The following is a 57671-nucleotide window of genomic DNA, read 5'->3' on the forward strand; positions in this document are numbered from 1 at the left end:
CCGGGGCGTCGTCGATGGTGCCGCCGATCCGTTCGAAACGGTCGCGGTCATGCGCGATCAGGAACTGGCAATGTCCGCCGGACACCAGCAGCATCAGATAGGGAAACGGTACCGCGTCCGTCAGGCGCGGCGTGAGCGCGTGACCTGCCAGATGGTTGACCCCGATCAGTGGCAGGCCGGTCGCAGCCGCCAGACCCTTGGCGGACATCACGCCGGACAGCACGCCGCCAATCAGGCCGGGACCCGCTGTCACGGCGATGGCGTCGCAGTCCATCAGGGCCAGTCCTGCATCCGAGAGTGCGTCAGCCACGCAATGGTCGACCTTTTCCGCGTGGGCGCGTGCCGCGATTTCGGGCACGACACCGCCAAAATCGGCGTGCAGGGCGGTCTGGCCGAACACGATCGACGACAGCACGGTCGCGTCATCGGCCGTGCCGCGCACCACGGCGGCGGCGGTATCGTCGCAGCTGCTCTCGATGCCGAGGATCGTCAGGGGTCGGGACATGGGGTGCCTGTTGCGCTTGGTCCGGTCGCAGGTAACACTTGGCAACGGTTCTCACAATAACGGCGCGCCATGGATCCCATTCTGATCATCAGCCGTCCTGCGCCAAAGGGGACTGCCTTTGTAGCGCAGCTGACAGCCATGCTGGACAGGCAGCCCGGCGTGATCATGGCGCCTGCCTTTGACATCGTGCCGACCGGTGCGCCTGTGCCCAAGGACGGCGGGGTGATCTTTACGTCGGCGAACGCGGTCGCCTTTGCGCCGCTTGGGATGGGACGCATGGCTTGGTGTGTCGGGCAGGCCACGGCGCATGCGGCGCGGGCGCGGGGTTATCGCACGCAGGTGGCCGAGGGGGACGCCGCCGCGCTGATCGCGCTGATCCTGTCGCAGCGCCCGACCGGTCCGCTGTGGCATCTGGCGGGCGCGCATCGTCGTGGTGATGTAGGCGAAACGCTACGCGGTGCGGGCCTGACGTGCGAAACCGTCGTTCTCTATTCCCAGATTGCATTGCCGCCGCCCATTCCGTTGATTGATGCGGCAGCAGGGAACGCCCCGCTGATCGCGCCGGTGTTTTCGCCGCGCTCTGCCAGCATTCTTGCGTTGCCGGATCGACTTGCCCCGCTATTTGTTGTCGCAATGAGCAATGCGGTCGCCGATGCGGTGTCGGTCCATCGACCTGATGGGGTCGTGGTGGCCGCAGCGCCCGATACCCCGCATATGTTGGGGGCAACCCGCGCGCTTTGGTCTGAAATTGCCGGTACCGGCAACGCTTGAGACCCGCGCCATAGCAGGCTAACGTCGATTGGTGGCAGATTGCCGCGTTTCGAAGAACGAAGGGGAATGATGTGGCAAAGACACCGGCAAAGGGAAAATCCCTCGATCCCACATCAGCGACCACAGCCATGCCGCCCCCTTCGATTCCCGCGCCGCAAACGGAACGTGACCCGGCCGATGTGGACGCAGCTGTCGCTGTGACGGAACAGCCCCGACAGGCTGAAACCGCGCCAACCCCGCAGCCGCAGCAGACCGAAAAGCGGCGTCCGATTTTCCTGCCCATGGCGATGGGCGGGTTGGTTGCCGGTCTCATCGGCTACGGGATTGCCTGGACGCAAACCGGAATGGTGGCACCTGTTGCAGGTGGTGATGACAGCGTTCAGGTGCAGATCGATGCGCTGCGCGACGACATAGCAGCGCTGCCCGCCGCTGCCCCTGCCCCAGACATGACGGGTCTGGAACAGACCGTTGCTGACCTGCAGGCCGAACTGACTGCGTTGCAGGACCAATTCGCAGACCTGCCCACGGGTGCGACCGACCCTGCCGCACCCATCATCGGCGAGGCAGCGCAGGATGCGGCTGTGCAGGCCCTCAGCCAACAGATCGCGGACCAGACCGCAGAGTTGCAGGCACAGCGCGATGAATTGCAGTCCCAACTGGAGGCCATCCGCGCCGAGGCCGAGACCATTCAGGCAAACGCGATTGCAGGCGCGCGCACGGAAACCGCACGTGCCGCATTGGCCCGTATTCAGGGCGCCGTCGAAAGCGGCGCGCCGATGGCCGCCGTTCTCGGCGATCTGGGGGAGGCGCTGGATGGGCCGGTGCCCGATGCCTTGTCGGCCGTCGCAGAAGAGGGTGTCCCGACGATGGAAGCCCTGCGCGAAGCCTACCCCGAGGCTGCCCGTGCAGCCCTGCAAGCGGCCCGCCAATCCGGCGAAGGAACGGAAACGGACGGGGGTCTGGGCGGGTTCCTGCGCAGCCAGCTGAACGTGCGGTCCACTGCCCCAAGAGAGGGCACATCAGCCGACGCCATCCTGAGCAGGGCCGAAGCGGCACTGCGGAGCGGACGCCTGAACGACGCCCTGGCCGAGGTTCAGACATTGCCCGAAACGCCACGCGCCGCGATGACCGACTGGATCACGCTGGCCGAACAGCGTGCAGCAGCCATTGACGCCGTCGAACAGATCGACACCAACCTGACCGCCAATTGAGGGCCTGACACATGATTTCGACACTCCTAAAAATCGCGGTCTTTGTTGTCATCGTTCTGGGTCTGACCTGGGGTGCCGTGCAACTGTTGGATATGCAGGGCGGCGCGATCCTGTCGATCGGCGGATACGAGGTGGCATTGAGCGCGCTTCAGATGGTCGTCGCCTTGGTGGCGCTGGTCGTGCTGGTCTGGATCGGGCTGAAACTGATCAAGCTCTTGGTTGCGGTCTTCCGTTTCCTTAACGGTGATCAGACCGCGATTTCGCGCCATTTCGATCGTAACCGCGAACGCAAGGGGTTCGAGGCCCTGTCAGAAGGTCTGTTCGCGCTGGCAGGCGGCGAAGGCCACCTGGCGATGACCAAGGCCAAACGTGCGGACAAATACCTGAACCGTCCCGACCTGACCACGCTTCTCAAGGCGCAGGCCGCCGAGATGACAGGTGACACCCGCACCGCAGAAGAAAGCTATCGCGCGCTGGTGGCAAAGGACGAAACCCGGTTTGTCGGTGTGCGCGGGCTGATGCAGCAAAAGCTGGCGGCAGGCGATACCGATACCGCCCTGGGTCTTGCCCGCAAGGCGTTCGAGATCAAACCGCAGCACGAGGGGGTTCAGGACACACTGCTGAGGTTGCAGGCCGAAAAGGCGGATTGGGCCGGTGCCCGCGAAACGCTGGGGGCCAAACTGAAATCGGGTGCGCTGCCGCGTGATGTGCACAAGCGCCGTGATGCCGTTCTGGCCCTGTCAGAGGCCAAGGACATCATGGACGAAGGCCAGGACATGAAAGCGCGTGAGGCGGCGATCGAGGCCAACCGCCTGTCGCCCGATCTGGTGCCCGCCGCGATCATGGCCGCACAGGCGCATCTGGAAAAATCAGAGCCGCGCAAGGCCGCCAAGATCCTGACGAAAACATGGGGTGTGACACCGCATCCCGATATCGCTGCCGCATTTGCCGAAATCGCGCCGGATGAAACACCGCAGGAACGTCTGAAACGTTTCCGTGCCCTGACCAAGCAGAAACCGGATCATCCCGAAACGCGGATGTTGTTGGCCGAGCTGAACATCGCGGCAGAGGATTTTCCGGCCGCCAAGCGCGCCCTGGGCCATCTTGTGACCGATGATCCGACTGGGCGCAGCCTGACACTGATGGCTGCAATCGAACGCGGACAGGGGTCTGACGATGCGGTGGTGCGCGGTTGGCTGACACGTGCGCTGACGGCACCGCGCGGGCCGCAGTGGATTTGCGAAAACTGTCAGCATATCCATGCGTCCTGGGGTCCGGTCTGTGACAATTGCGCCGCTTTTGATACGCTGGCCTGGAAACGCCCGCCAGCGGGCGAGGTCGCCATGCCGACAGGTACGGAAATGCTGCCGCTGATCGTCGGGCAAAAGCCGGCAGAAGCCAATCAGGTCGCGGTCAGCGAAGCAGAAGTGCTCGACCCGCTGCCTGCACCTGCCTCGGACAAAAAATAGGTCTTTCCTGACCGCCCATGGGGTGCTAGATCGCACCCCGGATGCCGCATTAGCTCAGTCGGTAGAGCACATCATTCGTAATGATGGGGTCGGGGGTTCGAATCCCTCATGCGGCACCACATCCCTGCATTTCAGATCGACGGCAGCGGCATTTGTCGATCTTGGTTCTGGTGGAACCCTGGCGATATAGCTGTGCCGCCCACCTGACGGGCTGCGTCAGCCGTATGGATTTGCTGCGCATGACTGCGCTGTAACCGGTGCGCAGTCGGCTGACCTGAGTTTGGCAATTTGATATGGCACTTCCCGGCGACATACGGCAGCGTTGACGCCTCCTTTGGTCAGCCTGTGTTCATCCAGATATCCACGATTTCAACCCGTCCGTAAAAATGAAAGCGACGGCAAAGTGCGTCGCGCCATGCGGGTTGCTGCCGATGTACGCAGATTGCTATCGCATAACCGTAGCCTTGTGATCTAAGAGGTCGGCAGAACCAGCAGGAGCCTTGCGGATGCGTCGGACGGTCATTTCATTCTTGGTGGTCATGTCTGCCACGCCCACGATTGCGGAGACCTACGCGATGATGCTGGGCAGTCGGCAGATCGGGACGCTGGAAACCAATGGGGCCAGCCTGCAGTCAACGCTGAACAACACGCCGCTGGGTGTTGCTGACGGTACGTTTCAGGCGTCGGTGACCAAGGTGCAACTGCCCGACGGCAGTACCGCCGAGCAGTATCTGGGCGTGAACCGTGGTGGCAAGACGCGTGATATCTCTGTGATCCGGCAGAATGGCCGCGTGGCAAATGTAACGATTGTGCCTGCCAATGACGCCACTGACCTGAGCGCGCCTGAATCGGTGCCTGCGGATGTTCTGTTCCCGTCAGAGCTGTTCGCCCGGCTGGAACGGGCGGGTGGCTGTCCTGCCCCGCTACAGATGTATGACGGGCGCCGTCTGGTGGCGATTTCCACGGCAAGCACCGCCACCGAAAACGGCCAGACCGTCTGCGACATGGATTACCGCGTCGCGGCTGGCAAAGGGCATTTGTCACCGTTCAACTTCAAATCGCTGAACATGCAGCTGGCCTATGCGGGTGGCGCATTGGCACGGGTGACGGTGTCGGCAGGTGGGTTCGACGTGTCGATGGTCCGGCAGTAGTTACAGACTGCGGCCGTCCAGGTCCTCGACCAGTTCGAAAAATTCGAACACCAGAGGCATGTCGTCGGACCAGCCGCCGTTGCGCTTGAAATAATGGGTCTTTTCCGCGCGCCAGCCGTCCAGAGTGTAGCTGCTGCTTTCGGCCTCGGCCATGTCCAGCGTCACGTCGCAAAACCGCACGTGTTCGACACGTGTGGTGCGCAGGACCAGCGCGGGTGACCCGCCCCAGTTCGCCGCGATATCGCAACGGCCCACGACGGGCATGGCGTCCGGATCGTCCTTGAAATCACGAAAGGGCGCGCAATTCGCCGATTTCTCGCCGCGTCGGACCAGGTCGATCTGCTGCTGGCATTCCGCCTTGGAATTGCCGAACCGAAACGTGCCCGCACCGGGGTAAATGTCGTTGAGGTCGACAATGGCGTCGTAGTCGTCGTCGGTCATGGCAGTCCTGACTATTTCAAAACGAGGGGAAAGCGCCGGGCAACGCGGATGTCGTTACCGGCTCAACCCTCCACGCAGGGTCGGCACGTCGAGGGCTGAGAACCCGTAGTGGCGCAGCCAGCGCAGGTCGGAATCAAAGAATGCGCGCAGGTCGGGGATTCCGTATTTCAGCATCGCGATGCGGTCGATTCCCATGCCGAATGCAAAGCCCTGCCACTGGGTCGGGTCGACGCCAGCGGCCTGCAGCACCTTGGGGTGGACCATGCCGGACCCGAGGATTTCAAGCCAGTCATCGCCCTCACCGACCTTGAGCGTGCCGCCTTCCCAAGAGCAGCGGATGTCGACCTCTGCCGAGGGCTCGGTGAATGGAAAGTGCGAGGCGCGGAAGCGAATATCGACGTGGTCGACTTCGAAATAGGCCTTCACGAATTCCTCGAGCACCCATTTCAGGTTTGCCATGGAAATGCCCTTGTCGATGGCGAGGCCCTCGATCTGGTGGAACATCGGCGTGTGCGTCTGGTCGTAATCGGCACGATACACGCGGCCTGGGCAGATAATGCGCGTGGGGGCGCCTGATGCCTCCATACTGCGGATCTGGACGGGGCTGGTGTGGGTACGCAGCACGGCGGGCGGGCGGTCATCGCCTTCGGCGCGCGACATATAGAACGTATCCATCTCGGCGCGGGCGGGGTGATGGCCGGGGATGTTCAGCGCGTCAAAGTTATACCAGTCGGATTCGATCTGCGGCCCTTCGGCGACGGCAAAACCCATGTCCGCGAAAATCGCGGTGACCTCTTCGGTGACTTGGCTGATGGGGTGGATGGTGCCCTGGCGCTGGTGCCGGGTGGGCAGTGTCACATCCAGCCATTCGGTCTGTAGCCGGGCGTTCAGGGCCGCATCGCTGAGGGCGGCCTTCTTCGCGATCAGGGCGCTGTTGATTTCGTCCTTGAGGGCGTTCAGCGCGGGACCAGCCGTCTGGCGTTCCTCTGGCGTCATCTTGCCCAGTTCGCGCATCTGAAGGCTGATTTCACCCTTTTTGCCAAGCGCCTGTACACGCAATGCTTCGAGCGTGGATTCATCACCTGCACCGGAAATAAGGTCCAGGTATTTCGCTTTCAGATCGGTCATGTTCGGTCCTTCCGGTGGTGGGCCTGTGCTATATCCTGCCAAGGCATGACGCAAGGTGGCCGAAAATCACCGGTCGGAAATTGTGGTCGGGCTAGCGCGTCGGCGGTTTGGATGTTTGCATGTACCGACTTGACTTGATCTTGTGCAGCGCGCGGGGCCTCGCGTCTGTCGGGCGCTTGGGGGTTGGTTGGCACTTGGGCGGGCCGGCCAGAATGTTGCACAGGACGCGCCCTTCGAACGCGCGCAGGGTCGGCAGGCTTGTCTGGTATCCTGTGGGTGCCAGGTCGCTGGACCGAAGTTCCGGAAAGACCATTGCGATCTCTTGGCGGAGTGCGGGACGCATGCTCGTGGACAAAAGATCGCCCAGAAACAGGCTTTCGGCCTCTACACCGTTTGCCAACAGGGTGATGTGCTCTTTGCACAGGATGTGGTGATAGGTCACCGTCGTCAGGTCGGTCGCAAAGTTTGCCATGTAGCCGACAAGTGAAACGGCAGGAACGAAACAATCGACATGTCCGTACAGCAATTCGGTTGCCGGGTGGCGGATCGCGACGCGATGTTGCTGTGACACGATCAGATCACGAAAGGGGGCCCTGCCGCCCATGGCCTCGCTGCTGATCCGAACGGGCACCAGTTTTTGGTAATGCGCTTCGCACAGGGCGTCGAGGTGAATGGTTTTGGCACCTGTCCACAGCACCGTGTGGTTTCTGCCCTGCGTATCTATAACGGTGTCGCCTGGCTGAATATCCTCGATCGCCCGGTTGCCGCTGGGCGTGGTGATCCGCGTACCCGCAAGGAAGCAGGGCACAAAGTCGGGCAGGATAAGGTCGGCTTCCGGATCGATGTTGAATGACACATTGACCAGGGAAAGTGGCGGCAATCCTTCGGGTACGTAGAAATAGATCTGCCCATCGACTTCGAAGATCGAAATGGGCCGCGGAAAGAGTTCGATCCCCAGTGCGCTGATCAGTGAGACGCTGCCGCTGCCGATGTAATTGATCGTCGATTCCGTGGTCGATCCGTCCAAGATAAATCGTGCGATGCCATCGTCGGCGGAATTCAGAATGCCGTCGGCGTCGTTGATGGTTGCGCCCTGTGGCGATCCGACCCCGTTCAGGACATTGACGTTGGTGATACCGCCAAGGTTGAGTGATGCCAGTGTCCCGTCGTAGGGACGTACGGTGATTGTAGAAATACCCATGACCATTCTCCTTAGAATGTCGCTGATCACGACCTGGGGGAAGTCTAGCGCGCTTGGGGCAAGGTCTGTCCAGACACAACCTTGACGCGATTAGTCCACAAATTTGAACTAATCGTAAAAACCATTACGTGGCGGAAGGTTAAGTAATTGTTTCCCAAATGGAAACCGATCACGAATTGTCGATGACAATCCATTGCCTAAAATTAATGCAAAAGAGAGCGTGATTTCCCGTCGCGACGGAGGGGAAACGAATCCTTTTGAGACTATTCATCACTCATAATCGGGTATCAAAAACGAACAAAGCCGCCCCGATCTGGGGCGGCTTTGTCGTGTGCATCGGATGTATTGGCTCAGGCGGCCAATGCGTCCTTGGCTTTGTTCACGATCGCTTCGAAAGCCTGCGGCTCGTTCACGGCCAGGTCGGCCAGAACCTTGCGGTCGACTTCGATGCCGGCCAGCGACAGGCCGTTGATGAACCGCGAATAGGTCATCTGTTCGTCGATCGCGCGCACACCGGCGTTGATACGCTGAATCCACAGGCTGCGGAAATTGCGCTTGCGGTTGTGACGGTCGCGGGTTGCATACTGCTGCGCCTTGTCGACAGCCTGCGTCGCGACCTTGAAGGTCGTGGAACGGCGGTCGTAGTAACCCTTGGCTTTATCAAGGATCTTTTTGTGGCGACGGTGGGTGACGGGTCCGGATTTAACGCGCATGGTTGGTCCTCCTGATCAGCGTGCGTAGGGCATCATCGGCTTGATGATCTTTTCATCAGCCTTCGCGAGAACCGTGGTGCCACGGGCGTCGCGGATGAACTTCGTGCTCCGCTTGATCATGCCGTGGCGCTTGCCAGCCTGACCTGCCTTGATCCGGCCAGAGGCCGTGATCTTGAACCGCTTCTTGCAGCTCGATTTCGTCTTCATCTTCGGCATTTCCATCTCCTCATCGGGTGGTTGGACGCGCGACTCGGCATGCCATTCGGGCCGGACGCGCGGTAAGAGCGGGCCTTGTAGGACGGTGTTCAGGGTTTGGCAAGCGGGTTTAGAGGCCGAACCCCGCCAGAACCCGCATCACCACATCAGGCAAGGTTTCAAAGGTGTAGGCCCCGGGGCGATGACGTACCGCGTATCCAATCATGACAGCGGCAAGCATAATGATTATGGCAGGTGCACGCGGCACCCGCCCATCAACCATCGCCGAAATAATTGCCGGGATCGACAAGACTCCGAGAACGACGCCGCCCAGAAAAATCAGGTCGGTATCCATGTTTCATCCTCAATAAAATAACTGCAATGCCGCAGCCTATTCTGTATCGGAGCTGTGAATCAATCTTTCCTGGCAGGGGGCGACGCGCAGGATGTTCGTTGAACCCGGCGTATTGAAGGGCACACCTGCCGTGACGACGATCATGTCGTCCTCGGTTGCCATGCCCTCGCGCAGCGATGCACGCACGGCCTCGATCACGGCATCCTTGAACCGGTCGACCTGACCGCTCAGCACGCTGTTGATTCCCCACATCAGGCACAACTGACGCGCGGTGGTGATGTGATTGGTCAGGGCCAGGATCGGGACGCGGGGGCGTTCGCGTGCCACCAATGCTGCCGTGCTGCCCGTCTGCGAATAGCAGCAGATCGCCTTGATGTCCGATTTTTCCGCAATTTCGCGTGCGGCGGCCACGATTCCGTCAGCGACAGAGCTGCCAGAGGTTTTACGGCTGCTTTCGATGATTTCAGTATAGGTGGGGTCGGCCTCGACCTCGATTGCGACGTTGTCCATCGTGGTCACAGCCTCGATCGGGAACGAACCTGCGGCGGATTCGGCGGACAACATGATCGCGTCGGACCCTTCGTAGATGGCGGTGGCCACGTCGGATACCTCGGCGCGGGTCGGCATCGGGGAATCGATCATCGATTCCAGCATCTGCGTCGCGACGATCACCGGCTTGGCTGCGGCGCGGCATTTGCGAACCAGCTGTTTCTGGATCGGCGGCACGTTCTGCACGGGCAGTTCAACCCCCAGATCGCCACGGGCGACCATGATGCCGTCGCTGACGGCAAGGATATCGTCAAAGTTTTTGACGGCAGCGGGCTTTTCGATCTTGGACAGGATCTTGGCCCGGCCCTTGCACAGCGCGCGCGCCTCTTCCACGTCAGAGGGCCGCTGGACGAACGACAGGGCCAGCCAGTCAACGCCCAGATCGCAGACGAATTCCAGATCCTTGCGGTCCTTGTCCGACAGCGCGGCCAGCGGCAGCACCACGTCAGGCACGTTCACGCCCTTGCGGTTGGAAATCATACCGCCAACCAGAACCTCGGTATCAGCGAAGTCACGGCCACAGTCCTTGACCCGCAGTTTGATCTTGCCGTCGTTGACCAGCAAGTGGCTGCCGGGTTCCAGCGCATCAAAGATTTCCTTGTGCGGCAGCTTTACGCGTGTCGCATCGCCTTCCTCATCCTTGAGATCCAGACGGAAGGATGCGCCGACCTCCAGCATTTCTTCGCCGTTCGCAAAAACGCCGACCCGCAATTTCGGACCCTGAAGGTCAGCGAGGATACCGATGGGGGAACCCATGTCCTTTTCGATCTTGCGGATCGTGGCGTGACGCACGCGAATCTCGTCGTGGCTGCCGTGCGACATGTTCAGGCGGAACACGTCGGCACCGGCCTCGTGCAGCTTGCGGATCATTTCATAGTCGTCCGACGCAGGCCCGAGGGTGGCGACGATCTTGACGTTGCGATTACGTTTCATGTGTTGGTCCTTTTCACCGGCGGTGAGACGGGCGTTAGCGGTAACGCACCAGTTGGGCCGGTTATTGCGCAATTCCCTTCGCGCTACAACTAGACTAGGTGGGGTGACGAAAAAATGACGGTGCACATGACACAAGAATCCTACGATATCGTCGGTGCGGACCGGCCCGGACGCTGGATCGTGACCTGCGACCACGCAACCAACATCGTCCCCGACTGGATCCATGGCGGTGACCTGGGTCTGCCGGCGGCGGATATGAACCGGCATATCGCCTATGATATCGGGGCCGAAGGTGTCGCGAATGGTCTGGCGGCAGCGCTGGACAGTCCGATGATCGCAACACGGTTTTCGCGACTGGTCATCGACCCCAACCGGGGCGAACAGGATCCCACGCTGCTGATGCGGCTGTATGACGGGACGGTTATCCCGGCCAACCGTGCTGCGGATAGCGCCGATCTGACCCAGCGGCTGGAACGGCTCTATCGGCCCTATCATGCGGCAGTGGCAGATCTGGTGGCTCAGCGCGACAATCCCGTGTTCTGCGCCATCCACAGTTTTACGCCACAACTCAAGGGGCGCGCGCCGCGACCTTGGGAAGTTGCGATCCTGTATGCCGATGACGCGCGGTTGGCGGCCCCATTGGTGCAGGCCTGCCGCGACGCCGGTTGGGTCACCGGCGACAACCAGCCCTATTCGGGCAATCTGCCGGGCGACAGCGTTGATCGCCATGCCCACCAGCATGGCATTCCCAACATTCTGATCGAGCTGCGGCACGATCTGATTACCACGCCGCAGGATCAGGCGTTGTGGGCCGGACGCCTCGCCCCCATCTTGAAACAGGTATTGGCCGACACCGGCCTATGACAGGAGGATTGATGATGGACGACGCAACCCGCACCGAAATCGAAGCGGCTGCCTTTCGGCGGTTGCAACAACACCTGATGCAGGACCGGCCTGACGCGCAGAACATCGACATGATGAATTTGGCTGGATTTTGCCGAAACTGCCTGTCTCGCTGGTATCAGGAGGCCGCGAACGAACGAGGTATCCCGATGACCAAGGACGAAGGCCGCGAGGCATTCTACGGGATGCCTTTCGATGAGTGGAAAGAGAAACACCAGACAGAGGCAAGCCCGACGGCGCAGGCAGCCTTTGCAGACAGCCACAAGGACTGAACGTGAAAAGGGCGGCCACTATGGCCGCCCTTTTTTCGCGATGGTCGGGGGATCAGTCCTTGGACTTGTCCGCGCCCTCTTCGTTCTTCAACTCGTGATGAACCGCCTCTTCGGGGCGTTCCTTCTGACGCTCGGTTGCCTCGACGGCCTTGTTGTCACCGGTCAGGTTGCTGTTCGTCGCACTCATGTCATTCTCCTCTTGTTGTTCGTTGGCTCAACGCGGGGGAACGGTTCAGGGTTCCATCGTGGTCAGACGCGGACCGGCAGATGGTTTGTTTGATTGGTGCTGCGGCGACATTCACGACCCGTGGCAGGGCGACGACATCCGGCATCAGACAGGGACAAACGACTGTCCACTGCGACACGCCATGGTGCGATTGAATGCGAATTTTGTGATCTGGTCGGGCTGAGAGGATTCGAACCTCCGACCCCCTGCTCCCGAAGCAGGTGCGCTACCAGGCTGCGCTACAGCCCGACCGTGGCGGCGTCGTAAACCCGCCACGGCGGTTTGACAAGACTATTCCGTGTCCTTGCGCCGCGGTTCCGCAACGGGCGGAACACGGCCCGGCAATCCGCGCAGATGGGGTTTGGGCCGGGCCGAAGGTGCATTGGGCGGCACCACCCGCGGGGACTCCTGGTGCGGTTCCATCTCGCGCGGGCGCGGTCGCAGGAATGTGCCCGTCTCGAACCGCAGGCGCATCCGCAGGTTCGGCGTGCCACTGTTGTCGGACCGGCTTTCGCGCAGGACGATATACAGGCCACTGGCAATGATGATCGCCGCACCCAGAACGGTGCCGCCATCCGGCACTTCGTCAAAGAACAGCGCACCGAAAATCGCGGCCCAGATGATCTGGCTATACTGCATGGGGGCGACGATCACGGCCTCGCCTGCCTTGTAGGCCCCGATCACCAGCAGGCCGGCGAAAAAGGCAAAGGCGGATATCACGAACAGCATGCCCATATGTTCGACCGGCATCGGTTTATAGACGAAGCCGAGTGCGGCGCCCATGACGACAAAGTTGCCCGCCATCGGATACAGCATCAGCACGACGGGGCGTTCGTCTGCCCCGATCTTGCGCACGATCAGGCCTGTCAGCGCAGCCCCGAATGCACCCAGCAATGCCGCAGCGTGACCCAGTTCCAGCGTCGTGCTGCCGGGCCGCAGCACCACCATCACACCGGCAAGGCCCACCAGAACCGCCATCCAGCGGCGCAGGCGCACCTGTTCGCCCAGAATCGGAATCGCAAGAATGGTGATCAGTAACGGCGTGGCGAACAGGATCGCATAGACCTGTGCCAGCGGCAGCACGGAAAAGGCGTAGAAGACGCAAAACCCGGTGACGACGGCAGCCGCGGTCCGCAGCGCCATCCAAAAAGGGTGTTTTGGCAAAAGCGTGCCGGGTGTGGCGTCCTGCATCAGCTGAAAGGTCGCCAGCGGGAACGACAAAAGCACCGAAAAGAACACGATCTGGATCGGTGAATAATCCGCGCCAAGGATTTTGATGAAAACATCGTGCGTCGAAAAGATCGCATAGGCTGCCAGCGCCAGCAGCGCGCCTTTTGCATTCGGTGCCATGATAACGTCCTGCCTTGGAATAGCGTCAGTTCGACGGATGCGCGTTGATTTTGCGCGCGTCAAGTCCCGAGGCCGATCCGCGGCAGCCTGTTTTTCGGCTGCTCATTTACGCGCCAGCCGGGGCCGCCTGCGCTGCCACGGGCGCAGAAAAGGATGGCCCCGCTGCAAGAGCGGAGCCATCTGGATCGTTGGTCTGAATTACAGGCTGGCGTCGAGCGCGGCCAGAATCCGGTCACCCATCTGTGTGGTGCTGATGGGCGAACCGCCCTCCGGGCCCAGCAGGTCGGCGGTGCGTGCACCGTCGGCCAGCACGGTCTCGACCGCTGCCTCGAGACGGTCGGCCTCTGCGCCCGCATCAAAGCTGTAGCGCAGCGCCATGGCGAACGACAGGATGCAGGCGATGGGGTTGGCCTTGCCCTGACCTGCGATGTCGGGGGCTGATCCGTGCACCGGTTCGTACAACGCCTTGGGGCGGCCGTTTGCCATGGGCAGACCCAGAGAGGCAGAGGGCAACATGCCCAGCGAACCGGTCAGCATGGCGGCTGCATCGGACAACAGGTCGCCGAACAGGTTGTCGGTGACGATCACGTCGAACTGCTTGGGGTTGCGCACCAGCTGCATGGCACCGTTGTCGGCATACATGTGCGACAGTTCCACGTCGCTGTATTCCTTTTCGTGGACTTCGGTCACGACCTGACGCCACAGCACGCCGGATTCCATCACATTGGCCTTTTCCATCGAACAGACCTTGTTGCCGCGACGGCGGGCCAGTTCGAACGCGGACCGTGCGACGCGGGCGATTTCGGCTTCCGTGTAACGCTGGGTGTTGATGCCGACGCGCTCGTTGCCTTCGGTGTGGATCCCGCGCGGTTCGCCGAAATAGACACCAGAGGTCAGTTCGCGGACGATCATGATGTCGAGACCTGCGACGATATCACGCTTGAGCGACGAGAAATCCGCCAGCGCATCGAAACACTGCGCGGGGCGCAGGTTGGAAAACAGGTCCATTTCCTTGCGCAGGCGCAGCAGGCCGCGTTCGGGCTTCAGGCTGAAATCCAGATCGTCGTATTTCGGCCCGCCGACGGCGCCCAGCAGAACGGCGTCGACCTCTTGGGCGCGGGCCATCGTGTCGTCGTGCAGAGGTGTGCCATGCTTGTCATAGGCGCACCCGCCCACCAGGTCCTCGGACACATCGAACGGCATGTCGCGCTTGTCGCCGTACCAGGTGATGATGCGTTTCACCTCGTCCATGACTTCGGGGCCGATGCCGTCACCGGCGAGGATCAAGAGAGAGGGGTTCGACATGTCAGCGGTCCTTGTGACTAAAGGTTTGCGCGTGGCGTAAACCCAAGGACCGCCGGGATCAAGTCAGCGTGCAATATCGACCCAGACCATCCGGTGCAGTCCGGCGGCCGCGACAGCTTGGGCGAGGGGATCATCACCCGTTGGCCAGACGACGCCGGCACCCGTTACCGACCAGGTCGCGGCGGGCAGAACATAGGACACGCGCAGATTGCCGGGGCCGTCATCTGACCAGTCGGCGGTGTCCAGAGCAGGATCGCCGGCATGGTCGGGGTCAGCCGCCGCCAGCCCACCGGGACTGTCCGGTGCGGCATCGATGATGCGCGGATCGGCCAGAAAGGTCTGCATCGCCGCGCGATACCCGGCCCCGTCAGCGGGGTCGAGGTTGGCATTGCCGATGATGATGAAATCCAGCGGTGCATCGTGATCCAGGATATGGGTCCATAACCGCAACTCGTCCCGGTTGCGCAGGCCGTTGCGATCCTCTGGCCCGTCGAAAACGGGCGGTGTCGCGCTGTAGGCCATCAGTGTCACAAGCCCGCCGGGTGCTGCGATCGGTACGATCCAGTGAGCTGTCGAGGACAGGCGCTGCACGGCCATGATGTCTGCTGACCCCAGCGGCCCCTCGGGCAGCGTCGCCCCCGGCAGGTCGCGCCACAGCATTGCGGACAGGTCCCGCACGTCACCTGTGATGATCGGATAGCGCGACAGAATCGCGAGACCGCTGTCACCCGGAAACCGGCCATAGCCCTGCGCGTCGCGCGCTTCGCCCAACTTGCCGTTCCCATCAAGGTCCAGACCCGTCGGCAGGCCCGTATTGGGTGCCAGTGCAAAGCGATGCGGGTAGTTCAAGCGCTGGGCGAGTGCTGCGAGGGTCAGACCATCGAGGTCATGGTCCACGTCCGTCAGCAGCAGAATATCGGCATCCGTGTCCAGCACGATTGCAGCCACCGCATCAATCTGGGGGTCGTCGCGTCCGAGGTCACGCAGCAACAACCCCGGCCCGTCGCGACCCAAGGGCGCGGCAAAGGTGGCGATGCGCAGAGGTTCTGCCTGGGCAACCGTGGCCACCAGCCACAGGATCAGACCGGCAGCAAACCGTCGGCAGCAGCGGCGGCGTATGCGCGTTTGCGCTGGGCGTGGATCATCTGTGCCACGCGCGACAACGCGATCCCGCGCATCAACAAACTCGAAGGCAAGAATGCCCATGCGGCCACCATCCAGATCAGGGTCTGCGGATCATTCAGCGCGATCGGAGTGGCATAGATCGTGATCAGCTTGCCAATCGCCGGGATCAGGAATGGCAGCAGAAAACCTAAGATAAGGTTAATCTGGCTGTCGCGGTTCAGGCGCACCACGACATCGTCGCCTGCGGTGGGGTCGAACATGGGCAGATTGATCCAGACGTTGAAACTGTCGGTCCGACGCGGCCAGCGTTTGACCCGCAGCATCACAATGAATGTCGCAATCGACAGCAGCGACACGACATAGGCAAGTCCCGCTGCAACGCGCAGCGTTTCCATGACATGGGCGGGTGTGTCGTCGGTCATCATCAGCTGGATCAGGCGCACTGGCGAAAACGGCACGTCCATCGCGTTGCCAACCTGCTGTCCGATGACCTGCAACAGCATTGTCAGCGTGGACGGCGCCTCTTCGCCGCGCATGATCAGCGACAGGGTCAGAACGGTCACGAACAGGGCGGCAAAACGCAGGCGGTTGAACGGGGGGGCGCTGCGGAATTCGATAAAGCTGGGGCTGGCGGAACTGTATTCGACGACCGTGAAAATCGCGGCAAAGATGGCGACGAGGGCGACAACGGCGGAATTGCCGCCTGCAGGCTGCGGTAGAAACAGCGTCGGCGTCGCAATAAGCGCCAACACGCACAAAGCGCGCGCGAACGCCTTTAGCAGGGTCGTGTTCATCGACTGCTCGTCCTTGTTACGGCCAGGGGCGATACGATGCCGACCCTTTGTTCCGTTTTCGTGTCCCGCAAATGTGGCGGGCTGCCTCTTGATTGCCATAATTCTGCCCCTTTCATCCCGGTCGCACAAGCGCCTGAGATATATGAGGAAAGCCGTTGGCCGTTTTGGGGCAGGGGTGGTGCGGCTTTGCAACCCTTTTGTGGCGCTCATGCGTCAGCCTTGGGTGTGACCACAAAATGATGGGGCCAGCTCGCGCCAGCCCCATACAGACAGTTTTACTCAATCAGTGTTGTTTTCAGACCCAAGGGCGCGACGTGGCGGCCTGTTCCTCGAACGCCTTGATGGATGCGGCCTTTTCCATCGTCAGACCGATGTCATCCAGACCGTTCATCAGGCAGTGCTTCTTGAAGCTGTCGACCTCGAAGGTGAACACATCGCCGTCGGACGACGTGATTGTCTGCGCTTCCAGATCGATTTCGATCCGGGCGTTCGACCCTTTTTCGGCGTCTTTCATCAACACGTCGACCTGTTCCTGTGGCAGCACCACGGGCAGGATGCCGTTCTTGAAGCAGTTGTTGTAAAAGATATCGGCGTAGCTGGGCGCGATGACGCAGCGGATGCCGAAATCCTTGATCGCCCAAGGTGCGTGTTCACGCGACGACCCACAGCCAAAGTTGTCGCCTGCCACCAGAATTTCGGCGTTGCGATACTGCGGTTTGTTCAGCACGAAATCGGGGATTTCGTCGCCGTTGTCGTCATAGCGCATCTCGTCGAACAGGTTCACGCCGAGACCCGACCGCTTGATGGTCTTGAGGAACTGTTTGGGGATGATCATGTCGGTGTCGATGTTCACCAATGGCATGGGTGCCGCGATCCCGCTGAGTTTGTCGAACTTGTCCATTACATCATCTCCCGAACGTCGGTCAGTTTGCCAGTGATCGCGGCGGCGGCGGCCATGGCGGGCGACATCAGGTGCGTGCGTCCGCCGCGACCCTGCCGTCCCTCAAAGTTGCGGTTGGAGGTTGCCGCACAACGTTCGCCCGGCGCCAGCTGGTCCGGGTTCATCGCAAGGCACATGGAACATCCGGCCAGACGCCACTCGAAACCGGCCTCCTTGAAGATATCGGCAAGACCTTCTTCTTCGGCCTGCGCGCGGACCAGACCCGATCCGGGCACGACCATGGCGCGTTTCACGGCAATTTTCTTGCCCTTGAGGATCGCGGCAGCGGCACGCAGGTCCTCGATCCGGCCGTTGGTGCAGGACCCGATGAACACGGTGTCGATGGCGATATCGGACAGTGGTGTACCGGGCGTCAGGCCCATGTAGTCCAGCGATCGCTGCGCAGCACCCACCTTGCCGCCGTTAAAATCCGATGCGGCGGGCACGTTTGCGGTGATCGGCAGCACGTCCTCGGGCGATGTGCCCCAGGTCACAGATGGTGCGATGTCCTCACCCTTGAGTGTCACGACCTTGTCCCAATGGGCATCGTCGTCGGAATACAGGGTTTTCCACCACGCCAGCGCGGCTTCCCACTGTGCGCCCTTGGGGGCATGCGGGCGGCCTTCACAATATGCGAACGTCTTTTCATCGGGTGCGATCAGACCAGCGCGCGCGCCGCCTTCGATCGCCATGTTGCAGACGGTCATCCGGCCTTCCATCGACAGGTCGCGGATCGCCTCGCCACAGTATTCGATGACATAGCCCGTGCCGCCGGCGGTGCCCGTGACACCGATGACGGACATCGTGATATCCTTTGCCGTGACACCGGGGCGCAGCTTGCCGGTGATTTCGACCTTCATGTTCTTGGATTTCTTCTGGATCAGCGTCTGGGTCGCCAGCACGTGTTCGACCTCGGACGTGCCGATGCCGTGGGCCAGCGCGCCGAATGCGCCGTGGGTGGCGGTATGGCTGTCACCGCAAACGACGGTCATGCCGGGCAGGGTCCAGCCCTGTTCGGGGCCCACGATGTGCACGATTCCCTGCCGCACGTCGGACACGGGGTAGTAGTGAATGCCGAAATCCTTGGCGTTCTTGTCCAGTGCGGCGACCTGGATACGGCTGTCCTCGGTCATCGTTTCGGCGTTGGCGCGGTCCAGCGTGGTCGGCACGTTGTGATCGGGCACCGCGATGGTCTTGTCGGGGGCATGCACGGTGCGGCCGGTCATGCGCAGACCTTCGAACGCCTGCGGGCTGGTCACTTCGTGAACGAGGTGACGGTCGATATAAAGAAGGCAGGTGCCGTCGTCGGCTTCATGCGCGAGGTGCGCATCCCAGATTTTATCGTAGAGGGTCTTGGGGGACATTGGTCCACTCCCATGTGATTGGCTGTTGGAAGAGATCGGTCTGACGGGCGTCACGCGACGCCGCGCGCATCATAGATGTGCGAGGATCGTCCGGTTCGCGCCGAAAAACCGCCAAGGCAGCCGGGCGCGATCATCCATGTCGAAAAACCTGTTCATGCGGGGCGAGATATACCTCGCCCCGCTTTGTAGCAAGAGGGAAGGCGGGTGCGCGGCTGTTCGCGGCACCCTCATTTTCAGGTTACCAGCGCGGGATCGCTGACCAGGGCGGTAAAATTGTCCTCGGTCAGGTCGGCGGCTGTGACGTTGTTCAGGCGCACGACGATATCGCCGTTCACCGCACCTTCGGGTGCTGGTTCCACGAAACGCACGAGGGTGTAGCGTCCGGTTTCGTCGATAACCTCTTCGAGTGACACCATCACCTCGGTTCCCAGACTGTCCTCGGGGGCATCCTCGACCAGCAGAAGCATGCTGATCTGGTCGGTTTCGGGGTCAAAGTCGGTGATCGTGGCGTTGGCCGCGATATCGACCCGGTCGGCACCATCGCCCAGCGTGATCTGGTCGGTTCCGTCAAGATCGTAGGCGGTGATCAGGTCATTTCCCGCCCCGCCAAACAGATCGTCGCTGCCGGCGCCACCAGACAGCACGTCGTCGCCCGCGCCACCAAAGAGCCGATCATCCCCGGCACCGCCGTTGATGATGTCATCGCCCGCGCCGCCATACAGCAGGTCGTCACCGGCACCACCGCTGTTGGTGTCGTTCCCGTCGCCGCCGCTGACATCGTCGTTTCCGTCACCGCCGTCGAGGTCGTCATCGCCGTCATTGCCGCCGATCTTGTCGTTGCCAGCCCCGCCGTCAATCGCGTCGTTTCCGTCACCACCGAACAGGATGTCGTCGGATTGTCCCGCGCTGATGGCATCATCACCGTCACCGCCAAACACGCGGAACGGTCCGGTATCGGCATTATCCGCAATCGCTACGGTATCGTCGCCCTCGTTGCCGAGGATCAGGCCGCTCCCGCCGGTCGCGTTGATCGTATCGTCGCCCAGACCGCCAAAGGCACGGTTCATACCCGCGACCAGGTTGATTTCGTCGTCACCTGTGCCGCCGCTTAGCGTGTCGTCGCCCGCACCATCGAACAGGACGTCGTTGCCCGCGCCGCCAAAGACCTGATCGTCGCCTGTGCCGCCGCCGATCAGATCGTCGCCGAATCCGCCGTCGACAATATCATTGCCAGCATCGCCACGAATTTCGTCATTGCCCAGACGCCCGCGCAGGATGTCGTCGCCGTCACCGCCGCGCAGCGTGTCGTCGCCGTCGTCACCGATCAGCGTATCGTTACCGCCGGCACCATTCACGGAATCGTTGCCAGTCAGGGCGCTGTAGCGATTGTCGTTATCGTCGAGGGTCAGAACGTCGTCACCATCGGTCCCCAGCTGAAGGGGTGCGATCGGCGGATCGGTGGGGTCCGGTGTCTCGGGTTCCGGTTGCGGTTCCGCCACCTCGGTCACGCCAAGGGTCAGACCATCGTCCGCCGGCGGGTTATCGCTTTCGTCGTCATCGTCATTGTCATTGGTCAGCGCGTAGATCAGGCCGATCCCCAACAGGGCCGGTATAAGAAAAAGTTCCATCAGATCATCCCCCACGGATTGGTTGCATCGTTAAAGGCGGCAGCAGACCGCTAGGCGTCGAAATCCGGCAAAGTTGGCCTGAAAGTCGCGTCAAGCGTTGCCGTGCGATCCGCCGATCTGAGCAGCGACAGTGTCACACTATCACGCCGCAGATCGTCCGGGTCGACATTTTTCAAGATCACGACCTGTTCTTCGTTCTGGACCAGACCCGATTGGCCCTCTGGCACGGAAAGGCTGATCTGTGTATCCGCGCCGACGCCCCGGATCATCAATGTCGGTGTCAGCGTCGTGTCAGGGTCCAGCCCGTCGGGGAGTTCGACCTGAAAATCGACGGTCTCTGTCGCAGGATCAAAGTCAAAGATCGTTGTCTTGCCTGTCGTCGTCGCGACAAAGCTGTCGGTCCCCTGATTGCCCGTCAGAAAGGCGTCGCCATCCGCGCTGATCAGGGTGTCGTCGCCAAATCCACCGTTCAGCCGTGATACAGCCTTGCCCGCGTCGGCACCTTCGGGTTCATAAGTGCCTAGGGTATCATCGCCGGTGCCGCCAAACAGGCTGTCGCCGATGCCCGACATCACGTCGTTCCCGGCCCCGCCGTCCATGCGCGTGCCGTCCGGGGAAGCAAATTCGTTGATGGCGACCATGACATCGTCACCGTCATCGCCTGACAGCACGCCAGCCTCACCCTGATAGACAATTATGTCGTCGCCGTCGCCGCCGAACACTGTATCTGGATTACGGCCCGAGGCGATGAGGTCGTCACCCGCGCCACCGTAGATGATATCGAACCCCTGTTCGTCGATGATGATGTCGTCGCCGTCGCCACCATCGGTCTCGTCACGACCGACGCCCGGCAAGATGAGGTCGTCGCCCGCGCCACCGTCGATATCGTCCGAACCCGATCCACCGACGAGAAGGTCGCGACCTGCGCCGCCACGCAGCAAGTCATCACCTGCGGCCCCGTTCAGAATGTCCGACCCTGCACCGCCGATCAGAACATCGTTGCCGCGAAATGCCTCGATCTGGTCATCACCATCCGCGCCGGTCAGCGTGTCATCGCCGACTGTCCCGGTGAGGGTCTGATCTGCATCGGGCGATGATACGGGTGTCGGCGCAGACGGCTCGGACACTTCTGTCTGGCCCAGCGTCAGACCCTCGTCGTTTGCAAGATCATCGTCGGAATCATCATCGTCCGTCGTGAATGCGTACAGCAGACCGATCCCCAGCAAAGCTGGCAAGACGAACAGTTCCATCGTCAATCCTTTGACAAGAGACGCATTGTTTCCGAAATGAATACAATATAAAAATCAATGCGTTATAATTGTGGCAACATGACCTTTGTCGAATGTTGCCGTGGAGTCAATGCCGACAATGTAGGGCATTTGTCCCCTCCATTGCGCGAATGGATAAGTGGCCTCTCCCTTTGGCGGTGCGGCGTTGCAATGCGACCTTCCCGCCGTTGTCTTGGACGCCGGTCATTCGCATGCTAGCCTTGCCTTGGTCGCATGGGACACCGGTCGCGATCTGTTGGGGGAAAGTTATGGCCGTTCACGATGACCTGTTGCTGGCAGCAGAGACCCCTGAAACCCCGATCGCGGAAATCGTCGGCGTCGGTCACGATCTGATCCAGCAGGCCGAGGTGTTCATATCGTCGCTGTGGCGTCCGTGGATCCTGTATCAAATCCTGATTTTCGTCGGGATTTTCCTGGCCGCGCATATGGTGCGGCACATCTTTGCGCCGCGTCTGCGCAACTGGATCAAGGAACGCGAAGACTGGCCGATGTGGCGCATCCGCTGGATGCTGGTCGTGCACCGACGTCTGCGGGGCATCGCATTTGTCGTGATTATCTGGCTGGTGATCTTCGTCATGCAAGAGGTGACGTGGAACAGCCGCAGCTATCTGTTGCAGATCATCGGCAATCTGGCGCTGGCATGGCTGCTGGTTGCCCTGACGACCCGCTTGATCGGCAATCCCTTTATGCGTGGTGTGGCCCGCTATACCCTGTGGGCCTGGATCACACTGCGGATTCTGGGGCTGACGGATGAATTTTCGGCGCTGCTGGACAGCGCGGCATTTCACATCGGCGAGGTCCGGTTTTCGCTGCTGCAACTGGTGCAGGCTATCCTGGTCATCGGTGTGCTGTGGATCGGTGCGCGGTTCTTGTCCCGCACCGCCACGGGACGCATCCGGGGGAACAACGACATCAGCCCGTCCATGCAGGTGCTGGCGGTCAAGGCGATGCAGATCGCGCTGTACAGTGCTGCAGTGTTCATCGGCCTGCGAACCATCGGGATCGACCTGACCGGGCTTGCGGTCCTGTCCGGTGCCATCGGTGTGGGTCTGGGTTTCGGCCTGCAAAAGGTGGTGTCGAACCTCGTGTCCGGCGTCATCATCCTGTTGGACAAGTCGATCAAGCCCGGCGACGTCATCAGTCTGGGCGATACCTTTGGCTGGATCAATTCGCTGGGCGCGCGATACGTCAGCATCACCACACGCGACGGCAAGGAATACCTGATCCCGAACGAGGACCTGATCACCGGTCAGGTGGTGAACTGGTCCCATTCGAACGAATTCGTGCGTCTGGATATCTATTTCGGCACGGCCTACAGCGACAATCCCCACGATGTCCGACGGATCGCCATTGCAGCGGCGCAAAGCGTGGATCGCGTTCTGTCCTCGCGCCCGACGGTCTGCCATATCGTCGGGTTCGGCGACAGTTCCGTTGACTACATCCTGCGGTTCTGGATTTCGGACCCCACCGGCGGTCTGACCAACATCCGCGGAAACGTCTATCTGGCGTTGTGGGACGCCTTTGCCGAAAACGGCATTTCGATCCCCTTCCCGCAGCGAGAGGTCAAGGTTCTGGACGATTCTGTCCTTTCGACGCGCCAAATAGACTGAAAGTGTCTGAAACGCGCGAAGATAAACAATCTCGTGAAGAATTTGCATGCGTTTTCTCTGGCCTCGCGTCAGCGTTGCTTTACCTTGGGGTAAGTAATGATTGCATAGGGATTAGGTAAAATGACGATTTCCAGAAAAACGATGTGGACGGGGGTCGCAACCGCGGCGCTGCTGGCGGGTGCGCAAGGTGTTGCAGCACAGGCCTACGGCGATGGTGGCGGTATCGCAGTAGGGACCGATTCTGTCGCGCTTGGCCCGAATGCCATCGCACTTGGGACCAATTCTGTTTCTGTCGGCAGCATCGCATCCAACGGCGGTGAAGGTGCCACTGCGGTTGGTTCCAATGCTGTCGCGTTTGATGCCGACAATACCGCCGTGGGCTATTTTGCGAATACGTCGGGCCAAGGTGCCGTCGCAGTCGGTGGGCAGAACAATTCTGGCGATGGGATCGGTGCTTCTGCGCAGGGTATCGATGCGGTCGCAGTTGGTGCAGGTTCTGCAGCAACCGGAAATTCGACGACTGCCATCGGCGGTGAATCGGTGGCGACGGGTGCCGGCACGACCGCCATCGGCTGGCAGTCAGCAGCCACAGGAGAGCGTGCGCAGGCCTTTGGCCACCTTGCGACCGCGCAGGGTGAACGCTCTTTGGCCATCGGTGAAAACGCCGACGCCCAGAGCGATTTCGCGACGGCAATCGGAAACGAGACGACAGCGACCGGGATCGACGCCTTGGCCATCGGTGACAGTGCTGCGGCGGACGGCAATTCCACCACGGCGGTTGGTGGCGAATCCGTGGCGACCGGCCCGGGCACGACGGCGATCGGCTGGCAATCCAGCGCAACGGGGACACGGGCGCAGGCCTTTGGTCATCTGGCCGATGCGACGGGTGCATTTTCCACGGCCGTGGGCGAGGATGCGGACGCGCCGGGCGATGGCGGCATCGCGATCGGTTACCAATCGCGCGCGAACGGTGTCGATTCCATCGCCATCGGCAGCGACGATGCGGGCGGCACCGCGACCACGGCAACCGGCAATTCCACGACAGCAATCGGTGGCGAGGCAACGGCGAACGGTGATGGTGCAACGGCAATCGGCTGGCAGGCCGCGGCAACCGCGGAACGTGCGCAGGCCTTTGGTCATCTGGCGCAGGCCAGTGGCGTGCGATCCACCGCCGTGGGTGAGGCCGCGAATGCATCCGGTGCGACCGCGCTTGCCTTTGGCAACCGGTCGACCGCATCCGGTGACAACTCCATCGCCATTGGCAACGGTGCCACCGCAACCCGTGCGAACCAGGCCGTGATCGGCACGAATGTGCATACCTACACGCTGCCCGGCATCGCATCCGAGGCAAGCCGGGACGCCCAGAGCGGCAAGCTGCGGCTGGTCACGTCGGACGAGAATGGCAATCTTGCCACGATCGAATCCGATATCATCGGCCAGATCAACGGTGCCTTTGGTGCCACGAGCCAGCGCCTGAATGACCTGGAGGGTGGTGTCGTCGCCAACAGCGCGGCCATTGCGCAGAACCGCAATGACATCCTGACCAACCGGGACGGCATCGCGATGGCGATGGCGCTGAACACGCCTTATGTCGATCCGAACGCGACCTACGCCGTTTCGGGCGGTCTGGGTTTCTTTGACGGGGCGCAGGCCTTTGCCATGTCGGGGGCCTACCGCGTGGATGCGCGCACGCAACTTGACGCTGGCGTGACCTACGGCTTCGACCAGAGCAAGGTCGGCGGCCGCGTGGGTGTGACATACTCGTGGTAATCACGCGCCTGATGCAAAAAGATGTGACGCCGTGGCTATTTGCTGCGGCGTTCGCCGTTTCGGTAGCGGTGGCCCCCAGCGCCGCACAGGCGCAGGATGTCGAGCAAAGCTTTGCCGTGGCGTTGGTGCGCGATGCGCTCACTGCGGTCGCGCAGGCGAACGCGACGGGCAATTATACCGTCCTGCGTGACTACGGGTCGGCGCAATTCCGGTCGGAGAATGACGCCACCGACCTTGCCATGGCGTTTGCCCGTCTGCGCAGCGAACGGCTGAACCTGCTTCAGGCGCTGGTCGTGGACCCCGTCCTGCAACGCGCCACAAGTGCGCTGAACAACAGTGCCATGCGGCTGACAGGTTATATTCCGGTGGACGACCGGGCCATTTCGTTCGACATGGAATTCGTGAAAGAGGGCGGCACCTGGCGTATCTTTGCGCTGCGGGTCGGGGAATACACCGCACCGGCTGCACAGGACTAGGCTGGCGGATGGGCGACACCCTGCCGTCCGCGTCAACCACGGTCGTTGAATTTTTACACGGCCGGGTCTAGATTGATCGCACGCCAAGTACCGGGGCGGTTGAAACCGGTGCCATTCTTCGGAGGACGATGAACTGTCTTTATCCACCCCGGCAGCACACACTGCCACCCGCGAGGAACGCACTGTGACCGGTGCAACCTACAACGCTGACCAACTGCTTGACGCAATCCTGACATCGCTGGACGACGACAAAGCCGAGGAGGTTGTGAAAATCAACCTGCGCGGCAAGTCCGAAATGGGTGACTGGATGGTCATCGCCAACGGTCGGTCCACCCGTCAGGTGTCTGCCATGGCAGAAAAACTGGTCGCCCGCATGAAGGAAAAATTCGGCGTGCTGTCCAAGGTCGAAGGCAAGGATGTCGGCGACTGGGTCCTGATCGATACCGGTGATGTCATCGTTCACATCTTTCGCCCCGAAGTGCGCGAATTTTACCAGCTCGAAAAGATGTGGATGCCCGGCGCGGACACCGCCGCCGTCTGATGAAGCTGACCGTTTGCGCGGTCGGCCGCCTTGTGTCCCGTTCCGAGGAACGGGCACTGACGGACGATTACATGTCCCGCTTCACCCCCGCCGCGCGCCGGCTGGGGTGGGGACCCCTTACCGAAATCGAGGTCGAGGACCGCAAATCGCTTGGCATGAGTGCCGAGGCGGAATTGTTGCGCCGCGCCATTCCCAAAGGGGCGGTCATCATCGCGCTGGACGAGCGCGGCAAGCCGATGACATCGCCGGATTTTGCCGAACGGCTGCGCAATTACGGCGATCAGGGGCGCGACGTGGCCTTTGTCATCGGGGGGGCGGATGGCATCGACCCCGGCCTGCGGGCAGAGGCCGACATGCTGCTGTCGTTCGGGTCGATGGTCTGGCCGCACAAGCTGGTGCGGGTCATGCTGGCCGAACAGATCTACCGCGCCGCGACCATCCTCACCGGCTCGCCATACCACCGCGCCTAGGTTAAACCGCAGCTGATGCGACGCGGGGCATTTTCCCTCGCCGTCGGTTACGTTACGTCCTTGTGCAAAAGGAGACCCGCGATGACCCGATCCGTGCCGAAACCCGTAGTGCTGTGCATCCTTGATGGCTGGGGCGACCGCGACGCACGCGAAGGCAATGCGCCCGCGCTTGCCAATACCCCGCATTTTGATCGCATCAGTGCCACCTGTCCGCGTGCGCAACTGACGACCCATGGCCCGGATGTGGGTCTGCCCAGCGGCCAGATGGGCAATTCAGAGGTGGGTCACACCAATATCGGTGCGGGCCGCGTGGTGGCGATGGATCTGGGGCAGATCGATTTGTCGATCGAGGACGGCAGCTATCCCACGCAGGACGCGCTGCGCAGCTTTATCGCGACATTGCAGGACAGCGGCGGACGTGCGCACCTGATGGGTGTGGTGTCGAATGGCGGTGTGCATGGTCACATCGCGCATCTGATCGAAACGGTGCGGGTTTTGCACGACGCAGGTGTCCCCGTCGTCGTTCACGCGATCACCGACGGGCGGGACGTCGCCCCAAAATCCGGCGCGGATTTCATGGCGCACCTGCTGGATGCGGTCCCCACCGGCACCCGGATCGGGACCGTCATCGGTCGCTATTATGCCATGGACCGCGACAATCGTTGGGAAAGGGTCGAAACCGCCTATGACGCCATGGTGCGCGGACGCGGTGCAACGGCTGAAAATCCGACGGATGCCGTGGCACAGGCCTATGCTGCCGGACAGACCGATGAATTCGTTCCTGCCACCGTCATCGGGGATTATGCAGGCTTTGAACAGCGCGACGGTCTGTTTTGCCTAAATTTCCGGTCAGACCGCGCGCGTGAAATCCTCGAGGCAATCGGCAATCCCGATTTCGACGGCTTCACGCGCGATCTGCCGGAACTGGCAGCGCGGCTGGGCATGGTCGAATATTCGGACCGCCACGTGGCGTGGTATGACGCCGTGTTTCCGAAACGCGATATCGTCAACACCCTGGGGGCCTGGGTGGCACAGCACGGGCTGACCCAGTTCCGGCTGGCCGAGACCGAGAAATATCCGCATGTCACCTTCTTTCTCAATGGCGGCAAGGAAGAGCCGGAGACAGGCGAGGACCGTTTCATGCCGAAATCGCCCAAGGTCGCGACCTATGATCTGCAACCCGAAATGTCCTCGGCCGAGGTGACAGAGGCTTTTGTCGGTGCCATCGAAAAGAGATACGACCTGATCGTCACCAACTACGCCAACCCCGACATGGTGGGGCATACGGGCGATCTGGATGCTGCAATCGCGGCCTGCGAATCCGTTGACCGCGGGCTGGGTCAGGTGCTCGCGGCACTGGATCGCGCCGGTGGTGTGATGATCGTCTGCGCCGACCACGGCAATTGCGAAACCATGGTCGATCCCGAAACGGGCGGGCCGCATACGGCGCACACCATCAATCCGGTGCCGGTCATCATGGTGGGCGGTCCGTCCGGAACGACGCTGCACGATGGCAAGCTGGCGGATCTGGCCCCCACGTTGCTGGCGCTGATGGGACTGGAACAGCCACCCCAGATGACCGGCCGGTCGTTGATCGACTGATGCGTTGGCTGGCGCTGATCCTGCTGCTGGTGGGCAGCCCTCTGGCGGCGCAAACCCCTGCCGACGCGGCAGCACAGGCCGCCGATCGCCTGACGGCAGCACGCGCCCAGCTCGAGGCGGCGACAACCGCACGCAATCAGGTCAGTGCATTGACCGAAACCGTGCAATCCTACGAAGATGGCCTGGTCGCCTTGCGTGATGGCCTGCGCCGTGTCGCGATCCGGGTGGATACGCTGCAAACGCAGCTGGACAGCCGCAGCGTCGAGATCAGTCGCCTGCTGGGTGTGCTCGCGTCGATCGGTGATGCGCCGGCACCGCTGCTGCTGTTGCATCCCACCGGGGCGCTGGGCACGGCACGCGCCGGCATGATGGTCGCGGACGTGACGCCAGCGTTGCAAATCCGGGTCGAGGAGCTGCGCCTGCAACTGGAGGAACTGGCGCTGTTGCAGGCCTTGCAGGAAACTGCGCTCGATACGCTGGCCAGCGGGCTGGAAGGGGCGCAGGCAGCCCGTGCCGCATTGTCAGAGGCCATATCAGACCGGACCGATTTGCCACGGCGGTTCACCGACGACCCGATTCAGACGGCCCTACTGATCGCCAGCACGGATACGCTGGACAGTTTCGCCGACGGTTTGGCGCAGACATTCGACACCGGCGACGCGGCCCCTGTCGTGCAGCCCGACGGCAGTCTGACCCTGCCGGTGCGCGGCACGCTGCTGCGTGGGTTCAACGCGCCCGATGCAGCCGGGATCAGCCGCCCCGGTGTGATCCTGGCCGCCCGCCCCCGTGCGCTGGTCACCACACCGCTTGCTGCGACGGTGCTGTTCCGGGGGCCGCTGCTGGACTACGGCAATGTCGTGATTCTGGAGCCGGCACAGGACGTGATGTTCGTGATCGGGGGCCTGGCCGAGGTTTACACGCAGGTGGGCGAAATCCTGCCAGCCGGCGCGCCTATTGGGCTGTTGGGCGGCGATGCACCCGCGATTGACGACATTTTGAATGAAACGGACCGGTCCGGCGGACCTGCGGCCTCTGAGACCCTTTATCTCGAAGTCAGAGACGGGCAAAGTCCGGTGAACCCCGCGACATGGTTCGCGCTGGACCGAGGATAGGACACGCTATGAAAAAGTTGATGATGGCAGCGATGGGCGGCACCTTGGTGGGGCTTGTGGCGACGACACAGTTTGCGGGTCCCGTGCTCGCGCAGACATCCAGCAGCGATGGCAGCATCTATCAGCAGCTGGACCTGTTCGGTGATATCTTTGAACGCATCCGGCAGGGTTATGTCGAAGATGTTGACGACAAGGCGCTGATCGAGGCCGCGATCAACGGCATGCTGACCTCGCTGGACCCGCATTCGTCCTATCTGTCCGAGGATGATGCGTCCGACATGCGGGTGCAGACCCGTGGGGAATTTGGCGGTCTGGGCCTTGAGGTCACGCAAGAAGAGGGCTGGGTCAAGGTTGTATCGCCGATGGACGGCACACCGGCCGATGCGGCCGGCATGCAGGCGGGCGATTACATCACGACAGTCGATGGCGAAAGTCTGCTGGGACTGACCCTGGACGAGGCGCTGGAACTGCTGCGCGGTCCCGTCGGGTCCGAAGTCATCATCACCGTGGTCCGCGAGGACGAACCCGAACCCTTTGACGTGTCCATCATCCGCGACACGATCAAACTGACCGCCGTGCGCGCCCGCACCGAAGGCAAGGCCGTCGTTCTGCGCATCACGACGTTCAACAACCAGACCTATCCCAACCTCGAAGAGGGACTGGCCGAACAGATCGAGGCCGCAGGCGGGATCGAGAATGTTGATGGCGTGGTGCTGGACCTGCGCAACAATCCCGGCGGCCTGCTGAATCAGGCCGTGTTCGTGTCGGATGCATTTCTCAATGCGGGTGAAATCGTGTCTACCCGCGGTCGTAGTCTGGCTGACAGTGACAGGTTCAACGCCACGGAGGGTGATCTGGCCGAAGGCCTGCCGATCGTCGTGCTGATTAACGGCGGGTCCGCCAGCGCATCGGAAATCGTGGCCGGTGCGTTGCAGGATCACCGCCGTGCGATCGTCGTAGGCACCAAAAGCTTTGGCAAAGGGTCGGTGCAGACCGTTGTGCCGTTGCAGGGGAACGGTGCCATGCGTCTGACGACGTCGCGCTACTACACGCCGTCGGGTCGGTCGATCCAGGCGCTGGGCATCTCGCCTGATATCATCGTGGAACAGCCACGTCGCGCTGCCGTGGAACCCGAAACCGAAGAAAGCGATCTGCCGCAGCGGACCGAGGCGGGTCTGCGCGGCTCCCTTGATAACGACAGCCTGACTGATGACGAGATCAAACAGATCGAGGCTGATCGCGACCGTGCAGAGGCTGCGGCGCAGCTGCGCGAAGAGGATTATCAGCTCGCTTACGCGATTGATATTCTCAAGGGTTTGAACGCCCTGGGTGGCGAAGAGGTCGGGATGATCTCTCAGGACCAATAGACAGATTTTTCGCGAAAATTTGGAAAAATGCGTGGCCGCCCCGATGGGCGGCCACTTTTGCATTCAGACGATGGTGTGACCTGCGTCGCGGATCGCATCGGCCAGCGCGGCGATATGGGCCGGGCCGACCTCGCAACACCCGCCGACAATCGTGGCGCCTGCCGCGATCCAGCGCATCGCGTGATCGGCATAGGCCTGGGGCGACAGGTCGCGGCTGGACAGCGCATCGACTGTCGGTTTGTCCTCGAGAAAGGCCGATGTGATCTTTTCAAACCCGTTGGCATAGGCCCCGAAAGGAAGCGTCCCATTTGCGAGGACGGCGATGGATTGGTGGATCGCCTCGGGCGCAGAGCAATTGATCAACAATGCCTCGGCACCGCCCGCCACGGCGATGGGCAGAATATCGGCGACAGGTTCGCCTGACCGCAGTTTGGTCCCGTCGCGGTCATCGACGGTGATTGCCATCCAGACCGGCAGGCCCGCAACGGCAGCCCCGGCGAGAACGGATTGCGCATGATCAAGTGATGCAACGGTTTCGCACAGGATCAGGTCGCAGTCCGCGCTGATCTGGCGTGCCACTTCCGCATACAGCGGAATGGCTTTGTCCGGCAGCGGATGAATGTCCGGGCGATAGCTGGCGATCAGCGGTCCGATCGATCCCGCAATGCGGCCTGATCCATGCGCCTTTCGCGCGGCTTTTGCCTCGGCCAGTGCATTTTGCAACAGCTCGGTGAACTTGCCTTCATGGGCGGTGCCGTCCAGCCTGTCATGGTGGATGGCATATGTGTTTGCGGTGGCGATGGTCGCCCCGGCTGCAAAATAGTCAGCGTGGACCTGCTGCACGAGTCCGGGGTGATTCAGCATCACCTCTGTTCCCCAGAGGGGTGTCGGTTTTTCGGGGGCGCGGTGGGTCAGTTCCTGGCCCATTCCGCCGTCCAGTAGAACGATGTCGGTCATCTGTGAACTCCGTCGATGCAATCGGCCGATCCGGCTGCATCGCCGCCATTACCACAGCGCCGCGCGATCACAATGGACGCGTGGTCGCGGTCAGCGCGCAAATACCGCCGCAAGAAGTGCCGCTATTTGATCCGCATCGGTCTGCGTAAAGGCGTCGGGTTGATCGCTGTCGATGTCGAAAACCCCCAACAACGTGCCGTCACGGTCGCAGACCGGCAGGACCAGTTCTGACCGTGTGGATGATGCGCAGGCGATGTGCCCGTCGAATGCATCGACATCGGGGACAAGCTGCACTTGCCCTGTCCGCGCAGCAGCACCGCAAACCCCGCGGCTGAACGGGATCACGAGGCAACCATGACCGCCTTGATAGGGTCCAATCTTGAGAAGTTGGGGACCTGTCACGCGGTAGAATCCGGTCCAGTCGAACCTGTCGTCGGAATGGTGGACCTCGCAGGCGACAGTGGCCATCAAGGCTACGATGTCGTCTTCGCCCTCGGTCAGGGACGCGACGGTCTGGTGAAGGGCGGCATAATCAACAGTTTTCATTCTGCCGTCCTAGCGCCAATCGCAGGGCGGAAAAAGCCCGCAAACAGCCCAGACGCTGCCATGTCTTTGACATGTTGCCACGGCATCTTCGATACACAAGCTGCATAGCTTCTTGCGGCACCGCACAGCCTAGCCCCCACCCGGTCGTGCGGTGCCGCATCTTTGTCAGATCAGTGATTGCCCCGGCAGGCGAATTGTCTCAGGTTCCTCAGCAGTAAAGAGGGGGAAACCGATGCGCGATTTTCATAAACCGGGCCGATCCGCAGTCTATGCCGAAAACGGGATGTGCGCGACGTCGCATCCTTTGGCGGCAAAGGTTGCCATTCAGATGCTTGAGGCCGGCGGTAATGCAGTTGACGCGGCCATTGCGGGCGCTGTGCTACTGGGGATCTGCGAACCGCAGATGACAGGTATCGGTGGTGACTGCTTTGTCCTGATGACACCGCCCGGCGAAGACAGGATCATCGCGCTGAACGGTTCGGGTCGTGCGCCTGCCGGATTTTCGGCGCAAACCTTGCGTGATCAGGGACATGCGACCGTGCCTGTGGCCAGTGCCCATGCGGTGACCGTGCCAGGTGCCATCGACGCCTTTTGCCGGCTGTCGGCGGATTGGGGCAAATTGGGTATGAAAGCTGCCCTGGCCCCTGCCATTCATTATGCCGAATCGGGTGTTCCCGTCGCCCCGCGTGTGGCGTTCGATTGGGCGCTGGATGCCCCGCGTCTGCAGGGGGTTGCCCGCGACCAATACCTGATCGGTGGTGCGGTCCCGACGGTCGGGCAGATGTTTCGTGCGCCGGGCCAGGCAGATGTTCTGCGTCGCATCGCGATGGACGGGCGCGCCGGCTTCTACGAAGGCGAGGTCGCCGCGGACATGGTGGCCGCGCTCAACGTCGCGGGCGGGACGCATACACTGGATGATTTCGCGAACAACACGCCTGATTACGGTGACCCGATCCACGGGGCCTACGGCGGGCTGGATCTGTTCGAGCATCCGCCAAACGGTCAGGGTGCGACCGCGATCCTGTTGCTGAACATCCTCGCACAATTCGATCTTGCAGCGATGGACCCGTTCGGTGCGCAGCGTGTGCATATCGAAGCCGAGGCGACGAAACTGGCCTATGATGCCCGCAACCGGTTCCTGTCAGACCCAGACCACATGACGCGTCTGGATCATATGATGTCGATGGACACGGCGCAGAAACTGGCGGCCCAGATCGACCCGAAGCGGGCGCAGGCACCTCAGCGCGCACCCGTCGAGGCGATCCACAAGGACACCATCTACATCACCGTGGTGGACAAGGACCGCATGGCGGTGTCGCTGATCTATTCCGTGTTCCACGGGTTCGGGTCCGGCATCGCGTCCGACAAATTCGGCGTGCTGTTCCAGAACCGCGGTGCGGGTTTCAGCCTGACAGAAGGTCACGCCAACGAGGGTGGTCCGGGCAAGCGTCCGATGCACACGATCATTCCGGGCATCCTGCAACAAAACGGCAAGACACTGATGCCGTTCGGCGTCATGGGCGGGGCCTATCAATCGACGGGTCATGCGCGGTTCGTCACGAACATCACGGATTACGGGCTGGACGTGCAGACCGCACTGGATGCGCCCCGTGCGTTTTCAGATGTTGACGGGCTCAAGGTCGAGCGCGGCTATTCGGATGCTGTGCGTGCTGAATTGTCGGACATGGGGCACGACGTGAATATTCCCGAAACCGCGATCGGCGGGGCGCAGGCGATCAAATTGCGCGACGACGGTGTGCTGGAAGGCGCATCGGATCCCCGCAAGGATGGCTGCGCATTGGGGTATTAATTCAGCTGAACCTGAAGTGGATACGCCCCGTCCTCGAACGGACCGAACAGGTCCGGGACGTCGGGGTGGTCCACGGGTTCGCCGGAATAGTCCGCGACCAGATTTTGTTCTGACACGTAAGCCACGTAAAAGCTGCGGTCGTTTTCGGCCAGAAGATGGTAGTAAGGCTGGTCCTTGGCCGGGCGCGAATCCTCTGGAATCGCCTCGTACCATGCATCCGTGTTGGAAAAGCTGGCGTCCACGTCAAACACAACGCCCCGAAAGGGGTGTTTGCGGTGACGGACAACCTGTCCCAGATAGTATTTTGCGCGTGTTTTATACATAACGAACGCCCCCTAGACGCACAAATACGCCCAAACCGTGGCAAAAGTCCATCGGGGGCCATGCAATTCAGCAGAAACAGTCTGTCTATCGTCGGTCGGCGGATCAGCGCGGATGCGGTGATTGTGATCGGTGACGTCGGTTTGAACCGTTCACAGACAGCTGATTTTGGGCTATGCTGTAAAAAAACGAATAAAAGCGAGAGGCGTATGAGCAGTTTCTTTCGCGCACTGGTGCTCTTGGTATTGCTTGGCAGCTGCGGCAGCCGAGAGTTTTCGGCACCGCGCGACCTTGATAACGCGTGTTCCATTCTGTCGGAGCGGCCCGAATATCGCCGCGCCTTCAAGAGGGCAGAGCAGAAATATGGCGTGCCGATGCCGGGCATGATGGCGATGATCTACCAAGAGAGTAAGTTCATCGGCAACAACCGGCCGCCGCATCAATATGCCTTGGGGGTGATTCCCATTGGTCGTCAGTCCTCTGCCCTAGGCTATTCCCAGGCGCTGGATGGCACGTGGGAAGAATACCAGAACGAGGTGGGCGGCCGGCGATCCAAACGTGAGGATATCCACGATGCCGCTGATTTCATGGGATGGTACATGACCAAGACGGTCGCAGAAACCGGTGTGCCGATGTACGACATCCGCAATCAGTATCTGGCCTATCATGATGGCCGGTCAGGGTTCAAACGCGGCACGTGGCGCAGCAAGAGCTGGCTGATTCGCATCGCGGGCGAGGTCGAACAGCGTGCCTTGCTGTACGATCGTCAGCTGCGTTCCTGCGGCAAGAGATAACGAACACCCCCGCCCGTCACGGGCGGGGGCTGTCCACTGCGGATCAGACGGTGCTGTTGGCCCCGATGAACCACGCATCCTTGTCCAGCGCCCGGCTGATTTCGACGAACAAATCCTCGGTATCGCCATCGCCTGCCTCTTCGGCGGCCGATGCTGCAGCGCGGATCTGCTCACCGACGCTCAGAAACCGGGATTTCAGTTCTGCCACGTGATCCTTCAGTTCGGTCAGTTCGACCGGATAGGCCGTCATCTTGGCCTTGTCGGCTGCGACTTCCAGCGTACCGCGGGCATAGCCCCCCAGGATCACGGTGCGTTCTGCGATGGTGTCAATGCCGTCGCGCAAACGGGCGGCAACATCGTCCAGCAGTTCATGCACGCCGATGAAACCCGGACCCTTGAGGTTCCAGTGCGCCTGCTTGACCGCCATGTTCAGCGCCTGCATCTCGACCAGGTTGTCGTTCAGAATGTTGATGACTTTTTCACGGGTCTGGCCGTCGAGGCCTGCGACAAATGCTTCTGGCATGTCATGCTCCTAAATTGAGTTTTGCGGCGATGCCGCTGTTGACCACTTAATGCGCGGCCCCTGCCGCTGGTTCCATGGTGCGGATAAACGCTGACGGGGTGGCGCTATCGCATGTCAGACCCGATATGGTTTCCAACAGTGACACTGCGACCTATGTCGTGGGCCAAGTCGAATAAAGGTTAAGACCATGAACAGACGCACGCTTCTTTTGTCCGCGACGGCGGCCGCTTTGGTGGGAACCGGGGCACAGGCGCAGCAGCTCTCGCTGGCCCAGGTGTCGGCCTATTTGAACCAGCTGACCACAGCCACGGGCGGTTTCACGCAGATCAACAGCGACGGCACGCTGTCGACCGGACAGATTTATATCAAGCGTCCGGGCCGTATCCGGTTTGAATACAACGCACCCGACAACAGTCTGGTCATGGCGGGCGGCGGATCCGTCGCCATCTTTGATCCGCGTTCCAACGGGCCTGCGGAACGCTATCCGCTGAACCAGACGCCGCTGTCGATCATTCTGGCCGACAACGTCGATCTGGGGCGGGCCCGGATGGTGACGGGCCACACCTCTGACGGGACAACCACCACGATTACGGCGCAGGACCCCGACAATCCGCAATACGGCAACATCCAGATGGTGTTCACCGCCAATCCGATCGAGTTGCGCCAATGGGTTGTCACGGACGAGGTGGGTGAAACCACGACCGTGATCCTGAACGACCTGCGCCCCGGTGCCGCGATTTCCGATCGCCAGTTCAACATCATCGCGGAAAACAACGCGCGCGGAAACTGATCTGGCCTTGCCCCGGTGCGCGGGCGCGACCCGGGGCAACCTGCACGGATTTCTGTTTGCTTCGCTGTGCGGCGTGGCAGAGTATGAAATGCCGCCCCTCAGGAAAGACCGCAGATGACCTACCCCCGCGATATGATCGGCTATGGTGCGCAGACACCCGACCCCAAATGGCCGAATGGGGCCAGGATCGCCATCCAGATCGTCGTCAACTACGAAGAAGGCGGCGAAAACAACATCCTGCACGGCGATCCTGCGTCAGAAGCATTCCTGTCGGAAATTCCCGGTGCGGTGCCTTGGCCCGGGCAACGACACTGGAACATGGAAACGATTTACGAATACGGTGCCCGTGCCGGATTCTGGCGGCTGCATCGCCTGCTGCACGACACGCCCGTGACCGTGTTCGGCGTCGCGACCGCCCTGGCGCGGGGGCCGGAACAGGTTGCCGCCATGCAGGCCTCTGGCTGGGAAATCGCGAGCCACGGGCTCAAGTGGATTGAATACAAGGATACCCACGAGGACACGGAACGCACGCATATCCAGCGCGCCGTCCGCCTGCATACCGAAGTGACTGGCGAACGTCCGCGCGGTTTCTATCAGGGCCGCGCCTCGATGAATTCCATGCGTCTGGCCGCCGAAGAGGGGTTCGACTACCTCGCCGACAGCTATGCCGATGATCTTCCGTTCTGGCAGACTTTTGGCGGCAAGGATCATCTGGTCGTGCCCTACACGCTGGATGCCAACGACATGCGGTTTTCGACCCCCAACGGGTTCAATGCGGGCGATCAGTTTTTCGACTATCTCAAGGCCAGCTTTGACGCGCTTTATCGCGAAGGTGTCGATGGCGCGCCCAAGATGATGTCGATTGGCCTGCATTGCCGGTTGGCGGGGCGTCCGGGCCGGATCGAGGCGCTGCGCAAGTTCATGGATCATGCGCGCAGCCACGATGGTGTCTGGTTTGCGACCCGCGCACAGATTGCCGACCACTGGCGTGCGCATCACCCCGCGCCAACCGGGTTGCGTCCATCGCAGATGAATCAGGCTGAATTCGTCGCCAAATTCGGCGGAGTTTACGAACATTCCCCGTGGGTCGCCGAAGAAGCGTTCAAGCTGGAACGCAGCCCGGCCCATGATACGCCCGCGGGGCTGGCCAACCTGATGGCCCGCGCGTTTCGCCGCGCAACGCCCGAAGCAAGGCTGGACGTGCTGCGTGCGCACCCCGATCTGGCCGGAAAACTGGCGGCGGCCAAACGCCTGACCGCCGACAGCACGTCAGAACAGGCATCGGCGGGGCTGGATGCGCTGACCGACGCCGAACGGTCGCTGTTCCAGCGCGCCAACGAGGCCTACACCAAGAAGTACGGTTTTCCGTTCATCATCGCGGTGCGCGACAATACCAAAGACACGATCCTCGATGCCTTTGAGACACGTCTGAACAACACCAAAGAGCAGGAATTCGTGACCGCCTGCGAACAGGTGAACAGGATCGCCGCGCTGCGGTTGCAGCAAATCCTGAGCTGACAGCAATCGCCCCGCGCATCTGCCTGATGCGCGGGGCGATGTGGCTCTGAACCAATGATTAGGGTCTATTCTAGTGCTGTTCCGGCACCAGGATTTCACGTTTGCCGACGTGGTTTGCCGCGCTGACCACACCTTCGTCTTCCATCTGTTCAACCAGGCGGGCGGCCTTGTTGTAGCCGATCGCCAGCTTGCGCTGGATGTAGCTGGTCGAACACTTGCGGTCCTTGATGACGATGGCCACGGCCGTGTCATAGAGCGCGTTTTCAGCGTCAGATCCGTCGCCAAGACCCAGCACCAGATCAATGCTGCTTTCCGCGTCCTCTGACGGGCCTTCGACTACGCCGGACATGTATTCGGGCGGACCGAACGATTTGAGGTAATTGACGATTTCCTCGACCTCTTCGTCCGAACAGAACGGGCCGTGGACGCGCGTCACCTTGGACCCGCCCGCCATATACAGCATGTCGCCCATGCCCAGCAGTTGTTCGGCACCCATTTCACCCAGGATGGTGCGGCTGTCGATCTTCGACGTGACCTGAAAGGAAATCCGGGTCGGAAAGTTGGCCTTGATCGTGCCGGTGATGACATCGACCGACGGCCGCTGTGTCGCCATGATCAGGTGGATTCCCGAGGCACGCGCCATCTGCGCCAGACGCTGGATGCAGGCTTCGATTTCCTTGCCGGCGACCATCATCAGGTCGGCCATCTCGTCGACGACGACGACGATGTAGGGCAGGACCTCTGGTTTGAATTCATCTGTCTCGAACACGGGTTCGCCGGTCTCGTCATCGAAACCTGTCTGCACGGTACGGCTGAACATTTCGTCCTTGGCCAGCGCCTCGCGGACGCGCCCGTTATAGCCGTCAATGTTGCGCACGCCCATTTTCGACATCTTGCGATAGCGTTCTTCCATCTCGCCCACGACCCATTTCAGAGCCACAACAGCCTTTTTAGGGTCTGTTACGACAGGCGACAGCAGATGCGGGATACCGTCATAGACGCTCAGTTCCAGCATCTTGGGGTCAATCATGATCATCCGGCATTCCTCTGGCGACAGCTTGTACAGCAGCGACAGGATCATGGTGTTGATGGCCACGGATTTACCCGAACCGGTTGTCCCTGCAATCAGCAGGTGGGGCATCTTGGCAAGGTTCGCGACAATGGGCTGACCGCCGATATCCTTGCCCAATGCCAGCGGCAGTTTCATCGCACTGTCGCCAAAATCACGGGCGGACAGGATTTCGCGCAAGACCACCTTTTCGCGGTTCTCGTTTGGCAGTTCGATGCCGATCACGGTGCGGCCGGGCACGGTCGACACACGGGCAGACAGGGCGGACATGCTGCGCGCAATGTCGTCTGCCAGACCGATGACGCGGCTGGCCTTGAGGCCCGGTGCCGGTTCCAGTTCGTACATGGTGACGACGGGACCGGGGCGCACGCTGACGATCTCGCCCTTGACACCGTAGTCATCCAGCACGTTTTCCAGCATGCGGGCGTTTTCCTCGAGTGCTTCATCAGACAGCACATGGCGCTGCACGCCAGCGGGGTCGGCCAACAGGTTCAGCGGCGGCATCTCGTAGGCGGCGAACTTGTCCTCGAACGCCAGTTCGGGCTGTGCCTCGGCGCGGGCCTGCTTGGACGGGACGACCTTGCGGCTGAGTTCGTGCTGCACCACGGCGCGACGCGGCTCTGCGGGGTTGGCGCGCGGCGCGTCGGGGTCAAACAGCGGTTGGGCGACCAGCGGTGCGGCCTCTTCGCGGGGCAGGGGGCTGCGCTGATAGACGGCCGGGGCCTCGGGTTCGATGACGGTGTCGTCCTCGTCCTCGGTCAGCGTGAACGCGTCCATGGCAGGTTCGGATTGTGTCAGCGGCGGCACCTTGGGCAGAACAAGCGCCTTGGGGCGGCGGCCTTCGGTCAGGGACGGCTCGATCCGCACGCCAGTGACTTCGGGCGACACGACAGGGGCGGGCGGCATGGTGCGGGCGCGCACCGCGTCGGAAATACGGCTGCTGATCCGATCCTCTGGCGGGCTGTCGATATCGCCTTCGTAGGCCGTTTCAACCATCTCCGGCTCTGGTGCCTTGCGCCGCAAAAGCGACCCTATTCCGGGCGTTTTGCGCGAAGGCTGCGGCACCTTCTCTGCGACATGCATTGTGTCGCCAGTCAGTGGCGGTTCGGCCCGTGTGCCGTCAGCGCGGATGATGGGCGGCATCTTGCGGCTGGTGGCGTGACCGGGATTTGCCCGCACGGCGGCGATGGCGCGCGCGCGCGCATCGTCCTGTGCCGGGGCCTGTGCCGCGCGTTCCTCGCGGCGGGCGGCCATGTTGCTGCGGGCCGCCCCTGCTGCCTGTGCGGCGCGAAGGGTGCCGGTGTTCAGCAGTCGGAGTGCCGTATCATACAGCATCACCGTGCCCAGCATGACGAAGCGCAGACCGTGACGGATTTCGGCCCGCGTGAACCCCAGCGCAAAGGCAAGCAGCGCCACGGTTGCCGCTGCCAAAATCAGTGTCAGGACCTTGATCGAAAACGCGGCGCTGACAGGCAGGATCGTCAGGACCATGCCCAGAACGGTATCGCCCAACAGACCGCCCAGACCGAAATTCGGCGGCCAATTCGCACCGGGTGTCAGGGTGGCGGCATAGAGCGCCGCCACCACGATCACGATCGGTGCGAAAACCACCCGCGTCCCGGCGCGATCAGACCCCGAATGCATCATGAACCGCACGCCCCACGCCAAGAGCGTCATGGGCAGCGCCCAGATGCCCAGACCCACGATCATCATGACCGGTGCTGCAATCGCCGCACCGGGTGCGCCCAGCCAATTGCTGACCGGTGCCTGCGTCGCCGAAATCCAGGACGGATCATCAGGGGAATAGCTGAACAGCATCGCGGCGGTCAGCAGGCCCAGAACGATCAGACCCAATCCCAGCAACTCCTTGCCGCGACGTTCAAGAACGGCCTGGGTTTCACTGTCCAGAAGGGGGTCGCGTTGCCGGGTCTGGTAGGATGCCATTCGTTTCGTCCTCACTGGTATAGGCAGTCGCGCAGGCGGGTCAGGCCTGTGGCAACTTCGGTCTTGGGGCCGCACAGGGCGACCCGGATGTAGGGTGCACCGGGGTTTCCGGCGGCTGTATCGCGGCTAAGGTAGGCCCCGGGCAGCGTACGCACGCCGGTGGTCTGCCACAGGTGCAGCGCGGCCGTTTCACCGTCCGCGACGGGTAGCCACAGGAAAAATCCTGCCGGCGGGCTGACGTAGCCGGGCACATGCCCCAGGATTTCGTCGGCCACGGCGAATTTTTCAGCATAGAGCGCGCGGCTGGCGGTCACATGATCCTCGTCGTCCCAAACAAGGGCCGAAACCGCCTGAATAGGGCCGGGAAGCGGGGCACCGGCATAGGCGCGCAGCGCACGGATACGGGCGATGTTGCCCGGGCCAGAGGCGCAGAACCCCGACCGCAATCCCGCGAGGTTCGACCGTTTCGACAGCGAATGGAAAATGACGACCCGGTCGGGGTCTGCACCCATGTCGCGGGCGATTTCCAGCGCGCCGGGGGGCGGCGTGTCGCGATAGATTTCGGAATAGCATTCGTCGGCAAAGATGATGAAATCATGCTTTTCCGCCAGCGCAATCAGGTCGCGCCAGTAATCGCCACTGGCCACGGCACCCTGCGGGTTGGCAGGCGAACAGACATAGGCGATGGCCGTGCGATCAAGGATGTCAGCGTCGAGTGCGGCAAAATCCGGCAGGTGCCCGGTGTCAGAGGTCGCGGGCACATAAACAGGCTCTGCACCCGTGCTGAGAGCCGCAACGGCGTAGACCTGATAGAACGGGTTGGGGGTCAGCACGACAGGGCGCTGGCCGTTCTTGGTTTCGGGGCACAGCGCCATTGCCGCGTTGTACAGACCCTCTCGGGTGCCATTCAGCGCCATGATTTCCGGGGCGGCGACGGTCACGCCATAGCGGCGGTGCAGCCAACGGCTGATCGCGTCCAGCAGAACGGGCGTGCCATCGTTATTGGGATACTTGGCAAAGCTGGCCATTTCAGCGGCCAGCGCATCGGGCAGAAACGCCGGAAAGGCGTGCTTCGGCTCTCCGATGGTCATGTTGATCGGTGTGTCGCCCGGCTGGACGGCATCTAGCAGCCCACGCAAACGGGGCCACGTCGCAACCGGAAGGTCTGCAAACCGCATCGGGGGTTTCATGTTACTGCCTCTCATGCGGGATCATGGCGTCCCGCTTATCAGCAGGTTAGCCGCCTGTAATGCCCGCTGTCCAGCGGCAGCGCGGGGCTTTGGGCAGGGATTGTGTCTTTTAGGCCAGCGCGAGTTCTGCGGCGCGTGCAACCCGCAACAATGCATCATCGCGGCCCTTTTGGCCGCACAGCATGATCCCGCAGGATTTGGTTGCCGTTGGCAATGTCACGGCAGGCAGGTCCATCAGGTTCGCGATGCGCGTGTTGCGCAGGGCGGCGAGGTTCTGAACCTTGTAATAATCGTTGTCGGCCATCAGGCGTGCGACCTCCGGTGGCAGGATCGAAGCGGTCGGCATCAGCAGGGCATCATAGGGTGCGGCGGCGGTGGCGAATGCAGTGCGAATGTCGCGCAGGCGGGTCCAGTTTGAAATATAGTCGGCTGCCGTCACATCGCGCCCTGCAGTGACGCGTTCCTCGATCTGGCCGAACATCACGCCGGGGTGGCCGGTGATCAGGTCCCGCCACCACGCCCATGCGTCCGCCGTGTAGAGAGGTCCGGCAAAACCAAAGGCCTCTTCCAGCGAGGCGAATTTCAGGTGCGAAACGGTCGCACCGGCGCGTTTCAGATCACGGACCGCCGCGTCAAAGGCTGTGCGCGTCTCGGGGGCCAGGTCGTGCATCGCAACCGTATCCAGAATGGCAAGGTTCAGATCGCGGCGCGGTGCGGTCAGATCCGGTGCGCGCGCGCCTTCGAGTGCTGCAACCAGCAGGGCCGCGTCGGTGACCGACCGGCAAAGCGGCCCGATGGTGTCGAACGTCAGGCACAACGGCACGGTGCCGTCCAGCGGCAGGCGGCCATGGGTCGTCTTGAACCCCGTCAGATCGTTCCATGCGGCTGGAATGCGGACCGACCCGCCGGTGTCCGACCCGATGGCTGCCGCCGCCAATCCAAAGGCGACCGAGGCGGCGGCCCCCGAAGACGATCCGCCCGGAACCGCGTCGTGGTTGTTCCGGTTTGGCGGTGTCGCCGTGATCGGGTTGATGCCCAACCCGGAAAACGCGATTTCGGACATATGCGTCTTGCCCAGACAGACCAGTCCGGCCGCGGTCGCATTTTCCAGCACATGCGCATCACGCTGCGGCACACGGCCCGCCAGCATGCGGGTGCCTGCCTCTGTCACGGTTCCGGCGCTGTCGAACAGGTCTTTCCAGCTGACCGGCACCCCATCCAGTGGGCCACGCCGCAGCCCGGATGCGGCGCGTGCACTGGCCGCCTTGGACTCGGCGCGCGCGCGGTTTTCGGTCACCGTGGTGTAGATGCGTTTCGCATCGGGGTGTTCCGCGATGGCCTTGAGAAAGACCTCGCACAAATCGATCGGGTCGATACCACCTGCGGCAATGGATTGCCCCAAAGCCTCGGCCGTCATCCAGCGCCAGTCATCCATCACAGCCTCCATGCGTTACGGTCAGGCTAGCGGTGCGGTGCCGCATGGACAATCCCGCGCGGACGGCCATATCAAGCGGCATGAACAATCAGAATGATATCCTCATCGTGGGCGGTGGCCTGAATGGCCCGGCGCTGGCCATTGCCTGCGCGCAGGCGGGCCTGCGCGTCACGATCATCGACGCCATGACGCCTGACGTGCATCGCGACCGCGATTTTGACGGGCGCGCCTATGCCTTGTCGCTGACTTCGGTGCGGATGCTGCGCCGATTGGGGCTGTGGGACGCGATCGCGGACAACGCCCAGCCGATGCTGGACATCAAGGTGACGGATGGCCGTGCCGGCGAAGGCGCATCGCCCTGGATGATGCATTTCGACCATGCGGAAATCGAAGAAGGCCCGATGGGCTGGCTGGTCGAGGATCGCCACCTGCGCCCTGCATTGCTGGATGCGATGGACCGCGACTGGATCACCCATCTGACGGGACGCCGGGTCGTGGAGCAAACGGTCGATGCGGCTCGTGCCACAGTTACGCTGGACGACGGTGATGTCTTGTCCGCACAGGTCCTGGTGGGCTGCGATGGCCGCAGCAGCGGGACGGCCTCGCGCGCGGGGATCGGACGCACGGGATGGGATTATGACCAGCTTGCCATGGTCTGCGCCGTGGAACACGAATTGCCGCATGACGGTATCGCGCATCAGTTTTTCATGCCCGGTGGGCCATTGGCGATCCTGCCGCTGACGGGAAACCGGTCGTCCATCGTGTGGTCCGAGGACGCGACCCGCGCCCGTGCGGCGATGGACCTCGATGATGACGCGTTCCTTGACGTGTTGAAACCTGCCTTTGGGTCGTTTTTGGGCGACATCAAGCTGGCGGGCACCCGGTTCACCTATCCGCTGGGCCTGACCATGGCGCATAGCCTGATCGGGGCGCGTGTGGCGCTGGTCGGTGATGCGGCGCACGGGATTCATCCCATCGCGGGACAGGGCCTGAACGCCGGTCTGCGCGATGTGGCGGCCTTGGCACAGGTTTTGCAGGACGCGCGTCAGCGTGGGCAGGATATCGGTAGCCCGACCACGCTGGAGGCCTACCAGCAGTGGCGCCGGTTCGATACGGTCAAGCTGTCGCTGGCGACTGACGCATTCAACCGGCTGTTTTCAAACGATAACCCGCTGCTGCGTGGGGTGCGCGATCTGGGGATGGGTGTCATCAATGCCTTGCCCGGCCTGCGGCGTGGTTTCATCCGCGAGGCAGCCGGCCTGAACGGGACGCTGCCGCGCCTGATGCGCTGAAGCTGGACTTGACCCGCGCTGCGCTATCTCCTGTCCAGAGAATAACGCACAGGAGTTTCCACCGTGAAAACAGCAAAAGACTATCTCGACGCGGCCAACGCCGTCATTACCCGCATGCCCACCGAGGACGCGATCAAGGCACATGCCTCTGACGACGGCGGCATCTGGATCGACGTCCGCGACAGCGGCGACATCGCGAAAACCGGCACGATCAAGGGCGCCAAACGGCTGCCGCGCGGTTTCATGGAATTCGCCGCCGATCCAGCGTCGCCCTACCACAAGGACTTCATGCAGCCGGATGGGAAATACTACCTCGTCTGTGGTGCCGGTGGTCAGGCCGCACTGGCCGGTAAGACGTTGAAAGAGATGGGATATGCCGACGTGACCAACGTTGGCGGTGTCCCCGACTGGAAAGAGGCCGGCGGCCCGACCGAAGACGCCTAAGCCCACATCTGCCATAGCAGCCGCACGGCAAGCGCCGTTGCGGCTGTGACCAACACCGGCTTGATCAGGCGCGATCCGATCCGCATGGCGAGTTTCGATCCGACCCACGCACCCGCGATCTGGGCCGCGCCCATCGCCAGCCCGACCATCCACCACGGTTCCGCGACCAGCGCATATGTGGCGATGCCGCCAAGGTTGGAGGCAAAGTTCAACAGCTTGGTATGGGCTGTCGCACGCAGTACGCCATAGCCCGCCAATCCGACAAACCCCAACATGTAGAACGCCCCGGCCCCCGGCCCGATCAGCCCGTCGTAGAATGCGACCAGCGGCACTACGGTCAGCGCGAACAGTCCCGGTGCAATGCGCTGGGCGCGGTCGACGTCATTCAGTCCGGGTTTCAGCGCGAAAAACAGTGCAATTCCGATCAGCAAAACTGGCAGACCAAGGCGGATCACATCCGTGGGCAGGCGGGACGTCAGCAGCGCACCGATGATCGCCGCCCCAAAGGCAAGGACTGCGGGCCAAAGCTGCCTGCGCAAATCCACATGCCCGCCCCGTGCATAGGTGATCGCAGCCATACCCGCGCCGAATACGCCCTGCACCTTGTTCGTCGCAATGGCCGTCACCGGCGGCGCACCCGCCAGCACGAGGACAGGCAGCGTGATCAGCCCACCGCCACCGGCGATGGAGTCCACGATCCCGGCAATAAAGGCGGCGCATAGCAAAAGGAGCAGGATCTCGCCCGCGACCTCGAACACGTCAGGCCACGAAATCCGCGTCGGTGTAACCCTGGAGATAAAGCAACGCCGTCAGGTCACCGTGGTTGATCCGCACGTCGCATTCCGCCTGCACGCTGGGTTTGGCATGCAATGCGACACCCGTACCGGCACGCCCCAGCATTCCCAGATCGTTCGCGCCGTCGCCGACGGCGATGACGTCAGTCTCTGCTATCTCCAACTGTGCGGTGATTTCCTCTAGTGCCGTGACCTTGGCCGCGCGTCCCAGGATCGGGCGACCCACCTCGCCCGTCAGCGTGCCGTCTTTCACCATCAGTGTGTTGGCGCGGTTTTCGTCAAACCCGAGCGTTTCCGCAATTTTCGCGGTAAATGCGGTGAAGCCACCCGACACGAGTGCCGCATGTCCGCCCTGCGATTTCATCGTTTGCACCAGCGTGCGACCGCCCGGCATCAGGGTGATGCGGGTATCGACGACCTGTTGGATGATGGTTTCAGGCAGACCGCGTAGCAGACCGACCCGTTCGATCAGCGCTGCTTCGAAATCCAGCTCTCCGTTCATGGCGCGGGCGGTGATATCGGCGACGCGGGGACCGACACCGGCCTCTGCCGCCAGTTCGTCAATGCATTCCTGCTGGATCATCGTGCTGTCCATGTCCGCCAGAAGCAGGCGTTTGCGTCGTCCCGCGCTGGGCTGAACCACGAGGTCAATGCTCATGGCCTGCATGTCGTCCCAGACGGACCACAGGTTGTCCGGCTTTTGCGCCATCGGGAATTCAGCCGCCGTATTGCCGGATAACCAGACGGCATCGCCGCCGCCCCAGGCGTTGCGCAGGTTTTCGACCAACACGGTGTTCAACTGGCCGGGACGGGCGATCAGTGTCGTGATGAACATGGGCGACCTTTCTGTCTTTGCAGCACGGATTAGCGTTGATAGCGTCCAAGGGAAAGTGGAGGCATGCATGACAGATCTGACATGGTGGCAACGCGGGATCATCTATCAGGTTTATCCACGCAGTTTTCAGGACAGCGACGGCGACGGGATCGGTGATCTGCGCGGCATCACGCAGCGGCTGGATCATATCGTAGATCTGGGGGCGGATATCGTCTGGATCTCGCCGATCTTTCCCTCTCCGATGAAGGATTTCGGCTACGACATCAGCGATTATCGCGGTATTGACCCGATGTTCGGCACCTTGGCCGATTTCGATGCGATGATTGATGCCGCGCATGCACGCGGGTTGCGCGTACTGTTGGATTTCGTGCCCAGCCATACGTCGGATCAGCACCCGTGGTTCGTCGAATCGCGTAGTGCGCGCAACAGCGACAAACGCGATTGGTATATCTGGCGCGACGCAGGCCCGGACGGTGGGCCGCCGACCAACTGGATCAGCGAATTCGGGCCTAGTACATGGGCGTGGGACGATCAGACGCAGCAATACTATCTGCATATCTTTCTGACCGAACAGCCAGCACTGAACTGGCGGAACCCCGCGGTGCAGGCCGAAATGCTGGATACGATGCGATTCTGGTACGATCGCGGTGTCGATGGGTTCCGCGTCGATGCCATCACCCACGCCGCCCCCGACGTGGACAAGGGTGACCATCCTGTGAACCCCGACTGGCACGACGGCATGAATCCGTCGCTGCGCCTGCTGAAGGTGCATTCCAAGAATCAGCCGATGAACTATGACATCGTGCGGATGATGCGTGCGGTCACGCAGGAATACCCGGACCGCCTGCTGCTGGGTGAAACCGATGGCACGCTGGCCGAGGTGACCAGCTACTACGGCACGCAGGGTGACGGGTTTCAATTGCCGTTCAACTTTGCCCTGCTGGATATCCCCTGGACCGTGCCAGAGATTGTCCGCACGGTTGAGGCCTATGAGGCCGCATTGCCCGACACCGGCTGGCCGACGTGGGTGGTCGGAAACCATGATTGCATTCGGATCGCGTCACGCGTGGGATCTGACCTTGCGCGTGTTGCACTGACATTGCTGCTGACCTTGCGCGGCACGCCGACGGTCTATCAGGGTGACGAGCTGGGGATGCAAAGTGCTGATATCCCGCCAGAGCTGGTGCAGGACCCGTGGGAAAAACAGGTGCCGGGCAAGGGTTTGGGGCGCGATCCCGCACGCACGCCGATGCCGTGGGATGACAGCGCGCAGGCCGGGTTCACGGACGGGACCCCGTGGTTGCCCGTGTTCACGCCGCCCGACGGGACCGTTGCCGGGCAGGCGGCAGGCGACACCATGCTGGCCTATGTGAAACGCCTGACGGCACTGCGGCAAACGACGCCTGCATTGTTGTCGGGGGAATATCGCACGATCAGCGCCGCCGATGATCTGCTGGTCTATGCACGCGGCAGCGGTGACGATGCGATCATCATTTGCCTGAATTTCGCGGATGCGCCCCGCGATCCGGGTCTGTCGGGCCATACGCTCTTGTCATCGGCCAACGCCGCTGACGGTCCCCTGCATCCGTCCGAGGCGCGTTTGATCCGCCCAACCTGACGCTGCGCAAAACGATTCATTGCCAAACCCATTGCCGCGGCATATGTCCGGCGGTGGGACACCCTTCCCCAACGAAGGGCGCATATCTGTGAGGATACCAGCAATGGTTATGACTACCCCGGCGACGCGGCCGGCTAATCCGCGTTTTTCCAGTGGCCCCTGTGCCAAACCCCCTGTTTTTGATTTGGCCAAACTGTCCGACGCCCCCCTGGGCCGGTCGCACCGTGCTGCCGTCGGCAAGGCCAAACTGGCCGAGGCCATCGATCTGACCCGCGAAATCCTGGGCGTGCCAGATGATTACAAGATCGGGATCGTGCCCGCATCCGACACCGGCGCCTATGAAATGGCGATGTGGACCATGCTGGGCGAACGCCCTGCCGAAATGGTCGCCTGGGAAAGCTTTGGCGCGGGCTGGGTGACCGACGTGGTCAAGCAGCTGAAAATCGAGGCCACAGTTCACACCGCCGAATACGGCGAGATCGTGGATATGGCCGCGCTGAACTACGACAACGACGTCTGTTTCACCTGGAACGGCACGACGTCCGGCGTGAAGATGCCCCATGGCGACATGATCCCCGCCGACCGCAAGGGTCTGACGATGGCCGATGCGACCTCTGCCGCATTTGCGCAACCGCTGCCTTGGGACAAGCTGGATGTGACCACCTTCAGCTGGCAAAAGGTCATGGGTGGCGAGGCCGCGCATGGCATGCTGATCCTGTCGCCCCGCGCTGTCGAGCGTCTGGAAAACTATACCCCCGCATGGCCGCTGCCCAAGATTTTCCGCCTGACCAAGGGCGGCAAGCTGATCGAGGGCATCTTCAAGGGTGAAACGATCAACACGCCGTCGATGCTGTGCGTCGAGGATTACCTGCTGGCGTTGAAATGGGCGCAGTCCATCGGTGGTCTGGACGCCTTGCACGCGCGCTGCGACGCCAACGCCCAGGTCGTGTGGGATTTCTGTGATGCGAACGACTGGATTGCGAACCTGGCCGTTGATCCGGCGACACGGTCCAACACGTCGGTCTGTGTGAAATTCACCGACGACCGCATCACCGACGGCCCCGCATTCGCCAAGGCCGTGGCCAAGCGGTTGGAGGCCGAAGGCGTCGCACTTGACGTCGGTGCCTACCGTGACGCCCCCGCCGGTCTGCGGATCTGGTGCGGTGCCACGGTGGAAACCTCCGACGTGGCCGCGCTGATGCCGTGGATCGCCCATGCCTTTGAGGCAGAGATCAACGCCTGATTTGAACGGGGCCATCCCCGTGTGGCCCCGCCCCATCCCCCTATTCCAGAGGAGTGCCTGACATGGCCCCCAAAGTTCTGATTTCCGACGCCCTGTCCGAAGCCGCTGTCCAGATTTTCCGCGATCGCGGAATCGACGTCACGTTTGAACCCAAGCTGGGCAAGGACAAGGAAAAGCTGCTGTCGATGATCCACGAATTCGACGGTCTGGCGATCCGGTCCGCGACCAAAGCCACCGAAAAACTGATCGAGCAGGCGACCAACCTCAAGGTCATCGGCCGCGCCGGTATCGGTGTCGACAACGTCGACATTCCCGCCGCGTCGAAAAAGGGCATCATCGTGATGAACACGCCCTTCGGCAACTCGATCACCACCGCCGAACACGCGATTTCGCTGATGATGGCTGTCGCGCGCCAGATCCCCGAGGCAAACGAAAGCACCCACGCCGGCAAGTGGGAAAAGTCCAAGTTCATGGGTGTCGAGCTGACCGGCAAGACGCTGGGAGTTATCGGTGCCGGCAACATCGGGTCCATCGTGATCGATCGTGCCCGCGGCCTGCGCATGAAGGTCGTGGCCTATGACCCGTTCCTGTCCGAGGAACGCGCGATCGAGATCGGCGTCGAAAAGCTGGAACTGGACGAACTGCTGGGCCGTGCCGATTTCATCACCTTCCACGTGCCGCTGACCGACCAGACCCGCAACATCCTGTCGGCCGAGGCAATCGCCAAGCTGAAACCCGGCGTGCGCATCATCAACTGCGCCCGTGGCGGTCTGGTTGACGAAGAGGCGCTGGCCGAGGCGATCAAATCCGGCCACGTCGCCGGTGCTGCGTTCGACGTCTTTGCCGAAGAGCCTGCCACCAACAGCCCGCTGTTCAACCTGCCCAACGTTGTCGTCACGCCGCACCTCGGCGCTGCCACGACCGAAGCACAGGAAAACGTGGCCCTGCAGGTGGCCGAACAGATGTCCGATTATCTGCTGTCGGGGGCTGTCACCAACGCGATCAACATGCCGTCCATCACGGCAGAGGAATCCAAGGTCATGGGGCCCTGGATCGAACTGTCCAAGCATCTTGGCAACTTTGTCGGGCAAATGACCGACGAGCCGATCCAGTCGATCAACATCCTGTTTGATGGTGAAGTGTCGGGGATGAACCTCAAGGCGCTGACGGCATCGACCATCGCGGGCATCATGCGCAAGCGGAACCCCGATGTGAACATGGTCAGCGCACCCGTGATCGCCAAGGACAACGGCATCAAGGTCAGCACGACCAAGCAGGACCAGTCGGGCGTTTTCGAAGGCTATATCAAGGTGACAGTCACCACGGCAGAGCGCGAGCGTTCAGTCGCCGGCACCGTGTTCAGCGACGGCAAGCCCCGTTTCATCCAGATCAAGGGCATCAACGTCGATGCAGAGGTCGGCGCGAACATGCTGTACACCACCAACGAGGACGTGCCCGGTATAATCGGGACGCTGGGGTCCACGCTGGGCGATCACGGTGTGAACATCGCGAACTTTACCCTCGGGCGGTCCGTGGCCAAGGGCGAGGCGATTGCGCTTCTTTATATCGACGACGAGGTGCCGGAGGCCGCGATCAAGGCGTTGCACGGCACTGGCCGGTTCAAACAGGTCAAGACGCTGACCTTTGACGTCGCCTGATCGACCGCTGATCTGAATGCCAGCCCGCCCCGAAATGATCGGGGCGGGCTTTTTCGTGAGCGGGGTTGATCTGTTCATTCCCCGCCGCTCTGCTACATCTGCGGTGAAACAGACGGAGACGGACGCATGATCTATGCCATCGGGGATATCCACGGTCAGAAACAGATGATGGACCACGCGCTGGACCTGATCGCGCAGGATGGCGGGGATGATGCGCATATCGTGTTTCTGGGCGACTACACAGACCGGGGACCGGACAGCGCTGGCGTGATCGACGCGCTGATCGCAGGGCGTGACGCGGGGCGTAACTGGACCATCATCCGTGGCAATCACGACCGGATGTTCGAATACTTTGTCGCGGACGGCACCTGCCACGATCCGGCGATCAAATCCGGTTTGTCGTGGTTGAACACGCGTCTGGGCGGGCCGCAGACCCTTGCGTCATACGGCATCGTGCCCACTGGCCCCGCCGTGTTCGACATCGACGACAACGGTCTGGAAATCCTGCGCTATCTGCCGACGCAGGACGGTGACCTGACGCTGGAGCAACTGGTTACGGCCGCACAAGAGGCGGTGCCGCAGGCGCATCTGGATTTTCTGCGGGACAACCCCCTGATGCACCGGGTCGATGATCTGTTGTTCGTGCACGCAGGTATCCGCCCCGGTGTGCCGTTGGACCAACAGGCCGAGGATGACCTGATCTGGATACGTGACGGCTGGCTGGACAACAGCGACGACCACGGCGTGCTGGTAGTGCACGGCCATACGATCGTCGATCAGCCCACCCATTTCGGAAACCGGATCGATCTGGACAATGGCGCGGGCAAGGGGCATCCGCTGATCCCCGCGGTTTGCGACAATGGTGAATGGTTCATCCTGACAGACGCGGGCCGTGCCCCGATCCACCGGGAATGAAACGCAGCTTTGACACGCTGGATGCGATTCTGGCGCATGATTTCGACACCGTCATCGACGTGCGCAGCCCCGCCGAATTTGCCGAGGACCACGTGCCCGGCGCGATCAATCTGCCTGCGCTGACGAACGATCAGCGTGCCGAGGTCGGCACGATCTATACGCAGGTCAGCGCCTTTACCGCGCGCAAGCTGGGGGCGGCCATGGTTGCCCGCAACGTGGCGGATTACGTAGATGGTCCGTTGAACGGGTTCGATGGTGCGTGGCGGCCGCTGGTCTATTGCTGGCGTGGCGGTCAGCGGTCCGGGTCGGTTGCCACGATCCTGCAACAGATCGGTTGGCGGGCCGAGGTGGTCACGGGGGGGTATCAGTCCTACAGGCGGTTGGTGCATCAATCATTGTATGACGATCCGGTCCGGCACCGGCTGATCCTACTGGATGGCTACACCGGCACTGCGAAAACCGCCTTGCTGCATCTTCTGGCGGCGCGCGGTGTCCAGACCCTCGACCTCGAAGGGTTGGCCGCGCATCGCGGGTCACTCTTGGGACGTGTCGAAGGCGGTCAGCCTGCGCAAAAGGGATTCGAGAGCGCGCTGGCCGCGCGATTGGCCCGCCTTGACCCCGACCGCCCCACAATTGTCGAAGCCGAAAGCAGCAAGATCGGGCGCATCGTGCTGCCCAAGCAACTGTGGCTGAACATGACGCAGGCCCCCCGGATCGAAGTCACGGCCACGCTGCCCGTGCGTGCGGCGTTTCTGACAGAGGCCTATCGGGACATCATAGCGGACCCCGCGCGGTTGCGCGACCGGTTGCAACCGCTGCGCAACATCCGCGGCCATGCCGTCGTCGACGGATGGGAGGCATTGCTGGCGGCGGGTGATTTCCCGGCGCTGGCCACCGCCCTGATGGATCAGCACTACGACGCGGCCTATGCCCGGTCACGCAAGACCGAGACACGTGACTGGTTGGGGCAGGTGCACGCCGATGCGCTGGACCCGGCGGGACGCGAGGTGGTGGCAGATCAGCTCGCCGACCTGATCGCCACACTCTAACGCAGGCGGATGGTATTGCCTGTGGTCACGGTCCCGATGCGCGCGGCCTGAGTGTAACCTGCACTGCGAAGCGCATCGATGATCTGGTCGGCCTGTTCCGGATCGACGGCCGCCAGCAGCCCGCCAGCGGTCTGGGGGTCGAACATCAACGCCTGACGCGGGCCTGTTGGCCCCTCGATCGCACCGGCCCCGGCAATGTTGTCATCGAACAGGCTGGACCGCGTGCCGTCCGTCGCCAGCTCCAGCGCACCGGGCAGCAACGGCACATCAGCCAACGCGACCTCTGCACCCGAACCGCTGGCGTCGCACATCCCGCGCAGATGGCCGGTCAGGCCGAACCCGGTCACATCTGTCATTGCGCGGGCATCGCGCAGGATGTCGCTGGCGGCGGCTTGGCTCTGGCACATCGCCTGCAACGCCTGCGCCACGTCGGCACCGCGTGCCTTGCCCGCCATTTCTGCCGCCATGATGGTGCCGCTGCCGATGGGTTTCGTCAGGATCAAGGCATCGCCGGGTTGCGCGCCCTGCAATGTGATGGGCGCGCGGTCGCACAGCCCGGTGACAGTGAAACCGATGATCATTTCCGCACCCAGTGATGTGTGCCCGCCGACGATATCGGCCCCGGCAGCACTCAGGTTCTGGCGGGCCGTCGATACGATCTCTTGCAACGTGCGGGACTGAAGGTCGGGCGACAGGCGCGGCAGGATCAGGTTGACGGTCGCTGCCTGGGGTCTGGCACCCATCGCCCAGATGTCGCCCAGCGCATGGTTCAGCGCGATGCGGGTCATCACTACCGGGTCATCCCAGAATGCGCGCAGGTGGTCGGTACTGATGACCTGCCGGGTATCACCCATCGTCAGCAAGCCCGCATCATCGCCCGCAATCAACGTCACATCGGGCCGGGTCGGCGCGGGCGAGCCGCCCAGCGCATCCATCAGCGCGGCGCGTCCCACCTTGGCGCCGCAGCCGCCGCACATCGGTTTGTCCCCCATCGCCTGACGCAGTCCCAATGCATGGACCTTTGGCAGCTGGGGGGTGTCCATCGTGGGCAGATCGCTGAACTGCCGCATGAAGGTCTGGTCGATGTGGTCCTTCCATCGCCACAGAAGCGGGCCGGAAAACGCGGTGCCGAACCGTTCGGCCAGCGCTGACTTGCCCCCCAGCGACACCAGTTTGAGGTAGTCCTTTTGCGGGGTGTAGGTCGTCAGCGTGCCACCCGACAGCACGGCGCGCAGGTTGTTGAACAGGACCGGTGCCTCGCGCACGGCAAAGACACCGGCCTTGGGGCGTGGCGCATGGGACAGATGCGCGCAATCGCCGACCGCAAACAGCGCGGGATCACTGGATTGCAGTGTTGGCCCGACCGTGATGAACCCGTCGTGCAGGTCCACGCCAATCTGTGCGATCCAGTCGTGGGGTCTGGCACCGGCGGCACCCGTCGTGAAATCCGACCGGATACGGCGACCGTCGGTCAGCAGGACGGCATCGGCCTGCACCGTCGCGACCGTGGCATCCTCGATGACCGTCACGCCATTTCCGGCGAGGGCTGTCATGACGCGCCGCCAGGCGGTTGCGTTCAGTGCAGACAACGCGCGGCTGCGGTCGATCAGGTGGACGGTGGGTTGCAGGCCCCGGTCCCGCAGCGCATGGGCCATCGCCATTGCAAGCTCTGCCCCGGCGACACCTCCGCCGATGATCGCGATATGCGGATCGGTGGCGCTGTCGCGGAACATATCCCAGCGGCTAGCGAACTGGCCCAGCGGTTTGGCGGGCACCCCGTGGTCGCCAAATCCGTCCAGAGCCGGCATGTCAGAGGTGATGCCCACATCCACGCTGACCGCGTCATAGGCGATGGGCGCACGGCCCGGCACGGTGATCAGGCGAGCGGCGCTGTCGATCCGCGTCACCGCACCATCGATCACCCGCGCACCGGCAAAACGCGCCAGCTGCACCAGGTCGATATCCAGATTGTCGCGGCTGTAATGCCCCGCGACAAAGCCCGGCAGCATCCCGGAATAGGGCGCAGTCGGACCGGGCGAGATCAGCGTCACACGCACGCCCGCCAAAGGGTTCATGCCCCATTTGCGCAGCACCAGCGCATGGGTATGGCCGCCGCCGATCAGCACGAGGTCACGGGTCAGGGGAAGTGTCGCTTGCATGTCAGTGGTTCTAGCGGTGCGTCAGGGCGAAAGCCACTGTCCTTGCCAGCCGTCAGCGCGGGCATAGGCCGCGCGACGATGGTCGTCGCCCAGATGCACGAGATCGATGCGCTGGATCGCGCAGGACAGCACGGCAAAGGTCGCAAAGTCGGGGTCCTTGTCATAGGCCAGCGCGTCATCGCCCAAGGGTGTGCCGGGCGCAGGGGTGACGCCATAGGACATGCGGCCCCGTTCGGGGATCGGGTTCCAGCGGTCGCGCACAGCATCCCCTGTCAGGATCGTGACGGCGCATTGCAGACGGATTTGCAGGTGTTGCTTGTCCTCCCAGATGTGCAAGGCGGCGCGCGGGGTGGTGCGCAGGCTGGTGATCTTGTCCGAATGCAGATCGGTATAGACCTCGACCGTTGCGGTGTCGCGCTGGGCTGTGCGCAGAACCACGGTGCGGGCCTCTGGCCAGCCGTCCGCACTGACGGTGGCAAACGTCGGCTGCCGCGCAGGCGATTTGCGGTCTGCAACCCCACGCGACAGGCGTTGCCACATGCGGTCGTGCAGACCGTCCAGCGTTTCGAACCACTCACTCATATCCTGTCATCTCCAGATAGCCTTGGCCGCCGTGGCTGCCGGTTATGGTGACCGGACCTTCCCAGTAGGGGACACTGGTGTCCATCCAGGCCTGCGGGTTGATCGCGGCAACGGTGACGTCGACGTCGCGGTCCGGCAATGTCACCTGCCACTGCGTCGGGACATCGCGCCCCGCCACGGTCGTTGTCGCCTGCGGTGCCGCGTTGAACGCCCCGTCGCTGTAGGGTGTGGCGGTCCCATCCGCGTCGATCCATGTCGCAGAGGTAAAGTTCTGGTCGTCGGTCTGGCGCAGGCGGAACCCCATCATCTTGGCCCCGTCGTCAAACGACAGGGAAAACCAGTCCCAGCCGGTCTGGTTGTCGCCCAGCGGCTGGCTGGACCATTCACGGTCCAGCCATGCGGTGCCGGTCACGGGCACATCGCCGTCCGGCAGCGTCAGTGTGCCGGACAATTCATAGAACGGTTGCGAATAGTAATAGGATGCCTGACCGGCGGCGGATTTGACCGAATAGCCGTCGATCCCCTGAAACACCAAAGGTCCGGTCGCCGTCAGGTTCACATCATAGGCAAAGTCGGGGCCAGAGGCGGTCAGACGCGCATCATCAAATCCGGTCATCTGCCAGTCGTCAATCCACGCGGCAAAGGGATCGGCGGTCACACCAGCCTGACCGATCCCACCACGTGCCAGTCGTTCGGTCACGAAATGCGCATCTGGCGTTGTCACCGCAGCATGACCCATCCACAGTTGCGGATCGTTCCAGCCCGCCCGCGTTTCGGGTGCCATGGCGCTGCGGAACAGCGTCCATTGCAGCCCGTAGGGCGTGCCGTCCGGTCCGGTCATGTTGGCCGTGATGTACCACCATTCGATCCGGTAATCGGGGTGCGCGCCGTGGTCCGCGGGAAAGCTGAACTGTGGGTTTGGCTGCGGCACGGCGAAACCTTCGGCATCGGTGCCAAGACCCGCGAAGCCCTGGGCCGATGCAGCGAAGGGCAGCATCAGGAATAGCAACAGCGCCTTAACGTTCATTGGAAAACACCTTGAGCAGATCAGCAGGGGGCGTGCTGGCCAGACGCCACGCAGGCCAGAGTGCTGCGAGTGCTGCCGCCACCAGCGCAAACAGGCCCAACCGTGCGTAATCGGCGGGAAACAGAAACATCGGAAGCTTCCACCCAAAGGCCGCGACATTGACCACCGACAACAGCGCCCAGGCCAGCGCAAGCCCCAGCGGCATTGCAATCGCGGCGGTGAATACCGCAAGGATTACGGCACGGATCAGTTCGACCACGCCCAGACTGCGGCGCGTCATGCCCATCGCCCAGGCGGGTGCGAGTTGCGGAACGCGCAGCGCGGCCAGCGTCAGGAGGCTCATGAGAATGGCAAAGCCCGCGACGGCCAGTGTCAGCACATTCAGTGCCGTT

At 62.2% G+C, this 57671-nt stretch carries 55 protein-coding genes and 2 tRNA genes (2 of these 57 cut by a window edge); 26 read left to right on the top strand and 31 right to left on the bottom strand.

Going from position 1 to position 57671, the window contains the following annotated elements; genetic code table 11:
* Positions 1-505 carry the 5' end (the start) of a tRNA (adenosine(37)-N6)-threonylcarbamoyltransferase complex transferase subunit TsaD gene (gene tsaD / locus BMX27_RS01440; protein WP_090158141.1) on the bottom strand. It extends 590 nt beyond the left edge of the window, so only the first 505 of its 1095 coding nucleotides appear in the window; its start codon is at positions 503-505; its stop codon lies off the left edge, out of view.
* Positions 506-574: 69 nt separating this feature from the next.
* On the opposite strand from tsaD, the gene BMX27_RS01445 reads away from it, so the two are divergent.
* From BMX27_RS01445 to BMX27_RS01465, 5 genes are all read left to right on the top strand, one after another.
* Complete coding sequence (locus tag BMX27_RS01445) at positions 575-1276, top strand: uroporphyrinogen-III synthase (protein ID WP_090158142.1); 702 nt, start codon at positions 575-577, stop codon at positions 1274-1276.
* Between the two features lie 71 nt (positions 1277-1347).
* On the top strand, positions 1348-2487 hold the full coding sequence (locus BMX27_RS01450) for a COG4223 family protein (protein ID WP_143056768.1): 1140 nt from the start codon (positions 1348-1350) through the stop codon (positions 2485-2487).
* Between the two features lie 11 nt (positions 2488-2498).
* Positions 2499-3956, top strand: a complete 1458-nt coding sequence (locus BMX27_RS01455; RefSeq protein WP_090158144.1) for a heme biosynthesis protein HemY — start codon at positions 2499-2501, stop codon at positions 3954-3956.
* Between the two features lie 43 nt (positions 3957-3999).
* A tRNA-Thr gene (locus BMX27_RS01460) sits at positions 4000-4075 on the top strand.
* A gap of 387 nt (positions 4076-4462) precedes the next feature.
* Positions 4463-5107, top strand: a complete 645-nt coding sequence (locus BMX27_RS01465) for a hypothetical protein (protein ID WP_090158145.1) — start codon at positions 4463-4465, stop codon at positions 5105-5107.
* On the opposite strand, the gene BMX27_RS01470 is transcribed toward BMX27_RS01465, so the two are convergent.
* The 7 genes from BMX27_RS01470 to pyk all read right to left on the bottom strand — a co-directional run bounded on the left by BMX27_RS01470 (position 5108) and on the right by pyk (position 10622).
* Positions 5108-5548: an ASCH domain-containing protein gene (locus BMX27_RS01470; RefSeq protein WP_090158146.1), complete on the bottom strand. Its 441-nt coding sequence runs from the start codon at positions 5546-5548 to the stop codon at positions 5108-5110.
* A gap of 54 nt (positions 5549-5602) precedes the next feature.
* Complete coding sequence (gene pheS, locus BMX27_RS01475; protein WP_090158147.1) at positions 5603-6676, bottom strand: phenylalanine--tRNA ligase subunit alpha; 1074 nt, start codon at positions 6674-6676, stop codon at positions 5603-5605.
* Between the two features lie 91 nt (positions 6677-6767).
* The gene (locus BMX27_RS01480; protein WP_177172619.1) at positions 6768-7877 is read right to left on the bottom strand and encodes a Hint domain-containing protein; all 1110 of its coding nucleotides are present in this window, start codon (positions 7875-7877) and stop codon (positions 6768-6770) included.
* Between the two features lie 350 nt (positions 7878-8227).
* Positions 8228-8590, bottom strand: coding sequence for a 50S ribosomal protein L20 (gene rplT, locus BMX27_RS01485; RefSeq protein WP_056029998.1), 363 nt, complete (start codon positions 8588-8590; stop codon positions 8228-8230).
* 15 nt (positions 8591-8605) lie between these two features.
* Complete coding sequence (gene rpmI, locus BMX27_RS01490; protein ID WP_056030690.1) at positions 8606-8806, bottom strand: 50S ribosomal protein L35; 201 nt, start codon at positions 8804-8806, stop codon at positions 8606-8608.
* A 109-nt stretch (positions 8807-8915) separates the two neighbouring features.
* Positions 8916-9140: a hypothetical protein gene (locus tag BMX27_RS01495; RefSeq protein ID WP_090158149.1), complete on the bottom strand. Its 225-nt coding sequence runs from the start codon at positions 9138-9140 to the stop codon at positions 8916-8918.
* 36 nt (positions 9141-9176) lie between these two features.
* Entirely contained in the window at positions 9177-10622 is a 1446-nt protein-coding gene (gene pyk, locus BMX27_RS01500; RefSeq protein WP_090158150.1) for a pyruvate kinase, read from the bottom strand.
* A gap of 126 nt (positions 10623-10748) precedes the next feature.
* Between pyk and BMX27_RS01505 the strand changes: the two genes are divergently transcribed.
* Together BMX27_RS01505 and BMX27_RS01510 are read left to right on the top strand one after the other, a co-directional pair.
* Positions 10749-11486 (top strand): N-formylglutamate amidohydrolase, encoded by a 738-nt coding sequence (locus BMX27_RS01505; RefSeq protein WP_090158151.1) that lies wholly within the window; start codon positions 10749-10751, stop codon positions 11484-11486.
* Between the two features lie 14 nt (positions 11487-11500).
* Entirely contained in the window at positions 11501-11797 is a 297-nt protein-coding gene (locus tag BMX27_RS01510; protein WP_090158704.1) for a DUF1244 domain-containing protein, read from the top strand.
* 52 nt (positions 11798-11849) lie between these two features.
* Here the strand turns inward: BMX27_RS01510 and BMX27_RS16990 are convergent, their stop codons facing one another.
* From BMX27_RS16990 to BMX27_RS01555, 10 genes are all read right to left on the bottom strand, one after another.
* Complete coding sequence (locus BMX27_RS16990) at positions 11850-11984, bottom strand: hypothetical protein (protein WP_256212353.1); 135 nt, start codon at positions 11982-11984, stop codon at positions 11850-11852.
* Between the two features lie 211 nt (positions 11985-12195).
* Positions 12196-12272: transfer RNA gene (locus BMX27_RS01515), tRNA-Pro, on the bottom strand.
* Between the two features lie 42 nt (positions 12273-12314).
* Positions 12315-13373 carry a DMT family transporter gene (locus BMX27_RS01520; protein WP_090158152.1) on the bottom strand — a complete coding sequence of 353 codons (1059 nt, stop codon included), beginning with the start codon at positions 13371-13373 and terminating at the stop codon, positions 12315-12317.
* 198 nt (positions 13374-13571) lie between these two features.
* Positions 13572-14678 (bottom strand): 3-isopropylmalate dehydrogenase, encoded by a 1107-nt coding sequence (leuB, locus tag BMX27_RS01525; RefSeq protein ID WP_090158153.1) that lies wholly within the window; start codon positions 14676-14678, stop codon positions 13572-13574.
* A 63-nt stretch (positions 14679-14741) separates the two neighbouring features.
* Entirely contained in the window at positions 14742-15746 is a 1005-nt protein-coding gene (locus BMX27_RS01530) for an endonuclease/exonuclease/phosphatase family protein (RefSeq protein WP_256212354.1), read from the bottom strand.
* Between the two features lie 11 nt (positions 15747-15757).
* The gene (locus BMX27_RS01535; RefSeq protein WP_256212355.1) at positions 15758-16696 is read right to left on the bottom strand and encodes a hypothetical protein; all 939 of its coding nucleotides are present in this window, start codon (positions 16694-16696) and stop codon (positions 15758-15760) included.
* Between the two features lie 196 nt (positions 16697-16892).
* The gene (leuD, locus tag BMX27_RS01540; protein WP_090158154.1) at positions 16893-17498 is read right to left on the bottom strand and encodes a 3-isopropylmalate dehydratase small subunit; all 606 of its coding nucleotides are present in this window, start codon (positions 17496-17498) and stop codon (positions 16893-16895) included.
* The gene (gene leuC / locus BMX27_RS01545) at positions 17498-18901 is read right to left on the bottom strand and encodes a 3-isopropylmalate dehydratase large subunit (RefSeq protein ID WP_056030020.1); all 1404 of its coding nucleotides are present in this window, start codon (positions 18899-18901) and stop codon (positions 17498-17500) included. Before leuC ends, leuD begins: the two co-directional genes overlap by 1 nt.
* A gap of 233 nt (positions 18902-19134) precedes the next feature.
* Positions 19135-20529 carry a calcium-binding protein gene (locus BMX27_RS01550; protein ID WP_090158155.1) on the bottom strand — a complete coding sequence of 465 codons (1395 nt, stop codon included), beginning with the start codon at positions 20527-20529 and terminating at the stop codon, positions 19135-19137.
* A 50-nt stretch (positions 20530-20579) separates the two neighbouring features.
* Complete coding sequence (locus BMX27_RS01555; RefSeq protein ID WP_090158156.1) at positions 20580-21779, bottom strand: calcium-binding protein; 1200 nt, start codon at positions 21777-21779, stop codon at positions 20580-20582.
* A gap of 287 nt (positions 21780-22066) precedes the next feature.
* On the opposite strand from BMX27_RS01555, the gene BMX27_RS01560 reads away from it, so the two are divergent.
* The 8 genes from BMX27_RS01560 (at position 22067) to BMX27_RS01595 (ending at position 30766) form a co-directional block, all read left to right on the top strand.
* Positions 22067-23428 (top strand): mechanosensitive ion channel family protein, encoded by a 1362-nt coding sequence (locus BMX27_RS01560; protein ID WP_090158157.1) that lies wholly within the window; start codon positions 22067-22069, stop codon positions 23426-23428.
* Positions 23429-23548: 120 nt separating this feature from the next.
* Positions 23549-25198, top strand: coding sequence for a YadA C-terminal domain-containing protein (locus BMX27_RS01565; protein WP_218144639.1), 1650 nt, complete (start codon positions 23549-23551; stop codon positions 25196-25198).
* An 11-nt stretch (positions 25199-25209) separates the two neighbouring features.
* Positions 25210-25674, top strand: coding sequence for a hypothetical protein (locus tag BMX27_RS01570; RefSeq protein ID WP_143056770.1), 465 nt, complete (start codon positions 25210-25212; stop codon positions 25672-25674).
* A 133-nt stretch (positions 25675-25807) separates the two neighbouring features.
* Entirely contained in the window at positions 25808-26215 is a 408-nt protein-coding gene (gene rsfS / locus BMX27_RS01575; RefSeq protein ID WP_090158159.1) for a ribosome silencing factor, read from the top strand.
* Positions 26215-26685: a 23S rRNA (pseudouridine(1915)-N(3))-methyltransferase RlmH gene (gene rlmH, locus BMX27_RS01580; protein WP_090158160.1), complete on the top strand. Its 471-nt coding sequence runs from the start codon at positions 26215-26217 to the stop codon at positions 26683-26685. The genes rsfS and rlmH overlap by 1 nt, the downstream gene beginning before the upstream one ends.
* Before the next feature lie 81 nt (positions 26686-26766).
* Positions 26767-28287, top strand: coding sequence for a 2,3-bisphosphoglycerate-independent phosphoglycerate mutase (gene gpmI, locus BMX27_RS01585; protein WP_090158161.1), 1521 nt, complete (start codon positions 26767-26769; stop codon positions 28285-28287).
* Positions 28287-29399: a murein hydrolase activator EnvC family protein gene (locus BMX27_RS01590; protein WP_177172620.1), complete on the top strand. Its 1113-nt coding sequence runs from the start codon at positions 28287-28289 to the stop codon at positions 29397-29399. Before gpmI ends, BMX27_RS01590 begins: the two co-directional genes overlap by 1 nt.
* An 8-nt stretch (positions 29400-29407) precedes the next feature.
* The gene (locus BMX27_RS01595; protein WP_090158162.1) at positions 29408-30766 is read left to right on the top strand and encodes a S41 family peptidase; all 1359 of its coding nucleotides are present in this window, start codon (positions 29408-29410) and stop codon (positions 30764-30766) included.
* Between the two features lie 63 nt (positions 30767-30829).
* On the opposite strand, the gene BMX27_RS01600 is transcribed toward BMX27_RS01595, so the two are convergent.
* Positions 30830-31723: a homocysteine S-methyltransferase family protein gene (locus BMX27_RS01600; RefSeq protein ID WP_090158163.1), complete on the bottom strand. Its 894-nt coding sequence runs from the start codon at positions 31721-31723 to the stop codon at positions 30830-30832.
* A 90-nt stretch (positions 31724-31813) separates the two neighbouring features.
* Positions 31814-32269, bottom strand: coding sequence for a GAF domain-containing protein (locus BMX27_RS01605; protein ID WP_090158164.1), 456 nt, complete (start codon positions 32267-32269; stop codon positions 31814-31816).
* Between the two features lie 232 nt (positions 32270-32501).
* Between BMX27_RS01605 and BMX27_RS01610 the strand changes: the two genes are divergently transcribed.
* On the top strand, positions 32502-34079 hold the full coding sequence (locus BMX27_RS01610; protein WP_090158165.1) for a gamma-glutamyltransferase family protein: 1578 nt from the start codon (positions 32502-32504) through the stop codon (positions 34077-34079).
* On the opposite strand, the gene hspQ is transcribed toward BMX27_RS01610, so the two are convergent.
* Positions 34076-34402: a heat shock protein HspQ gene (hspQ, locus tag BMX27_RS01615; protein WP_056030061.1), complete on the bottom strand. Its 327-nt coding sequence runs from the start codon at positions 34400-34402 to the stop codon at positions 34076-34078. The genes BMX27_RS01610 and hspQ overlap by 4 nt on opposite strands.
* A gap of 207 nt (positions 34403-34609) precedes the next feature.
* On the opposite strand from hspQ, the gene BMX27_RS01620 reads away from it, so the two are divergent.
* Positions 34610-35194, top strand: a complete 585-nt coding sequence (locus tag BMX27_RS01620) for a transglycosylase SLT domain-containing protein (protein ID WP_090158166.1) — start codon at positions 34610-34612, stop codon at positions 35192-35194.
* 43 nt (positions 35195-35237) lie between these two features.
* On the opposite strand, the gene dps is transcribed toward BMX27_RS01620, so the two are convergent.
* Entirely contained in the window at positions 35238-35717 is a 480-nt protein-coding gene (gene dps / locus BMX27_RS01625; RefSeq protein ID WP_090158167.1) for a DNA starvation/stationary phase protection protein Dps, read from the bottom strand.
* A gap of 187 nt (positions 35718-35904) precedes the next feature.
* On the opposite strand from dps, the gene BMX27_RS01630 reads away from it, so the two are divergent.
* Complete coding sequence (locus BMX27_RS01630) at positions 35905-36507, top strand: LolA family protein (RefSeq protein WP_090158168.1); 603 nt, start codon at positions 35905-35907, stop codon at positions 36505-36507.
* A 114-nt stretch (positions 36508-36621) separates the two neighbouring features.
* Entirely contained in the window at positions 36622-38025 is a 1404-nt protein-coding gene (gene puuE / locus BMX27_RS01635) for an allantoinase PuuE (RefSeq protein WP_090158169.1), read from the top strand.
* A gap of 70 nt (positions 38026-38095) precedes the next feature.
* Here the strand turns inward: puuE and BMX27_RS01640 are convergent, their stop codons facing one another.
* From BMX27_RS01640 to BMX27_RS01650, 3 genes are all read right to left on the bottom strand, one after another.
* Complete coding sequence (locus BMX27_RS01640) at positions 38096-41038, bottom strand: DNA translocase FtsK (RefSeq protein ID WP_090158170.1); 2943 nt, start codon at positions 41036-41038, stop codon at positions 38096-38098.
* 11 nt (positions 41039-41049) lie between these two features.
* Positions 41050-42228, bottom strand: a complete 1179-nt coding sequence (locus BMX27_RS01645; RefSeq protein ID WP_090158171.1) for an aminotransferase class I/II-fold pyridoxal phosphate-dependent enzyme — start codon at positions 42226-42228, stop codon at positions 41050-41052.
* A gap of 109 nt (positions 42229-42337) precedes the next feature.
* Positions 42338-43663, bottom strand: coding sequence for an amidase (locus BMX27_RS01650; RefSeq protein WP_090158709.1), 1326 nt, complete (start codon positions 43661-43663; stop codon positions 42338-42340).
* Between the two features lie 44 nt (positions 43664-43707).
* On the opposite strand from BMX27_RS01650, the gene BMX27_RS01655 reads away from it, so the two are divergent.
* Positions 43708-44955, top strand: a complete 1248-nt coding sequence (locus BMX27_RS01655; protein ID WP_090158172.1) for a UbiH/UbiF/VisC/COQ6 family ubiquinone biosynthesis hydroxylase — start codon at positions 43708-43710, stop codon at positions 44953-44955.
* A 63-nt stretch (positions 44956-45018) separates the two neighbouring features.
* Positions 45019-45399, top strand: coding sequence for a rhodanese-like domain-containing protein (locus BMX27_RS01660; protein ID WP_056030085.1), 381 nt, complete (start codon positions 45019-45021; stop codon positions 45397-45399).
* On the opposite strand, the gene BMX27_RS01665 is transcribed toward BMX27_RS01660, so the two are convergent.
* Positions 45396-46157, bottom strand: a complete 762-nt coding sequence (locus BMX27_RS01665; RefSeq protein ID WP_090158173.1) for a TSUP family transporter — start codon at positions 46155-46157, stop codon at positions 45396-45398. The genes BMX27_RS01660 and BMX27_RS01665 overlap by 4 nt on opposite strands.
* Position 46158: 1 nt before the next feature.
* Entirely contained in the window at positions 46159-47028 is an 870-nt protein-coding gene (gene serB / locus BMX27_RS01670; protein WP_090158174.1) for a phosphoserine phosphatase SerB, read from the bottom strand.
* A 67-nt stretch (positions 47029-47095) separates the two neighbouring features.
* On the opposite strand from serB, the gene BMX27_RS01675 reads away from it, so the two are divergent.
* The 5 genes from BMX27_RS01675 (at position 47096) to mnmH (ending at position 53511) form a co-directional block, all read left to right on the top strand.
* Positions 47096-48646 carry an alpha-amylase family glycosyl hydrolase gene (locus tag BMX27_RS01675; protein WP_090158175.1) on the top strand — a complete coding sequence of 517 codons (1551 nt, stop codon included), beginning with the start codon at positions 47096-47098 and terminating at the stop codon, positions 48644-48646.
* Positions 48647-48749: 103 nt separating this feature from the next.
* The gene (locus BMX27_RS01680; RefSeq protein WP_090158176.1) at positions 48750-49889 is read left to right on the top strand and encodes a phosphoserine transaminase; all 1140 of its coding nucleotides are present in this window, start codon (positions 48750-48752) and stop codon (positions 49887-49889) included.
* 62 nt (positions 49890-49951) lie between these two features.
* A complete protein-coding gene (gene serA, locus BMX27_RS01685) occupies positions 49952-51547 on the top strand; it encodes a phosphoglycerate dehydrogenase (protein ID WP_056030099.1) in 1596 nt (531 codons plus the stop codon).
* A 126-nt stretch (positions 51548-51673) separates the two neighbouring features.
* Positions 51674-52462: a metallophosphoesterase gene (locus tag BMX27_RS01690; RefSeq protein WP_090158177.1), complete on the top strand. Its 789-nt coding sequence runs from the start codon at positions 51674-51676 to the stop codon at positions 52460-52462.
* Positions 52459-53511, top strand: coding sequence for a tRNA 2-selenouridine(34) synthase MnmH (gene mnmH / locus BMX27_RS01695; protein WP_090158178.1), 1053 nt, complete (start codon positions 52459-52461; stop codon positions 53509-53511). The genes BMX27_RS01690 and mnmH overlap by 4 nt, the downstream gene beginning before the upstream one ends.
* On the opposite strand, the gene selD is transcribed toward mnmH, so the two are convergent.
* The 4 genes in view from selD to BMX27_RS01715 are tightly spaced (at most 21 nt apart) and all read right to left on the bottom strand, a layout consistent with a single transcriptional unit that may run on beyond the window.
* On the bottom strand, positions 53508-55670 hold the full coding sequence (gene selD, locus BMX27_RS01700) for a selenide, water dikinase SelD (protein WP_090158179.1): 2163 nt from the start codon (positions 55668-55670) through the stop codon (positions 53508-53510). The genes mnmH and selD overlap by 4 nt on opposite strands.
* 21 nt (positions 55671-55691) lie before the next feature.
* Positions 55692-56252 (bottom strand): pyridoxamine 5'-phosphate oxidase family protein, encoded by a 561-nt coding sequence (locus tag BMX27_RS01705; RefSeq protein ID WP_090158180.1) that lies wholly within the window; start codon positions 56250-56252, stop codon positions 55692-55694.
* Positions 56245-57279 carry a lipocalin-like domain-containing protein gene (locus BMX27_RS01710; protein WP_090158181.1) on the bottom strand — a complete coding sequence of 345 codons (1035 nt, stop codon included), beginning with the start codon at positions 57277-57279 and terminating at the stop codon, positions 56245-56247. The genes BMX27_RS01705 and BMX27_RS01710 overlap by 8 nt, the downstream gene beginning before the upstream one ends.
* Positions 57269-57671: the 3' portion of an FtsX-like permease family protein gene (locus BMX27_RS01715; protein WP_090158182.1), read on the bottom strand. Its footprint extends 1988 nt past the window's final position; only the last 403 of its 2391 coding nucleotides appear in the window; its start codon lies off the right edge, out of view — the gene reads right to left on this strand; its stop codon occupies positions 57269-57271. The genes BMX27_RS01710 and BMX27_RS01715 overlap by 11 nt, the downstream gene beginning before the upstream one ends.

The organism is Loktanella sp. DSM 29012 (assembly GCF_900110705.1).
GTDB lineage: Bacteria > Pseudomonadota > Alphaproteobacteria > Rhodobacterales > Rhodobacteraceae > Loktanella > Loktanella gaetbuli.

Excerpts from the sequence above, each read along its gene's own strand:
- BMX27_RS01445 (WP_090158142.1), top strand. The coding sequence starts at position 575 with ATGGATCCCATTCTGATCATCAGCCGTCCTGCGCCAAAGGGGACTGCC.
- BMX27_RS01455 (WP_090158144.1), top strand. The coding sequence starts at position 2,499 with ATGATTTCGACACTCCTAAAAATCGCGGTCTTTGTTGTCATCGTTCTG.
- BMX27_RS01465 (WP_090158145.1), top strand. The coding sequence starts at position 4,463 with ATGCGTCGGACGGTCATTTCATTCTTGGTGGTCATGTCTGCCACGCCC.
- BMX27_RS01470 (WP_090158146.1), bottom strand. The coding sequence starts at position 5,548 with ATGACCGACGACGACTACGACGCCATTGTCGACCTCAACGACATTTAC.
- pheS (WP_090158147.1), bottom strand. The coding sequence starts at position 6,676 with ATGACCGATCTGAAAGCGAAATACCTGGACCTTATTTCCGGTGCAGGT.
- BMX27_RS01480 (WP_177172619.1), bottom strand. The coding sequence starts at position 7,877 with ATGGGTATTTCTACAATCACCGTACGTCCCTACGACGGGACACTGGCA.
- rplT (WP_056029998.1), bottom strand. The coding sequence starts at position 8,590 with ATGCGCGTTAAATCCGGACCCGTCACCCACCGTCGCCACAAAAAGATC.
- rpmI (WP_056030690.1), bottom strand. The coding sequence starts at position 8,806 with ATGCCGAAGATGAAGACGAAATCGAGCTGCAAGAAGCGGTTCAAGATC.
- BMX27_RS01495 (WP_090158149.1), bottom strand. The coding sequence starts at position 9,140 with ATGGATACCGACCTGATTTTTCTGGGCGGCGTCGTTCTCGGAGTCTTG.
- pyk (WP_090158150.1), bottom strand. The coding sequence starts at position 10,622 with ATGAAACGTAATCGCAACGTCAAGATCGTCGCCACCCTCGGGCCTGCG.
- BMX27_RS01505 (WP_090158151.1), top strand. The coding sequence starts at position 10,749 with ATGACACAAGAATCCTACGATATCGTCGGTGCGGACCGGCCCGGACGC.
- BMX27_RS01510 (WP_090158704.1), top strand. The coding sequence starts at position 11,501 with ATGGACGACGCAACCCGCACCGAAATCGAAGCGGCTGCCTTTCGGCGG.
- BMX27_RS16990 (WP_256212353.1), bottom strand. The coding sequence starts at position 11,984 with ATGAGTGCGACGAACAGCAACCTGACCGGTGACAACAAGGCCGTCGAG.
- BMX27_RS01520 (WP_090158152.1), bottom strand. The coding sequence starts at position 13,373 with ATGGCACCGAATGCAAAAGGCGCGCTGCTGGCGCTGGCAGCCTATGCG.
- leuB (WP_090158153.1), bottom strand. The coding sequence starts at position 14,678 with ATGTCGAACCCCTCTCTCTTGATCCTCGCCGGTGACGGCATCGGCCCC.
- BMX27_RS01535 (WP_256212355.1), bottom strand. The coding sequence starts at position 16,696 with ATGGCAATCAAGAGGCAGCCCGCCACATTTGCGGGACACGAAAACGGA.
- leuD (WP_090158154.1), bottom strand. The coding sequence starts at position 17,498 with ATGGACAAGTTCGACAAACTCAGCGGGATCGCGGCACCCATGCCATTG.
- leuC (WP_056030020.1), bottom strand. The coding sequence starts at position 18,901 with ATGTCCCCCAAGACCCTCTACGATAAAATCTGGGATGCGCACCTCGCG.
- BMX27_RS01550 (WP_090158155.1), bottom strand. The coding sequence starts at position 20,529 with ATGGAACTTTTTCTTATACCGGCCCTGTTGGGGATCGGCCTGATCTAC.
- BMX27_RS01555 (WP_090158156.1), bottom strand. The coding sequence starts at position 21,779 with ATGGAACTGTTCGTCTTGCCAGCTTTGCTGGGGATCGGTCTGCTGTAC.
- BMX27_RS01560 (WP_090158157.1), top strand. The coding sequence starts at position 22,067 with ATGGCCGTTCACGATGACCTGTTGCTGGCAGCAGAGACCCCTGAAACC.
- BMX27_RS01565 (WP_218144639.1), top strand. The coding sequence starts at position 23,549 with ATGACGATTTCCAGAAAAACGATGTGGACGGGGGTCGCAACCGCGGCG.
- BMX27_RS01570 (WP_143056770.1), top strand. The coding sequence starts at position 25,210 with ATGCAAAAAGATGTGACGCCGTGGCTATTTGCTGCGGCGTTCGCCGTT.
- rlmH (WP_090158160.1), top strand. The coding sequence starts at position 26,215 with ATGAAGCTGACCGTTTGCGCGGTCGGCCGCCTTGTGTCCCGTTCCGAG.
- gpmI (WP_090158161.1), top strand. The coding sequence starts at position 26,767 with ATGACCCGATCCGTGCCGAAACCCGTAGTGCTGTGCATCCTTGATGGC.
- BMX27_RS01590 (WP_177172620.1), top strand. The coding sequence starts at position 28,287 with ATGCGTTGGCTGGCGCTGATCCTGCTGCTGGTGGGCAGCCCTCTGGCG.
- BMX27_RS01595 (WP_090158162.1), top strand. The coding sequence starts at position 29,408 with ATGAAAAAGTTGATGATGGCAGCGATGGGCGGCACCTTGGTGGGGCTT.
- BMX27_RS01600 (WP_090158163.1), bottom strand. The coding sequence starts at position 31,723 with ATGACCGACATCGTTCTACTGGACGGCGGAATGGGCCAGGAACTGACC.
- BMX27_RS01605 (WP_090158164.1), bottom strand. The coding sequence starts at position 32,269 with ATGAAAACTGTTGATTATGCCGCCCTTCACCAGACCGTCGCGTCCCTG.
- BMX27_RS01610 (WP_090158165.1), top strand. The coding sequence starts at position 32,502 with ATGCGCGATTTTCATAAACCGGGCCGATCCGCAGTCTATGCCGAAAAC.
- hspQ (WP_056030061.1), bottom strand. The coding sequence starts at position 34,402 with ATGTATAAAACACGCGCAAAATACTATCTGGGACAGGTTGTCCGTCAC.
- BMX27_RS01620 (WP_090158166.1), top strand. The coding sequence starts at position 34,610 with ATGAGCAGTTTCTTTCGCGCACTGGTGCTCTTGGTATTGCTTGGCAGC.
- dps (WP_090158167.1), bottom strand. The coding sequence starts at position 35,717 with ATGCCAGAAGCATTTGTCGCAGGCCTCGACGGCCAGACCCGTGAAAAA.
- BMX27_RS01630 (WP_090158168.1), top strand. The coding sequence starts at position 35,905 with ATGAACAGACGCACGCTTCTTTTGTCCGCGACGGCGGCCGCTTTGGTG.
- puuE (WP_090158169.1), top strand. The coding sequence starts at position 36,622 with ATGACCTACCCCCGCGATATGATCGGCTATGGTGCGCAGACACCCGAC.
- BMX27_RS01640 (WP_090158170.1), bottom strand. The coding sequence starts at position 41,038 with ATGGCATCCTACCAGACCCGGCAACGCGACCCCCTTCTGGACAGTGAA.
- BMX27_RS01645 (WP_090158171.1), bottom strand. The coding sequence starts at position 42,228 with ATGAAACCCCCGATGCGGTTTGCAGACCTTCCGGTTGCGACGTGGCCC.
- BMX27_RS01650 (WP_090158709.1), bottom strand. The coding sequence starts at position 43,663 with ATGGATGACTGGCGCTGGATGACGGCCGAGGCTTTGGGGCAATCCATT.
- BMX27_RS01655 (WP_090158172.1), top strand. The coding sequence starts at position 43,708 with ATGGACAATCCCGCGCGGACGGCCATATCAAGCGGCATGAACAATCAG.
- serB (WP_090158174.1), bottom strand. The coding sequence starts at position 47,028 with ATGTTCATCACGACACTGATCGCCCGTCCCGGCCAGTTGAACACCGTG.
- BMX27_RS01675 (WP_090158175.1), top strand. The coding sequence starts at position 47,096 with ATGACAGATCTGACATGGTGGCAACGCGGGATCATCTATCAGGTTTAT.
- BMX27_RS01680 (WP_090158176.1), top strand. The coding sequence starts at position 48,750 with ATGGTTATGACTACCCCGGCGACGCGGCCGGCTAATCCGCGTTTTTCC.
- serA (WP_056030099.1), top strand. The coding sequence starts at position 49,952 with ATGGCCCCCAAAGTTCTGATTTCCGACGCCCTGTCCGAAGCCGCTGTC.
- BMX27_RS01690 (WP_090158177.1), top strand. The coding sequence starts at position 51,674 with ATGATCTATGCCATCGGGGATATCCACGGTCAGAAACAGATGATGGAC.
- mnmH (WP_090158178.1), top strand. The coding sequence starts at position 52,459 with ATGAAACGCAGCTTTGACACGCTGGATGCGATTCTGGCGCATGATTTC.
- selD (WP_090158179.1), bottom strand. The coding sequence starts at position 55,670 with ATGCAAGCGACACTTCCCCTGACCCGTGACCTCGTGCTGATCGGCGGC.
- BMX27_RS01705 (WP_090158180.1), bottom strand. The coding sequence starts at position 56,252 with ATGAGTGAGTGGTTCGAAACGCTGGACGGTCTGCACGACCGCATGTGG.
- BMX27_RS01710 (WP_090158181.1), bottom strand. The coding sequence starts at position 57,279 with ATGAACGTTAAGGCGCTGTTGCTATTCCTGATGCTGCCCTTCGCTGCA.